The organism is Streptomyces sp. NPDC051133 (genome assembly GCF_040682635.1).
Taxonomy (GTDB): domain Bacteria; phylum Actinomycetota; class Actinomycetes; order Streptomycetales; family Streptomycetaceae; genus Streptomyces.
Genome location: NZ_JBFBBK010000061.1, coordinates 1 through 48,583, shown reverse-complemented (window position 1 = coordinate 48,583; position 48,583 = coordinate 1). Strand labels below are relative to the sequence as shown.

Annotated in this window: 46 protein-coding genes and 8 pseudogenes; 25 read left to right on the top strand and 29 right to left on the bottom strand. The window is 69.7% G+C overall.

Translation table 11 applies throughout. The annotated features are described in order from the left end of the window. From AB0N17_RS38945 to AB0N17_RS38935, 3 genes and pseudogenes are all read left to right on the top strand, one after another. Positions 1-102 (top strand): annotated as a pseudogene (locus AB0N17_RS38945) (lytic transglycosylase); the annotation flags it as partial. 175 nt (positions 103-277) lie between these two features. Next, positions 278-1,129: a 4-hydroxybenzoate octaprenyltransferase gene (locus AB0N17_RS38940; RefSeq protein ID WP_366016401.1), complete on the top strand. Its 852-nt coding sequence runs from the start codon at positions 278-280 to the stop codon at positions 1,127-1,129. Positions 1,130-1,153: 24 nt separating this feature from the next. Continuing rightward, positions 1,154-2,059, top strand: a complete 906-nt coding sequence (locus tag AB0N17_RS38935; protein ID WP_366016400.1) for an oxygenase MpaB family protein — start codon at positions 1,154-1,156, stop codon at positions 2,057-2,059. Positions 2,060-2,119: 60 nt separating this feature from the next. On the opposite strand, the gene AB0N17_RS38930 is transcribed toward AB0N17_RS38935, so the two are convergent. From AB0N17_RS38930 to AB0N17_RS38915, 4 genes and pseudogenes are all read right to left on the bottom strand, one after another. Then, positions 2,120-2,596 (bottom strand): hypothetical protein, encoded by a 477-nt coding sequence (locus AB0N17_RS38930; RefSeq protein ID WP_366016399.1) that lies wholly within the window; start codon positions 2,594-2,596, stop codon positions 2,120-2,122. Between the two features lie 869 nt (positions 2,597-3,465). Beyond that, positions 3,466-3,738 carry a DUF4190 domain-containing protein gene (locus tag AB0N17_RS38925; protein WP_366016405.1) on the bottom strand — a complete coding sequence of 91 codons (273 nt, stop codon included), beginning with the start codon at positions 3,736-3,738 and terminating at the stop codon, positions 3,466-3,468. Positions 3,739-4,387: 649 nt separating this feature from the next. Continuing rightward, positions 4,388-4,569, bottom strand: a pseudogene (locus AB0N17_RS38920) (SAM-dependent methyltransferase); the annotation flags it as partial. An 89-nt stretch (positions 4,570-4,658) separates the two neighbouring features. After that, on the bottom strand, positions 4,659-5,834 hold the full coding sequence (locus tag AB0N17_RS38915; RefSeq protein ID WP_366016404.1) for an MFS transporter: 1,176 nt from the start codon (positions 5,832-5,834) through the stop codon (positions 4,659-4,661). A gap of 115 nt (positions 5,835-5,949) precedes the next feature. On the opposite strand from AB0N17_RS38915, the gene AB0N17_RS38910 reads away from it, so the two are divergent. Beyond that, positions 5,950-6,711: a DeoR/GlpR family DNA-binding transcription regulator gene (locus AB0N17_RS38910; protein WP_366016398.1), complete on the top strand. Its 762-nt coding sequence runs from the start codon at positions 5,950-5,952 to the stop codon at positions 6,709-6,711. 420 nt (positions 6,712-7,131) lie between these two features. Next, a complete protein-coding gene (locus tag AB0N17_RS38905; protein ID WP_366016397.1) occupies positions 7,132-7,626 on the top strand; it encodes a GNAT family protein in 495 nt (164 codons plus the stop codon). 264 nt (positions 7,627-7,890) lie between these two features. Here the strand turns inward: AB0N17_RS38905 and AB0N17_RS38900 are convergent, their stop codons facing one another. Together AB0N17_RS38900 and AB0N17_RS38895 are read right to left on the bottom strand one after the other, a co-directional pair. Beyond that, on the bottom strand, positions 7,891-8,082 hold the full coding sequence (locus tag AB0N17_RS38900) for a hypothetical protein (protein WP_366016396.1): 192 nt from the start codon (positions 8,080-8,082) through the stop codon (positions 7,891-7,893). Between the two features lie 486 nt (positions 8,083-8,568). After that, positions 8,569-9,009 carry a DUF6086 family protein gene (locus tag AB0N17_RS38895; RefSeq protein ID WP_366016403.1) on the bottom strand — a complete coding sequence of 147 codons (441 nt, stop codon included), beginning with the start codon at positions 9,007-9,009 and terminating at the stop codon, positions 8,569-8,571. Between the two features lie 271 nt (positions 9,010-9,280). Here AB0N17_RS38895 and AB0N17_RS38890 point away from each other — a divergent pair, with 271 nt between their 5' ends. Together AB0N17_RS38890 and AB0N17_RS38885 are read left to right on the top strand one after the other, a co-directional pair. Then, the gene (locus AB0N17_RS38890) at positions 9,281-9,691 is read left to right on the top strand and encodes a VOC family protein (protein WP_366016395.1); all 411 of its coding nucleotides are present in this window, start codon (positions 9,281-9,283) and stop codon (positions 9,689-9,691) included. A 49-nt stretch (positions 9,692-9,740) separates the two neighbouring features. After that, positions 9,741-9,983: pseudogene (locus AB0N17_RS38885) on the top strand (transposase); the annotation flags it as partial. A gap of 59 nt (positions 9,984-10,042) precedes the next feature. Here the strand turns inward: AB0N17_RS38885 and AB0N17_RS38880 are convergent. Continuing rightward, entirely contained in the window at positions 10,043-10,903 is an 861-nt protein-coding gene (locus AB0N17_RS38880; RefSeq protein WP_366016402.1) for an oxygenase MpaB family protein, read from the bottom strand. Positions 10,904-11,303: 400 nt separating this feature from the next. Here AB0N17_RS38880 and AB0N17_RS38875 point away from each other — a divergent pair, with 400 nt between their 5' ends. From AB0N17_RS38875 to AB0N17_RS38855, 5 genes are all read left to right on the top strand, one after another. Beyond that, positions 11,304-12,554 (top strand): NAD(P)/FAD-dependent oxidoreductase, encoded by a 1,251-nt coding sequence (locus AB0N17_RS38875; protein WP_366016394.1) that lies wholly within the window; start codon positions 11,304-11,306, stop codon positions 12,552-12,554. 104 nt (positions 12,555-12,658) lie between these two features. After that, entirely contained in the window at positions 12,659-13,369 is a 711-nt protein-coding gene (locus AB0N17_RS38870) for an SDR family oxidoreductase (RefSeq protein WP_366016393.1), read from the top strand. Beyond that, entirely contained in the window at positions 13,366-14,589 is a 1,224-nt protein-coding gene (locus AB0N17_RS38865; protein WP_366016392.1) for a lycopene cyclase family protein, read from the top strand. The genes AB0N17_RS38870 and AB0N17_RS38865 overlap by 4 nt, the downstream gene beginning before the upstream one ends. Next, positions 14,586-15,335 carry a class I SAM-dependent methyltransferase gene (locus AB0N17_RS38860; RefSeq protein WP_366016391.1) on the top strand — a complete coding sequence of 250 codons (750 nt, stop codon included), beginning with the start codon at positions 14,586-14,588 and terminating at the stop codon, positions 15,333-15,335. The genes AB0N17_RS38865 and AB0N17_RS38860 overlap by 4 nt, the downstream gene beginning before the upstream one ends. After that, entirely contained in the window at positions 15,332-16,885 is a 1,554-nt protein-coding gene (locus tag AB0N17_RS38855; protein WP_366016390.1) for an FAD-dependent oxidoreductase, read from the top strand. The genes AB0N17_RS38860 and AB0N17_RS38855 overlap by 4 nt, the downstream gene beginning before the upstream one ends. Positions 16,886-17,082: 197 nt before the next feature. On the opposite strand, the gene AB0N17_RS38850 is transcribed toward AB0N17_RS38855, so the two are convergent. The 5 genes from AB0N17_RS38850 to AB0N17_RS38830 form a co-directional block, all read right to left on the bottom strand. Then, positions 17,083-18,090: a DUF5914 domain-containing protein gene (locus AB0N17_RS38850; protein ID WP_366016389.1), complete on the bottom strand. Its 1,008-nt coding sequence runs from the start codon at positions 18,088-18,090 to the stop codon at positions 17,083-17,085. Further along, positions 18,087-19,082: a phytoene/squalene synthase family protein gene (locus AB0N17_RS38845; RefSeq protein ID WP_366016388.1), complete on the bottom strand. Its 996-nt coding sequence runs from the start codon at positions 19,080-19,082 to the stop codon at positions 18,087-18,089. Before AB0N17_RS38845 ends, AB0N17_RS38850 begins: the two co-directional genes overlap by 4 nt. After that, positions 19,069-20,640, bottom strand: a complete 1,572-nt coding sequence (crtI, locus tag AB0N17_RS38840) for a phytoene desaturase family protein (protein WP_366016387.1) — start codon at positions 20,638-20,640, stop codon at positions 19,069-19,071. Before crtI ends, AB0N17_RS38845 begins: the two co-directional genes overlap by 14 nt. Further along, entirely contained in the window at positions 20,637-21,779 is a 1,143-nt protein-coding gene (locus AB0N17_RS38835; protein ID WP_366016386.1) for a polyprenyl synthetase family protein, read from the bottom strand. The genes crtI and AB0N17_RS38835 overlap by 4 nt, the downstream gene beginning before the upstream one ends. Before the next feature lie 430 nt (positions 21,780-22,209). Then, on the bottom strand, positions 22,210-23,277 hold the full coding sequence (locus tag AB0N17_RS38830; RefSeq protein WP_366016385.1) for a site-specific integrase: 1,068 nt from the start codon (positions 23,275-23,277) through the stop codon (positions 22,210-22,212). Positions 23,278-23,604: 327 nt separating this feature from the next. On the opposite strand from AB0N17_RS38830, the gene AB0N17_RS38825 reads away from it, so the two are divergent. The 4 genes from AB0N17_RS38825 (at position 23,605) to AB0N17_RS38810 (ending at position 25,663) form a co-directional block, all read left to right on the top strand. Next, positions 23,605-24,111: a DUF6232 family protein gene (locus tag AB0N17_RS38825; RefSeq protein ID WP_366016384.1), complete on the top strand. Its 507-nt coding sequence runs from the start codon at positions 23,605-23,607 to the stop codon at positions 24,109-24,111. Between the two features lies 1 nt (position 24,112). Then, positions 24,113-24,439, top strand: coding sequence for a hypothetical protein (locus AB0N17_RS38820; protein WP_366016383.1), 327 nt, complete (start codon positions 24,113-24,115; stop codon positions 24,437-24,439). 136 nt (positions 24,440-24,575) lie between these two features. Further along, on the top strand, positions 24,576-25,301 hold the full coding sequence (locus AB0N17_RS38815; protein ID WP_366016382.1) for a TetR/AcrR family transcriptional regulator: 726 nt from the start codon (positions 24,576-24,578) through the stop codon (positions 25,299-25,301). Positions 25,302-25,390: 89 nt separating this feature from the next. Then, positions 25,391-25,663, top strand: coding sequence for a hypothetical protein (locus AB0N17_RS38810; RefSeq protein WP_366016381.1), 273 nt, complete (start codon positions 25,391-25,393; stop codon positions 25,661-25,663). A 60-nt stretch (positions 25,664-25,723) separates the two neighbouring features. On the opposite strand, the gene AB0N17_RS38805 is transcribed toward AB0N17_RS38810, so the two are convergent. The 4 genes from AB0N17_RS38805 to AB0N17_RS38790 all read right to left on the bottom strand — a co-directional run bounded on the left by AB0N17_RS38805 (position 25,724) and on the right by AB0N17_RS38790 (position 31,444). After that, positions 25,724-27,163, bottom strand: a complete 1,440-nt coding sequence (locus tag AB0N17_RS38805; RefSeq protein WP_366016380.1) for a hypothetical protein — start codon at positions 27,161-27,163, stop codon at positions 25,724-25,726. 863 nt (positions 27,164-28,026) lie between these two features. Then, the gene (locus AB0N17_RS38800) at positions 28,027-28,962 is read right to left on the bottom strand and encodes a hypothetical protein (RefSeq protein WP_366016379.1); all 936 of its coding nucleotides are present in this window, start codon (positions 28,960-28,962) and stop codon (positions 28,027-28,029) included. Positions 28,963-28,973: 11 nt separating this feature from the next. Continuing rightward, positions 28,974-30,095: a Ca2+-dependent phosphoinositide-specific phospholipase C gene (locus AB0N17_RS38795; protein WP_366016378.1), complete on the bottom strand. Its 1,122-nt coding sequence runs from the start codon at positions 30,093-30,095 to the stop codon at positions 28,974-28,976. 83 nt (positions 30,096-30,178) lie between these two features. After that, complete coding sequence (locus AB0N17_RS38790; RefSeq protein ID WP_366016377.1) at positions 30,179-31,444, bottom strand: alkyl sulfatase dimerization domain-containing protein; 1,266 nt, start codon at positions 31,442-31,444, stop codon at positions 30,179-30,181. Between the two features lie 66 nt (positions 31,445-31,510). Here AB0N17_RS38790 and AB0N17_RS38785 point away from each other — a divergent pair, with 66 nt between their 5' ends. After that, positions 31,511-32,671, top strand: a complete 1,161-nt coding sequence (locus AB0N17_RS38785; protein ID WP_366016376.1) for a helix-turn-helix domain-containing protein — start codon at positions 31,511-31,513, stop codon at positions 32,669-32,671. Between the two features lie 215 nt (positions 32,672-32,886). Further along, complete coding sequence (locus tag AB0N17_RS38780; protein WP_366016375.1) at positions 32,887-33,402, top strand: GNAT family N-acetyltransferase; 516 nt, start codon at positions 32,887-32,889, stop codon at positions 33,400-33,402. A 211-nt stretch (positions 33,403-33,613) separates the two neighbouring features. Here the strand turns inward: AB0N17_RS38780 and AB0N17_RS38775 are convergent, their stop codons facing one another. From AB0N17_RS38775 to AB0N17_RS38760, 4 genes and pseudogenes are all read right to left on the bottom strand, one after another. Then, positions 33,614-34,801, bottom strand: a complete 1,188-nt coding sequence (locus tag AB0N17_RS38775) for a sulfotransferase (protein WP_366016374.1) — start codon at positions 34,799-34,801, stop codon at positions 33,614-33,616. Between the two features lie 134 nt (positions 34,802-34,935). Continuing rightward, positions 34,936-35,076, bottom strand: a pseudogene (locus AB0N17_RS38770) (nucleoside deaminase); the annotation flags it as partial. A gap of 186 nt (positions 35,077-35,262) precedes the next feature. Then, positions 35,263-35,733, bottom strand: coding sequence for a cyanase (cynS, locus tag AB0N17_RS38765; RefSeq protein ID WP_366016373.1), 471 nt, complete (start codon positions 35,731-35,733; stop codon positions 35,263-35,265). Between the two features lie 165 nt (positions 35,734-35,898). Then, positions 35,899-36,486, bottom strand: coding sequence for a carbonic anhydrase (locus tag AB0N17_RS38760; RefSeq protein WP_366016372.1), 588 nt, complete (start codon positions 36,484-36,486; stop codon positions 35,899-35,901). Positions 36,487-36,611: 125 nt separating this feature from the next. Between AB0N17_RS38760 and cynR the strand changes: the two are divergent. The 3 genes and pseudogenes from cynR to AB0N17_RS38745 all read left to right on the top strand — a co-directional run bounded on the left by cynR (position 36,612) and on the right by AB0N17_RS38745 (position 38,826). Beyond that, a pseudogene (gene cynR, locus AB0N17_RS38755) lies at positions 36,612-37,560 on the top strand (transcriptional regulator CynR). Between the two features lie 302 nt (positions 37,561-37,862). Continuing rightward, positions 37,863-37,997: a hypothetical protein gene (locus tag AB0N17_RS38750; RefSeq protein WP_366016371.1), complete on the top strand. Its 135-nt coding sequence runs from the start codon at positions 37,863-37,865 to the stop codon at positions 37,995-37,997. A gap of 160 nt (positions 37,998-38,157) precedes the next feature. After that, on the top strand, positions 38,158-38,826 hold the full coding sequence (locus AB0N17_RS38745) for a hypothetical protein (RefSeq protein WP_366016370.1): 669 nt from the start codon (positions 38,158-38,160) through the stop codon (positions 38,824-38,826). Between the two features lie 58 nt (positions 38,827-38,884). On the opposite strand, the pseudogene AB0N17_RS38740 reads toward AB0N17_RS38745, so the two are convergent. The 3 genes and pseudogenes from AB0N17_RS38740 to AB0N17_RS38730 all read right to left on the bottom strand — a co-directional run. Further along, positions 38,885-39,043 (bottom strand): annotated as a pseudogene (locus AB0N17_RS38740) (IS5/IS1182 family transposase); the annotation flags it as partial. A gap of 84 nt (positions 39,044-39,127) precedes the next feature. Beyond that, positions 39,128-39,324 (bottom strand): annotated as a pseudogene (locus AB0N17_RS38735) (IS982 family transposase); the annotation flags it as partial. Positions 39,325-39,502: 178 nt separating this feature from the next. Then, the gene (locus AB0N17_RS38730; RefSeq protein ID WP_366016369.1) at positions 39,503-40,234 is read right to left on the bottom strand and encodes an SDR family NAD(P)-dependent oxidoreductase; all 732 of its coding nucleotides are present in this window, start codon (positions 40,232-40,234) and stop codon (positions 39,503-39,505) included. 95 nt (positions 40,235-40,329) lie between these two features. On the opposite strand from AB0N17_RS38730, the gene AB0N17_RS38725 reads away from it, so the two are divergent. After that, positions 40,330-41,181: a LysR family transcriptional regulator gene (locus AB0N17_RS38725; RefSeq protein WP_366016368.1), complete on the top strand. Its 852-nt coding sequence runs from the start codon at positions 40,330-40,332 to the stop codon at positions 41,179-41,181. Positions 41,182-41,356: 175 nt separating this feature from the next. Here AB0N17_RS38725 and AB0N17_RS38720 read toward each other — a convergent pair whose 3' ends face one another. Both AB0N17_RS38720 and AB0N17_RS38715 read right to left on the bottom strand, forming a co-directional pair. Then, positions 41,357-41,914, bottom strand: a complete 558-nt coding sequence (locus tag AB0N17_RS38720; protein ID WP_366016367.1) for a GNAT family N-acetyltransferase — start codon at positions 41,912-41,914, stop codon at positions 41,357-41,359. A 132-nt stretch (positions 41,915-42,046) separates the two neighbouring features. Beyond that, positions 42,047-42,898, bottom strand: coding sequence for an oxidoreductase (locus AB0N17_RS38715; protein WP_366016366.1), 852 nt, complete (start codon positions 42,896-42,898; stop codon positions 42,047-42,049). A 223-nt stretch (positions 42,899-43,121) separates the two neighbouring features. Here AB0N17_RS38715 and AB0N17_RS38710 point away from each other — a divergent pair, with 223 nt between their 5' ends. Beyond that, positions 43,122-43,994, top strand: a complete 873-nt coding sequence (locus AB0N17_RS38710) for a helix-turn-helix transcriptional regulator (protein ID WP_366016365.1) — start codon at positions 43,122-43,124, stop codon at positions 43,992-43,994. A 64-nt stretch (positions 43,995-44,058) separates the two neighbouring features. On the opposite strand, the gene AB0N17_RS38705 is transcribed toward AB0N17_RS38710, so the two are convergent. Beyond that, complete coding sequence (locus tag AB0N17_RS38705; RefSeq protein WP_366016364.1) at positions 44,059-45,012, bottom strand: LysR family transcriptional regulator; 954 nt, start codon at positions 45,010-45,012, stop codon at positions 44,059-44,061. A gap of 71 nt (positions 45,013-45,083) precedes the next feature. On the opposite strand from AB0N17_RS38705, the gene AB0N17_RS38700 reads away from it, so the two are divergent. Continuing rightward, a complete protein-coding gene (locus AB0N17_RS38700) occupies positions 45,084-46,010 on the top strand; it encodes a dihydrodipicolinate synthase family protein (protein WP_366016363.1) in 927 nt (308 codons plus the stop codon). A 76-nt stretch (positions 46,011-46,086) separates the two neighbouring features. Here AB0N17_RS38700 and AB0N17_RS38695 read toward each other — a convergent pair whose 3' ends face one another. After that, positions 46,087-46,734: a dihydrofolate reductase family protein gene (locus tag AB0N17_RS38695; RefSeq protein ID WP_366016362.1), complete on the bottom strand. Its 648-nt coding sequence runs from the start codon at positions 46,732-46,734 to the stop codon at positions 46,087-46,089. Positions 46,735-46,919: 185 nt separating this feature from the next. Further along, positions 46,920-47,846 (bottom strand): class I SAM-dependent methyltransferase, encoded by a 927-nt coding sequence (locus tag AB0N17_RS38690; RefSeq protein WP_366016361.1) that lies wholly within the window; start codon positions 47,844-47,846, stop codon positions 46,920-46,922. Between the two features lie 85 nt (positions 47,847-47,931). Here AB0N17_RS38690 and AB0N17_RS38685 point away from each other — a divergent pair, with 85 nt between their 5' ends. Then, on the top strand, positions 47,932-48,252 hold the full coding sequence (locus AB0N17_RS38685) for a hypothetical protein (RefSeq protein WP_366016360.1): 321 nt from the start codon (positions 47,932-47,934) through the stop codon (positions 48,250-48,252). A 160-nt stretch (positions 48,253-48,412) separates the two neighbouring features. Here AB0N17_RS38685 and AB0N17_RS38680 read toward each other — a convergent pair. Then, positions 48,413-48,583: pseudogene (locus AB0N17_RS38680) on the bottom strand (DNA-directed RNA polymerase subunit alpha); the annotation flags it as partial.

The window sequence follows — 48,583 nt, the reverse complement described above, 5'->3', positions numbered from 1 at the left end:
ACCTCAACCGACATCTACGACCCCGTCGCCAACATCACCGCAGCCTGCAACTACGCCTACCACCGCTACGGCTCCATCGACAACGTCAACGGACCCTACTGACCCGGCACATCGAAACGCACGGGACGCCCCCCTCCGCGACAAATGGGGAGGCTGAAGGCCATGTGGGAAGGGACATGAATCGGTATGCTTGTCGCCTTACAAGCCCCGGCCGAAGGCTCGACTCAAGTCCCGGCTCAAGGCCATGCCGCCGCGTTGGTGGCGCAGGCCCCCCGGGGTGCGGCCGTCTCTGAGGCTGCTGCGGCTGGACCGGCCGGTGGGGGCCTGGCTGCTGGTGGTGCCCGGATGGATCGCCCTGGGAGCGATCGCCGGGCCCCGGGCCGGGTCTCTGCTTGGGCTGCTGCTCCTGGTGTACGGGGTGCTGTCGAGAGGGGCGGCCTGCGGGCTCAACGACGCACTGGACGCGCGACTCGACGCGCAGGTGCCACGTACGGCGGGGCGGCCCGTCGCCTCCGGGCGGCTGCCGACCAGGCGGGCACTGGCGCTGAGTGTCGTGGTGGGAGCCGTCGCTCCGCTGGTGATGGGGTTCTGGAGTGTGGAGGCCGTGGTGTGGGCGGCGGCCGGGGCGCCCCTCGCGGCGGTGTATCCCTACATGAAACGGGTCACCCATTGGCCACATGGATGGCTGGGCATCACCATCAACTGGACGTTTCCGCTGGTGTACGTCCTGCTCACCGGAGGTCTCGGGCTCGGGGGCAGCGTGCTGTACGGGGCGTCGATCTGCTGGGCCGTGGGGACGGACGTGATCTACGCCTGCCAGGACCGGGAGGCCGATGTGCGGGCCGGGGTGCGGTCGGCCGCCGTGCTGCTGGGGCGCCGTAGCCGGGTGCTGGTGGGCAGTGTGTACGCGGGGTGTGTGGTGCTGCTCGCCAGCTTCGGGGTCATCGCCGGGTTCGGCCCGCTCCACTGGCCCGGACTGTGCGTCGTCGCAGGGCAGTTGGGGTGGCAGGTATGGCGGGCCGACCTCGCGGATGTCGCTGCCTGCGGGCGAGCGTTCGGCTCCAACCCCTTGTGCGGCCTACTCATCCTCGTGGCCGTGCTCGCCGGGCGGGTCGGTACCCTCGGCTGAGGAAGACGGACCCAGGGGGTGCTGGTGGGGCTGCGGGAACGGATCGCGGCGGAACTCACGGCGACCATGCACGGCGGGGATCTCAAGCTGGATCGGTACGCGGGGCCGCCCGGTGATCCCGGGCTGTTCGGGATCGCGCCGGGGGATCCGGTGTGGCGCGTGCACGGGCACCCCACCGGGATGCTCACCGGCGGCTTCGCCGCGCTCATGCTCCAGTCCTTGCATCCGCTGGCCATGGCGGGGGTCGACCAGCACTCCGACTTCCGCGCCGACCCGGTGGGGCGGCTGAACGGAACCGTACGGTTCATCACGACGACCACCTTCGGCTCCTCGGCCGCCGCCCGAGAGGTGATCGACCTCGTCCGGCGGATCCACACGCGGGTGCACGGCACGGCCCCCGACGGCCGGCCGTACCGCGCGGACGACCCCGACCTGCTCACCTGGGTGCACACCGCCGAGGTACGCAGCTTTCTCGCCGGCTACCAGACGTACGCACCCCGGCCGTTCCGACTGACCCCCGCTGAGTGCGACGTCTACTACCGCCAAGTCGCTCCCATGGCCGAGGCGTTGGGCGCGCGGAACGTACCGCGCACAGCCCTTGAAGCAGAGCGCTATCTGACCCGCCTCCGCCCTCAACTCCACGCCACTCCAGCCGCGTTGGACTCAGTGCTGTTCCTCCGCCACTTCGGGCGCACACGACGGGAGCGGCTGGTCGTAGGCCTGCTCATGAACGCCTCGATCGGGCTCCTCCCCGACTGGGCCCGCACCGAACTGGGCATCCGCCGCCCGGCCCTCGTCCGCGCCGGCTGGGACCGGCCCCTGGCGACGGCCGTCGGGCGCACCCTTCAGTGGGGGCTCGGACCCTCCCGGATCCAGGCCGCCGCACGGGGGCGACTGGCAGGGGCGTGGCGGGAAGGACAGAGCGGCTGAGCATCATGCTCCGCGACGGAACCTTCTACTCATGTCAGTGGTCGGGCTCAGCCGTCTGACTTACGGCTCCCTGAGGAGGACCACTCGATCAGTCTCGACATCGAAGCCGAGGATCGGATGGCCATCGGCACCCTCCGCATCCATCAGCACCGGTTTACCCAACCGCCGCCCTATCTCCCGGAGGAAGCCGCAGAGCACATCGAGTCGTTCCTGCCCCTGCAACTCCCGTAGGTCGACGTCGAAGTCGACGACCTCGTCATCAAGGAAACGAAAGATCGCCCGCACACCGGCACTGGGCCAGACCCGCAAGCTCGGACACTCGGCACCCGCCGGACGGGACAGCACGATCTCCGCCCGGGGCACCGCAAGTACCATCGCTCCCTCCGAGTACTGGCATTTCCAGCCCTTCTCCGCCACAAGATCGAGGACCATCTGCCAGTCCCCCACCGAGGCATTCGGGACGCGCACGTCCGGCAGCGACCCCATCGAGTCCGGGTCGAAGAAACACTTCACGGCATCCCACAGCAGGTCGGTCACCCCGTCAATGCTGCCCGGCGCGCCGACCCGACGCATCCCGATTCCCTTTGGCCAAGGGCGGAGGGCGACGCGCAGCTCTGACGCCCCAACCGCCGCTCTGCGGACCAATGACCAGCAGATACCGGGCTACGGCATCGCCGCATCCGGCATTAGGGACAACCGCCCCACGACCGCCCTCCGGGCAGGGCGGCCCCGAGGCTCTGACGCCGACTCAAATGCCTGTCTCGGGTGAGTCGGCCGGCCTCGGGGCACAGGGCGCGGTCTAACTCAGATGAGGCCAACCAGTCGACGTGGCCGACCTCTGGTTGGGGATCCGGCGAACCCTCACCGGCGCCTGGACCTCCGAACGAACTGGCGGTACCTCACCTGGCGGCCGGCGGCGGCGCGCACCACCATGTTCGCCCCAGTACAGAACGCCACCGACGGCCGTGGCAAGGCCGATTCCCGCTCCCACCAGAGCACCGAAGACACCTCCCGAGGCGAAGCCGAACATAACTCCGGTCAGCAACCCCGCCAGCGAGAAACGGATGAAATACCGGCGAATCCTCTCGTCCACAACATCACCGCCTTTCACAGGGCTTTCTGCCCCGCCCTCGGAAAACTAACCGACGATTCGTCACACCAGGTGAACAATCGGCACTACCGGCGACGACTGGAAAGCCGTTAGGTGGCGACGCTTGCAGGTCGCCCCTCCAAAGGGCAGGCTCGTGGAGCTGGCCCGGGAGGAGTGGGGATCAGCATGGCGGAATGGGCGGAGATCCGCCGTCTCGCTCCGTTGCGGTCGACCCACTCCCCCGCTCGCGTTCGGTTCGGAGCTCGGCAAGCTGACTGACGCCGAACGGGCAGCACACGACCAGGACGCGACCGCCTCAGCCGATGTGCCAGGAGAAACTGCCGCCGTTTTTCGCGGCGACGACGAACATCACAATCATGAGAACGATGTCGACCACTCCGAGACCGATGTCCCACTTCGCCATGACGGAGCCTGTCTGACGCAGCGCTACGGCGCCGAAGATGACTGCCAGCGGCCCCAGGATGATCGGCAGGAACAGCAGGCCGACAATGCCGCAGACCAGCCCTGCGATCGCCAGTCCGCTGGCCCGGCTCGTCTTGTGCGCGTCGCTTCTACTTGAGGACGACATCGGTATCTCCCAAACAGTCGCAGTCGACGTCTCTTCACTTTCGGTTCCCTTCTGGTTGCCCGTCACGGCCGGGCCATGCCCATGGGATGAGCCAGCAAGTCCTCACGTACGGCCAGCAGTTGACTCGAACCTTGACAGCCCGGCCCTCCGTGCCGGCTGAGGAAGGGCGACGCTCATCCATGCCAGGGCAGTTCGTGATGGTGGCTCTGCACGGTGGATTTGGGTCGGTTCGCGCGGCAAACGGACCCCCGCGCCCTGGGCGCCCGCCACCTCACCGAGCAGGCCTTCGACGTCCTGCGCCGCTACTCCCCGGAGAAGACCATCAAGCTCCGCGACGTCGCACGCCGCATCTGCGGTCAAGGCACCCTGCCCATCGCTGCGGGGGGGGCAGGTTGCGCGGGTCGAGCGGAACGTTCGCTACTGGGTGTTGACGATGTCAACACCGACGGTGACAGGTGCGGCGCGAGCCACCCGCGGGTGCATCCGCCAACCCGGGCATCAGCGAATGTCAGGTACGGGTTCGGGACGAAGTGCCCGTTCGAGCACCCACCGCATGAGGGATACGGGAGGTGGCGCGCTCCCGGGCCCCGCGCGGCGGCGTCGGGGCCCGGTCCGATCCCACCCGACCCGCTGCCTCGTCCTCTCTTCGACGCACTGCCGCCGACGGAGGGGCTGAGCCGCAGCCGGCGTCCAGGATCCGGTGGCCGGCCACGTGTCCGGCGAGGGTCGGGCCGGTATCGCGGGCCGCGCGTAGTTCGCGTTCACGAAGCCCTTCTCTGTTTCCGCCGAATACGCCTCGGCGAAGCTGTGGTGGTCATTCGCCTGGACGGGACCTCAACGGCAACGCTGATCCTGCGGCGCGGTCGACGGCCCCATCATCATCGGCACCCCTGACCACGGCCCACACCCGAGGGTCGTGGTCAGGAGTGACTTGCTGCCATGTCGCGCGACAGATCGGATCCCGTGCGCAGAGCCCCGGCGGCCACTGCGGTGATCGCACACAGCAGGGTCAGCAGTACGAAGGCATGGTTCAGAGCGACGAGGTGGGTCAGCCAGCCGATGACGGCGGGACCGGCGAGCATGCCGACGTATCCGAGCCCGGCGACGCGGGAGACGTTGGCCCCGGCAGCCGAGGGATCGGCCTGCCCGGCTGCGCTGAACAACTGCGGGACACAGCCGGACAGCCCGAGACCGAACAGAGCCCACCCGGCGAACGCGGACCACATCCACGGGGACAGGGCCACGATCGTGATTCCCACGGACCCCGCGGCCGCGCCGTAGCGGAGGACTGCCAGGGGCCCGAAGCGGGCGACGAAGCGGTCGGCGAGCAGTCGGCCGATCGTCATCGTCGCCGCGAAGGTGCCGTACGCAAAGGCGGCAGTGCTCGCGGGTGCACCGAGGATGTCCTTCAGATGCAGCGCGCTCCAGTCGCTGGCGGCCCCTTCACACAGCATGACCATCAGGGCCAGGGCGGCGAGGAACCAGATGCGCGCGCTGGTTTTGCGGGGCGCGGCGGCCGGCGCCCGCTCGGCCTCCTCCACCGGCTCCGTGTCGGCAGCGGTGGGTGCGGCCGGCAGCAGGGCGCCCGCCGAGACCAGGGCGATCACGATGCCCAGGGCTACCACGGCGGCCATGCCTGCGGCCGGGGTCAGGCCGGCGCCGGCCGTGGCCGCTGCGGCGAGCGAGGCGAGGACACCGCCGACCGAGAACGTGGCGTGGAAGGCTGACATCACGGGACGGCCGTACGCCTTCTCCACATGTACGGCGTGGGCGTTCATGCTCACGTCCAGACAGCCGTTGCAGAACCCGAAGGCCAGCAGGGCACCGGCCAGCGTCCACGGGCCACGGGCAAGACCGGGAAGCGCCAGGGCCGCGCCGCACAGCACGCCGGTCGTGGGGACGATGACGCGCGCTCCGAGCCGGTCGGTCAGAGGACCGGCCGCCTGCATGCCGATGAACGCCCCCACGCCCAGCATCACCAGGAGCCCCCCGAGCGTCGCGTGGCTGATGCCGACACGCTGCTCGACAGCGGGGATGTGCACCACCCAGGTGCCCATGGTGGTGCCGCAGAGGATGAAGTAGGCAAAGGTCGCCAGCCTGGCGGCTCGCAGCGAACGATTCACGATCACAACCGTAACGAACAACTCCCGTGGTTGAATACTGGCATTTCGCACACACTGAATGTTCGTTTCGGGAGGTGTTCAATCCGGCATGAGCAACGCAGACCGACACGGGATCATCGCGCAGGCCGTCAGAGAGTCGGGAAGGATCACGGTTCAGGAACTCGCCGCGCTGACCGGTGCCTCCGAGATGACCATCCGGCGCGACCTCGACGCGCTGGCCGCGCAAGGCGTCCTCGAGCGCGTCCGAGGCGGGGCGCGCACGCTCCTGCTCCGGGGCGAGGAGCCGCCCTTCGCGCTGCGTGCTCACGACGCCGTCGACGCCAAGCGCCGCATCGCGGCCGAGGTGGCCTCGCTCATCGCCGACGGCGAGACCGTCCTCCTCGACAGCGGCACCACCTGCCTGGCAATCGCCCACCTGCTGCGCCGACGGCCGGTCACTGTGATGCCCCTGTCGTTGCAGGCCATCCAGGTACTCGGCGAGGGGCCGTGCCCGGCCACGCTCATGGTGCCCGGCGGGCGGCCTCGGGCCGCCGAGGGATCCCTCACCGGGCCCCTCACCCTCGCATCCCTCGCCGCACTGCGCTTCGACACCGCCGTCATGGGCTGCTGCGGTCTGAGCGCAGCCGACGGCCTGACCGCCTACGACCTCGACGAGGCGGCCGCGAAGAAGGCCGGCATCGCCTCCGCGCGCCGCATCATCGTCGCCGCCGACGCCGGCAAGCTCGGCCACACCGCCTTCGCGCACGTCGGCCCCGCCACACTCCTGCACACCCTCGTCACCGACACCTCAGCACCCGCCGATGAGGTATCCGCACTCGAAGACACCGGCATCGTCGTCAAGACCGTCTGAGGCGGCCCTTACGCCGTCTCGGGCCCGTGGCGACGGATGGGCTCCCGGAGGGAAGTGGTGACTCTCAAAGCGAACACCGTGCTGATCGCCGGGCACCCGATGCGATCGTTGGCATGCCGGCCCTGGTGCTGTGGTTCTTGTTGTCGGCTTGTGGGGCCGTGCTGGCGGGACCGGCGGGACCGGGAGTTATCCGCGGCGGCTGTGACACCGGCCCAGCGGGTCTGGCGCATGAGGCCCTTGGCAAGGTTGCACACCATGAGGCCCCTCGCGAGGTTGCGCACGTGGCCAGGGCACGGGGGCGGTGCCTGTGCCGGTGCCGTTGATCGACTCGTTGGGCTGCGGTAGTAGTACCGGGTGATACGTGGCAAGAAGATCGGGCTGCGCGCCCGGCACGAGGCGGATGTTCCGGTACTCCATACGGTGCTCTACAACGACGTGGCGACCCGGTCGCGCCAGGATCCTCGGCCCTGGCAGCCTCTGCCACCAGGATCGGCCCACTCTCCCTACGCCGTGGCCGAGCCTTCGGACACAGGGGCTCACTTCTCGGTGGTGGAACTCGAATCGCAGGAGCTGGCCGGCGCCGCCGGACTGTGGGGCATCGACACGCACAACCGGTCGGCGCACCTGGGGCTCGCCCTGCTCCCTGACTTCCGCGGGCGTGGATTCAGCTCGGACATCGTCCGGGCGCTGTGCGAATACGGCTTCGCCCAACGTGGACTGCAGCGGCTGCAGGTGGAGACCCTTGCCGACAACACTGCGATGATCTCGGCGGCGAAGAAAGCGGGGTTCACGGTCGAGGGCACCCTGCGGTGCGCGGTCTGGGCATATGGAGCCTTGTCGACGAGGTCGTCCTGGGCCTCCTCGAACGTGAATGGGCCCGCTGACGAGACGACAGCGGTCTGCGGCCGGCGCTGACGTGTTCCAGGACCAGCGCAGGCCGGAGCTCACGCACACGCGCCACATGGCCGCCGCCTGCACGGGACGCCGGGATGCGTCGGGGAAGGCCGGGCCCTACAGCGGGTCGTGGAAGACGGCGGTGCTCATCGTGGAGACGATGGCGTCAGTGTCCGCGATGGTGGCGACCCGGGCCGCGGCAGGGCCGTAGGTGGTGGTCAACGCCGTCCGGTAGCCGCGCGCGGCCGCGTGCGCCCGACACAGTCCGCTGACCTCAGGGGCCTGCTACTTCAGCTCGATCTCGACGAAGGCCAGCGGGGCGGTGCCGGTGTTGACGACTTCGTGCTCGCCGCCGGCCGAGCGGGCGTAGGACTGGCCTGCCCTCAGTTGCGAGGAGCTGACGGTGCCGTCGGGGGTGATCACGTCGGTGCGCCCGTCCGTGACGGGTACGACGCCCAGCTCGAGGAACGCGGGCACCGGACACTGCGGCGACGCGGCACCGACGACCCGACGATCGCCGACCTGCGACGGCCCGGCACAAGTGGCGGCTCCCTCTTCCCGGGAGACCGGTGGGGCGGGCACCGGTGCCCGCGGACCTCCGCCACCGGCGACACCGGGCCCAGCCGCGAGGGCATGGTCGATCCCGAGGCGCGCCTTTCGCGCCCGACCTGCTTTCTTCGCCGGTCAGTAAGGGTGCGGTCTGATTGGTCGTCAGTGACGATCTGGGGTACGGCTGACGGGCATAGGGATCGCTGTCGGGTACGTGTTCGCCTGGCTGGTCCGCAAAGCGAAGCGGCACTAACGCCCACTGGGCGCCCCGCAGCCACGCGCCGCGGGGCGCTCCCGCGCGAGCATGCTGCAACATCACGTTTACACCGAGATAAGTACGCCACTAAGACATCGTTTCTTTCGGTGGACTGCATCGGCGGGACGTAACCGGTTTGTTGTACCGGGCTGCTCTGGTCAGCGAGGCATACGCTGCCCGAGCTGCCGTGCCTTCTCTCGCAGTCCTGCGGCCCAAGCTCGCCCTTCGGCCGGAGCAGACGTCCCTCTGACTGTGGAAATCTGCACATCTTCACGTACGCCATCGGGCGCGGATCCGAGCTGCGCCCAGTCCACCCGGATCCCGGCGCGCTCTGCGAGCACCAGAACGGTGGCGGTGAACCCTTCGGAGAGCGCTAGCACTATTGCATGCGTCGTTCTTCGGTGCTGCGCCAGTAGGGCAATGACGAAGAGCTCAAAGGCGGCCGGGTCGATCTGGCACTCGTCGTTCTCCATGGGCCCGATGCCCGATGAGAGCCCAAGCTCCGCCTCAAACACCGCCACTTGGCGTCGGAACAGACGGGAAGCTCCGTTGGAGGGGTTCCACAAGGTCTCGTCGTCTATGTCGAAGTATTGACTCATCGCGGTACCTTTCGGCTGATCACGGCAGGTCAGCGTATCCGGCAGGATCATCGCTGTCGCCGCTATTACGTCCTGGCCGGACGCCGGTGACGACGGTGAAGCCGGCGGCAGCCCGGTCAGTGGCCCCCACCTTTTTGGCCGCCCGGATGCCGACGCAATCGATCGCGCATCGCGACCAGTTCAGTTGGCGTCGGGAGTCCGGCGTGCGCCCCCGCCGTCGCCTGGGGCGACGTACACGGTGCTGCATCAAGCCCGGTGCCAGGCTTTGGCGTTGGCACTCGTAGACTGCGCGGTCATGACACAACGATGGCCCTTCATCCACCACGTCACCTTCATCGCCTCGGACCTCGAGGCGAGCACCCGGTTCTACACTGCGGCGCTCAAGCCTCTCGGTGTCGTCGGGGAAGCGGCTGACGGCGGAGCGGAGTTCTGGGAAGAGGAGCTGGATACCCCTTCCTTCGGTCTGTACCCCGCGGGCGACGCCACGGTGACCCGGGGCGCACACATCGCGTTCACCGCACGCGACCGAGCCTCGGTTGACGCCTTCTACGAGGCCGCCCTGAGCGCTGGTGGCACGTCCCGGTACGAACCCCGGCTCTGGCCTGAGTACCGCGCCTATTGCGCGTTCGTGGACGACCCGGACGGCAACAACATCGAAGCCGTTTACAAGGAGCAGGCGTAGGCCAGTTGGGCGTGACCTCACTGAAAGGGAGCCGCACGCAGCTCAATGTCGCCACGGTGACCGTGAGGTGCCGGCCGCGATCGTGTTCGTGGCGACGTCAGGCTGAACGTGGCAGCGGCTGCCTGCTGCGTCGTTCGGGCCGTCCGGCGCCACGACCCATCGCGGGTTCACCGAGTGGACGAAGGCCAGGGTGTGGGCCGAGCTCCACCGTCTGCTCCTCGACGAACTCGGCTCCCGAGGCGCCCTGGACTGGTCGAGGTGTGCGATCGACTCGGTGAACATGCGGGCCCTGAACTGCGGCCGCTGCCAGGCGGGATCCGCGCTGCTCTGGCCGGGCCGCGGGAGCGAGGGTCAAGCGGTGCGGTGTGTCGGTGGTGGGGACATGGCCCAGCGGATGGTCCGTGTCAGTACCCGGCCGGCGGGACGTACGGCCATGTCCTCAAGGATCGGAATCGAGGGCAGCCTCAGCGTGCTGCGGGCCCAGGGCGGCAGTAGTGCGACAGCGTTAGCCGCCAACCCGGCGTAGAACGGCCGCGCGGCGAGGGGCAGCGGTGGTCGGAAGAGGAGGAAGCGGGCGGCGGCGCGCGCTTCGGGGGTGGCGCGCAGCTCGGGACGGTAGCCGGTGAGACGGTCGGCCAGGGTCCGGAGGTCGTGGGGAGGGTCGGTCACTCCCAGCGCTCGGGCGACCCGTGCGCTGTCGGCGACGTAGGCGTCGCAGCCCGCGGTGTCGAGCGGCTGGGCCCCGTAGTGCTGATGGGCGCGCAGGAAGCTGTCCGTCTGGGCGGCGTGGACCCAGCCGAGCAGGTGGGGGTCGGCCGCGTGGTAGGCCGCTCCATCGGCTGTCTCCCCGCGAACCTCCTGGTGAATGGCGCGGACGTGGTTGACGGCCTGCTGGGCGTCGTCCGCCGTGCCGTAGGTCGTCACGGCCAGGAAGGTGCTGGTGCGTTGGAGTCGGCCCCATGGGTCGCCTCGGTAGCCGGAGTGGGCGGCGACGGCTGCCATGGCGAGCGGGTGCAGGGACTGCAGCAGCAGGGCGCTGATCCCGCCGATGAACATCGAGGCGTCGCCGTGGACTGTGCGGATGGGACGACCGGTAGCGAACCATCGGGGGCCGGGCGTGGCATGGATGCGAACCCGGTTGGTCGGCCCTTCAGGACCTGCCACCCGACCGAACAAGGCCTTGCCCAGCTGTTCCCGTACGTCTGTCAGCATCATGGCCTCCCGTCCTGCCACCCAGTGTCCCGCACGAGGGGCGCGGTGCGGATCGGCATCGCGCCGAAAGCCGGCCGTCGGCGGGGAGGTGCGGACAGGGCCACGCTCCTCCCTCTCCCCCACCGTCGAAAGGCAACCGTATGAGTCGCCGGTGCAGTACGGCGGGTGAGCGAGCGGGGGGGCACGCCTGGGCGGCACGCCGACAGGATGGTGCATACGATCACCGCTCCGCTCGGTCTGTTCGCTCCTTGGGGTACCGCCCTTCATCCGTTCGTGGACAGCCGCTCGCGTCACCGCGTGGTGCGGCGGAACGGGTGTGACTTGCCCGCAGTGGCGGGCGTGCCGGGGGCATGCTCACCGGGTCGCGAGGTAGGGGTGGTCGCAGCGAAGGAAGAGGAACATGACCACTGAGCACGGCGGGCATCCGGAGATCATCGTCGTCGGCGCGGGTCTCGCCGGCCTGGCCTGCGCCTTGGATCTGTGCGAGGCGGGGCGGCGTGTCGCGCTGCTCGAGGCATCCGACGGCGTGGGTGGCCGCATGCGCACGGATCGGCAAGGCGGCTTCCTTCTGGATCGCGGCTTTCAGGTGTTCAACACGTCCTATCCGCAGGTGAAGCGACGCCTCGATCTGCGCGCACTGCGGCTGAGGCCCCTCACCCCGGGCGTCATCGCGCACACCTCGACGGGGCCGGTCCGGCTGGCCGACCCGACCCGGCAGCCCGCGTCGGCGGGGGCACTGCTGCACGGCCGAGTCCTGCCGGCCCGTGACCTGATCGCGATGGCGGCGCTCACCTTACGGGACGGTCTGCTGCCGGCACGTCTACTCACACGCCGACCCGACCGCTGCTCCACGATGGCGGCCCTGTCCCAGGCCGGGGTGTCGGCGCGGACGGTCAGCGAGATTCTGCGGCCCTTCCTGTCCGGCGTGTTCCTGGAAGACCGGTTGGAGACCTCCGGACGCTTCTTTCACCTGGTGTGGCGCACCATGGTCAGGGGCACGCTGTGTCTGCCCGCCGACGGCATCGGCGCCGTGCCCACTCAGCTGGCCGCCGGCCTGCCCGAGGACGTTCTGCGGCTTCAGACGCCCGTCGCTGCGGTCACTGCCTCGGGTGTGCTCCTGACGGACGGCCGCGAGCTGCGGGCCCCATCAGTCGTGGTGGCCACGGACGCCGCCTGTGCGGCCCGCCTGCTGCCGGGCCTGGACGTGCCGGACGGCCGGACCGTCACCACCTACTACCACGCCACGGCGCGCACCCCCCTGGCCGAGCCGACCTTGATGGTGGACAGCACGGGAACGTTGCTGAACACCTGTGTGCTCACCGAAGTGGCGCCCACCTACGCGCCGCCCGGCACGGCACTGGTTTCGACGTCCGTGCTGGGGCCGGACCGGCCGGCGCAGCGCGCGGCGCTGCTGGATCGTCTGGCCGAGCTGTACGGAACGGATACCGGTGGCTGGCGGCAGGTCGCCGTGTACACCGTCGAGCGAGCCCTGCCCGTGATGCGGCCGCCGTGGCCGCTGAGCCGCACCACACGGTTCACGCCCGGCCGGTACGTCTGCGGAGACCACCGGGCGACCGGCTCGGTACAGGGTGCTCTGGCGTCCGGCACGCGTGCCGCGCGGGAGGTGCTGGGCGACCTGACACGTACCTGATTCAGGGACAGCCGTAGCGGCCGCATCCGCAAGCCCTCGATGCAAGGAAGCAGACAGTGCGGCAAACGCCTGCGCCCTCTTCCGCCTGCGTTCAGGAGTGAGACGTGAATCTTGACGGCGCGCGTGTCTTGGTGGCCGGTGCCACCGGCGTCCTGGGTGGCGCACTCACGGCTGAACTGGCAGGTCGGGGGGCGCGTCCCGTGCTGGCCGGACGTGACGCGGCCCGACTCGTCCGGGCTGCCCGAGCGCATGCGGGCGCCCCGACCGTGGTGTTCGACGCCTACGACCCCGCTTCCTGCGCCGGCGCCGTGCACGGCGCGGCCTTGGCCCTGGGTGGCCTCGACGCCGTCGTGACGGCCTTCGGGTCGGTCGCCTTCGGCCAGGCGGCCAAGACCGGTGACGAGGTCGCGGAGCACCTGATGGCGGTCAACGCTCTGGCACCCGCTGCCTTCTTCCGCGCCGCGCTCACCTGCATGGAACCCGGTTCGCTGATCGCCGCCGTCACCGGCGTGGTCGCGTACGTCCCGCAAGCGGGCATGGCCGACTACAGCGCCTCCAAGGCCGCGCTGAGCGCCTGGCTGCACGCCACGCGACGCGAGGCGCGAGCCGCCGGCATCCGTGTCCTCGACGTGCAACCGGGACACGTGGAGACCGGTTTCGCCGAACGGTGCGTGGCGGGCACGGCCCCGCCGATGCCTCCGGGTGACGACCCGCGCAGGGTCGTAGCGGCCATGGCCGACGCCATGGCTTCGGACGCCGAGTCGCTGCGCACCGCCCCGGACGGAACGCTCGTCTCCGAACGGCGCGCCAGGTGACCCGCGAACGCGGCCGTGCGGAGGGCACGCCGGACGTGGTCATCATCGGGGGCGGCGCGTCCGGGCTCAGTCTCGCCCACCACCTGTTGGCGACCGGCTCCACCGCGGTGACCCTGGTGGAAGCTCCGGACGGTCCACGGCGACCGCCCGAGCGGACCTGGTGCTACTGGGATCGCGGCCCCGGCGACTTCGAGGAGGTGGTCAGTGCCTCCTGGTCACGGCTGCGGGTCCACGCGACCGACGGCGGTTCGGTCACCGTCAGTCCGTCTCCGCTGCGCTACCACATGCTCCGCTCCTCCGCCTTCGAGCAGCTGGTGCACTCCCGGCTGCACCGTTCCCCGCACGGGCGCCTCCTGCGCGCCACGGCCGACACCGTGCGCGCCACGGCAGACGGGGCGGATGTCGACTGCACGGCACCCGACGGCCGGACGCTGACGCTGCGCGCCCGCCACGTCTTCGACTCGCGCCCGCTGCGCGTCCTGCCACCGGCCCGGACGCAGCTGCTGCAGCACTTCCGCGGCTGGTTCCTGCGCACGGACGCCGACAGGTTCGATCCGTCGGTCGCCGATCTGATGGACTTCCGGGTGCCCCAGCCGCGCCACGGGCTCGCCTTCGGCTACGTCCTGCCGCTCGCGCCCGACCGCGCGCTCGTCGAGTACACCGAGTTCTCCCGCGCGGCGCTGACCACCACGGCCTACGAGGCGGCACTTGCCCACTACAGCCGCGACATCCTGCGCCTGGGCGCGTTCACGGTGGAGTCGGCGGAGCAGGGCGTCATCCCCATGACGGACGCGGCCTTTCCGCGCCGGGTCGGGCCCGCGGTCTTCCGTATCGGGACGTCGGGCGGCGCCACCCGCCCGGCGACCGGCTACACCTTCTCCGCCGTGCAGCGGCAGAGCCGGGCCATCGCCGCCGCCCTGCGCAACGGCCAGGCGTGCGCGCCCCCACCGCACGGACGGCGGGCACGGGCCATGGACGCGGTGCTGCTGCGGGCCCTGGACACCGGACGGATCGACGGACCCGACTTCTTCACCCGCTTGTTCCGGCACATCCCGCCCGAGCGCCTGCTGCGTTTCCTCGACGGCGCCACGTCGCCCTGGGAGGAGTGGGGCATCGGCCTGCGCACCCCTGTCGGACCCATGCTCCGCACCGCCGTCGAACTCCCCTTCCTTCCCCGCCGTCACCACCCCGTTCCTCATTCCGGAGAGAGCCACCGATGACCCTGCTGCGCGACCACGAACTGGCACGCGCCTTCGACCACGCGTCGCACACCTACGACCGCCTCACCGGCCTCAACCCCGGCTATCGCAGCGGCCTCACCCGCTCGGCGCGACGGCTGCGACTGCCGCAGGCCGGGGCCGGGGAAGGGGCCGGGGCCGGACAGCACATCCTGGATCTCGGCTGCGGCACCGGCGCCTCCACCCGAGCCCTGCTACGAGCCGCGCCACACGCGCGGATCACCGCCGTAGACGCCTCGGAGGGGATGCTGCGGCGCGCACTCGCGAAGCCATGGCCGGCCTGCGTCCGCTTCCTCCACCTGAACGCGGAAGACCTGGCCACGGCCGGTCACGGGCCGTTCGACGCGGTGTTCGCCGCCTACCTCTTCCGCAACGTCACCGACCCCGACAGGGTGCTGCGCATCGTCCGCACCCTGCTGCGACCGGGTGGCCGGCTCGCCGTCCACGAGTACAGCCTCAGCGGCTCGGCCACCCACCGTGCCCTGTGGACAGCCGTCTGCCGGGGCATCATCCTCCCCGCGGGCACGCTGAGCGGCGACCGCACCCTCTACCGGCACCTCTACCGAAGCGTCCTCGAGTTCGACACCGCCCCCGCCTTCGCCGGCCGCCTGGCCGAGGCCGGATTCGCCGACGTGCGCACAGCCCCCGCCGCCGGATGGCAGACCGGGATCGTGCACACCTTCCTCGCCCGCAACGCCTGCGCCACAACCGCGGAGGCTGCCCGGTGAGTGCCCCGCAGCGCGCGGCCCGCCGCGGCCGCGACCGCAAGGCCGAACGGGTGGCACCCGCACCGGGCCGGAGCCGGTTCTCGCCTGCGGACGCCCCGAGCGTCGCCGTGATCGGCGCGGGCATCGCCGGCCTCGCCGCTGCCACCCTGCTGGCCGAACGAGGCGCCCGTGTGACCCTCTACGAGCGCGAGGAAGCGCTCGGCGGCCGTGTCGCGGGCTGGCGTACCCGCCTGGCCGACGGTTCCCCGGCGACCATGAGCCGGGGTTTCCACGCCTTCTTCCGTCAGTACTACAACCTGCGCGGTCTGCTGCGGCGCACCGATCCCGGGCTCGAGCGTCTGCGGCCGCTGCCCGACTACCCGCTACGGCACAGCGGCGGAATGACCGACAGCTTCGCCCGGGTGCCCCGCACACCGCCGTTCAGCGCGCTCGGGTTCGTGGCCCTGAGCCCCAGCTTCGGCTGGCGCGACCTGGCCGCCATGGACGCCCGGGCCGCGCTGCCCCTCCTCGACGTCCGCGTGCCCGAGGTCTACGAACGATTCGACTCGGTCAGTGCGACAAGTTTCCTCGAGGGCGTCCGCTTCCCCGAGGCCGCGCACCATCTGGCGTTCGAGGTCTTCTCGCGCAGCTTCTTCGCCGACCCACGCGAACTGTCCGCCGCGGAGCTGCTGCTCATGTTCCACATCTACTTCCTCGGCTCGGCCGAAGGCCTGCTCTTCGACGTGCCCACGGAGCCCTTCTCCCAGGCTCTGTGGGATCCGCTCGGCGACTATCTCCGGCGCCTGAACGCCACAGTGCGCACCGGGACCTGCGTGCGCCGCATGGACGTGGACCACGGCGGGCACGTGGTGGTGCACACCGACCGCGCAGCCCACCGCCATCACGCGGCGGTGCTCGCCCTGGATCCCGGCGCACTGCGCGAACTCGTCGCGGCGTCACCCGGTCTGGGCACCCTGGCCTGGCGCGACGACATCGCCGCGCTGCGTACCGCCCCGCCCTTCCTCGTCTCCCGGCTCTGGCTCGACCGGCCCGTCCGCGCGGACCGGCCGGGTTTTCTCGGCACCAGCGGATACGACGGACTGGACAACATCAGCGTGCTGGACCGCTACGAAGGCGAGGCCGCACACTGGGCCGCACGCAACGGCGGCTCGGTGGTGGAACTGCACGCCTACGCCGTCGCCGCGGACGCGCGACCGCGCACCGTGCAGGACCGCCTCGTCGAGAGCCTGCACCGCGTCTACCCGGAGACCCGGCAGGCACGGATCGTGGATGCCCGGCACGAATGGCGTGCCGACTGTCCGCTCTTCCTGGCCGGCTCTCACCACCGGCGGCCCACCGTGGCGACCCCGCACGCCACGCTGACGCTCGCCGGCGACGCGATCCGCTGTGATCTGCCCGTCGCCCTCATGGAACGCGCCGCCACGACCGGTTTCCTGGCCGCAGGCGCCCTCCTCGCCCGCTGGGGCATCACGGGTCAGATGCTGTGGACGGTGCCACGGGCGGGCCGGTCGCCCATGCTGCGGGCACTCGGCGCGGTCGCGGCACGGTGAGTGCGGCGGCCGGACACGTCCGGTCCAGCCGACCGCCGGGCTCATCAGGGCGGGTGCCCGGCCGGCTCAACCCGGCAGGTGCCCGGCCGTGCCCATCCAGGCAGGTGCCCGGCCGCGCTCAACCAGGCACGGGTCCAGCCGTACTCATCCAGGCAGGTGCCCGGCCGCGCTCAACCAGACCTAGGTTCCGGCCGTGCTCAACCAGGCAGGCGTCCGGCGCTGCGCAGCGCCCAACGCCGCTCCGCGTACGCCAGGTCGTCGCGCCACAGTCGGCTCGCGGTCCGGCGCATCACCGGGCGCAGCGCGGGCGCGAGGGTACGGGCCAGTGCGAATCCCCGCCGGTCCGAGGCGGCGACGATCGCCTCGGTCACCGCGGTGAGCGGCCGCTCGTCCGCCGCGCCGGTCAGCGGCGTGGCGTGGGTCTCGACCACGGACGTCGCTCCCTCCCCCTCGGTGATGCGCATGACGACGGTACGCGGGCCGGGAGCGGTGAACTCGGCTTTGACCGGCACCACCAGACGGCTCGTCACCCGGAAGGAGACGTCGACGACGAAGGCGTCGTCCTCGTCGCCGTCCGGCGGCCGGACCACCGTCAGGTCCGCGAACGAGTACGGGTGGAACCAGGCCCCGTGCCAGGGGTCGAGCCGGTTGGCCACCACGTCTTGCGGCTCGCACCGGCCGACCGCGGTGACGACGGCGGCCACGCCCTTGTCCGCCGCAGGCCGGAGAGGTACCACGGGGCGCTGTGACGGCTGCTCGCCGCCCAGCGCATCCAGCCGGACCCACACCAGCACCCCGTCGTCGTGGACGGGATACGGCTCCCATCCGGCGAACGGCGCTCCGTCCAGTACGAGTCCGTGCCAGTGGCAGACCAGGGTGCCGCACACCACCCGGCTGTCACGCAAAGGCGCGCCCAGGTGCGGGCAGGCGCCCGGCCCCGCGTGCAGCCGGCCGGTGTCCGACCGCCACAGCACCACCTCCGTGCCGCCCACGGTCCTGCCGCAGGGGCGGCCACCGGCGCGGACGTCACGGGAGGCGGCGACGACGAACCAGTTGCCGGACGGGCGGGCGCAGGCCCGCTTGAGCGAGTCGGCGATCAACGCCGGTCGTGCCTCTCGCCACGTCGGCTTCTGCGTGGCCCAGTGGGAGCGTCCGCGCCCGCGCAACGGCGATGTCCAGCCGGGGCGGCCCTTCCGGTTCTTCACAGCCTCGGTCCTTTCCCCTGCGGCGCCACGACGCTCGCGGAGGGCGTCGGTCGATCGGCGCGGGTGTGCCACCTGGCCCTCGCGATCTGTACGACCGCGGCGGCGGCCGTGGCCGCACGGCGCCGGCGGGAGACGGCTGCGCGGCGGTGCAGCACCGTGTAGTTCCGCTCCGCGATCGCGTCGAGGATGCCGCCGTACAGGGTGAACGCGGTGCGGATACAGGGGCGCACGCGCGGGTCGAGCATGGCGAGGCCCGGTTCCGCCTCCCGGTACACCTGCCTGGTCAGGGCCTCAGCGGCGACGAGCGCGGCGCGGACGCGGCTGTCTTGCCGTCCTGTGCGCCGGCTCCACTGCAGCAGCGGGCGGTCCACTCCGTGGGCGGCGAGCAGGTCCGCCGGCAGGTAGACCCGGCCGCGGTCCAGGTCCTCGCCCACGTCCCGCAGGAAGTTCGTGAGCTGGAACGCCACTCCCAGGGCGGCCGCGTGCGGCGCGGCCTCCTCACGGGGCACGACGGTGCCCAGGACCGGCAGCATCTGCAGGCCGATCACCGCGGCCGAGCCGTGCATGTAGGCCCGCAGGTCGGCGTACGTCGCGTAGCGGGTGACGCTCAGGTCGGCGCGCATCGAGGCCATGAAGTCGGCGAACAGAGTGTGCTCGATGTCGTACCGGTCGGCGGTGTCGGCCACGGCTTGGACGACGGGTTCGTCCCCGCCACGGGTGCGCAGCCCGACCGCGAGGTCGCTCTCCAGACGCTTGAGCAGCCGGTCGCGCTCGTCCGGTGTCCGGCTCCGGTCGAGGTCGTCCACGATGTCGTCCGCCCAGCGGGCGAAGCCGTACAGCGCGTGCACGGCCGGGCGGCGCTCCACGGGGAGCAGCCGAGTGGCCAGGAAGTACGTCCTGCCGTGGAGTGCGTTCAGACGCCTGCAGAGTGTGTAGGCGCTGCGCAGCGCGGGGTCGGTGATGCCGGCGGCGTCCAGTTCACGACGGGTCATGGGCACGCTCCTCGGCCGGGGTCGCGAGGCCACGCCTCCTGTGCGGTGCCGGGCGGCTGCCGGCGGGGCGGCGGTGCATGCCGCCCGTGACGCGTGCGGCGGCGAGCTTGCCGCTGATCAGTACCGTCGGCACCCCCACACCGGGGGTGGTGCCGCAGCCGGCCAGTACGACGTTCTCCAGGCCCCGCACGAGGTTGCGCGGGCGGAACGGTCCGGTCTGGGCGAAGGTATGGGCGACGGAGAAGGGACTGCCCGCCGCGTGCCCCTGTGCCGTCCAGTCCAGCGGCGTGACCAGCAGTTCCTCACGGATGCTGTCGGCGAACCCGGCCAGCCCCCGGCGCTCCAGCTCTGCGGCCAGCCGGTCGCGGTAGCGGGGGCCGAGATCACGCCAGGCGGCAGCGGAGGGGCCGACGGACGTGTTCGGGCACGGGGCCAGCACGTAGTGCAGGTGGCGCCCCGGCGGGGCCAGTGCGGGATCGTGCGCCGTCGGCCGGGTGATCAGCAGGGAGGGGTCGCTCATCAGCCGCCCCGAGCGGGTGAGTTCGTCGAACGTGCGCTCCCAGGCCGTACCGAAGGAGAGGGTGTGGTGGGCGAGGCCGGGCCATGTGCGGTCGCAGCCGGCGTGCAGGACGACGGCGGACGGTGCGTGACGCAGCCGTACCGGACGCCGGGGTGTCCGTCCCAGCAGACGATGGGCGACGGGCAGTTCACAGGTCAGCACCACCGCGTCGCAGGGGATGCGTTCGCCGTCGGCCAGGCGTACGGCACGTACTCGGCCGGCGGACTGCTCCAGGCCGGTGACTTCGGCCGACCAGCGGAAGTCTGCACCTGCGGCGGTCGCCGCGTCGGCCATGCCGCGGGGCAGTGCGTGCATGCCGCCTTTGGGGAACCAGACTCCGGCCACGGTGTCCATGTAGGCGATCACGGCGTACGCGGCGAGGGCGCGGGCGGGGGCGACTCCGGCGTACAGCGCCTGAAAGGAGAACACCCGGCGAAGCCGCGGGTCCGACAGGAAGCATCCGATACGCCTGTCCCATCGATCGAAGCCGCCCAGCACCGCCAGCCGGGCCAGGTCCGGGTGCAGCAACTGGAAGGGGGAGTCGAAGTTCGCGTCGATGAAGCGCCGCATCTGCGCCTGGTAGAGCCGCTTCAGCCAGTTTCTCAGTTCGCGATAGCCGGCCGCTTCGGCAGGACCGGCGAAGCGCCGCACCTCCGCCTCCATCGCCTCGCCGTCGGTGTGCACCTCGAGTGAGCTGCTGTCAGCGAAACACGCCCGGTAGGCGGGGTGCAGGGGCATCAGTTCGACGTGGCGGTCGAGGCGGTCACCGACTGCGGCGAAGGCCTCGTCGGCCAGATGGGGCATGGTCAGCACCGTGGGACCGGTGTCCACCTCGAAGCCGCCCAGGCGCACCCGGCCGGCCCGGCCACCCGGGTGGGCATCCTGCTCCAGGACCGTCACCTTGCGGCCGGCGCCCAGCAGATGCAGGGCACAGGCGAGGCCGGAGAGGCCGGCACCCACCACGACGACGTGATCCGTCGGCCCGTGTACCGTCTTCACGCGGCCTCCCCGGTGTGGCCGGGCACGACGCCCGCGGCCCGTTGGACCAGCGCGGTGAACTCTTCTCGGACCGCGAGGCCGGCACCGGTCTCGGCGAAGTGCCGCAGGCTGGACGCCGCAAGCTGCTTGATCTTGGACTCGACGGCGGTTCGGGCTCCGACCCGCTCCAGTGCCGCCCGCATGTCCTCCACGGTGGCACCGGGCCGGTCCGCTGCTCGCGGAGCGAGCACGGCGGTGGCCTCCTCGTCGCCACGGTCGCCGGCAAGCCGGACGCCTACGGCGAGCAGATAGGTGAGCTTGCGCGTACGCAGATCGTCAGCGGCCGGTTTGCCCGTCATCGCAGGGTCACCGAAGGCGCCGAGAAGATCGTCGCGAAGCTGGAAGGCCAGTCCCGCACACCGCCCGGCGCAGCGCAGCGCCTGTACGACGGATGCGCCGGCGTCGGCCAGCGACGCGCCGAGCGCCAGCGGCCGCTCAGCGGTGTACAGGGCGCTCTTGAGCGTGGCGATGGCCAATGCCTCTTCGACGCCGGAGGCCCCGGTCGCCTGCGCGCGAAGGTCACGGTACTGCCCTGCGACCATCTCAGCGCGCATCGCCTGCCACTCGCGGTGCAGTTGCCGGCCGTGGGGCGAGCCGAGTGCCATCTCGGTCATCAGATCGTCCGCCCAGGTCAGTGCCAGGTCGCCGGCGAGCACCGCGGCACCGTTGGCGAAGGCCTCGGCAGGGCCGCTCATCCGCCCGGTCCGGTGCATGCGGGCCAGATCCACGTGTATCGCCGGCGCGCCCCGCCGCAACGGGGAGCCGTCCATCAGGTCGTCATGGATGAGCGCGCACGCCTGCACCAGTTCAAGGGCGCAACCGGCGCGCACCACCGCGGCGGCGTCTCCCGAGCCGCCCGCGGCCCGCCACCCGCACCACGCGAACGCCGTACGCAGCCGTTTGCCGCCGCGCCCGACGAGCGCGGCGACCCGGTCGGCCACATCGCGGGCGAAGAGGGCATCCACGTCGCGGGTCCGACGCGTCACTTCGTCGAGGACATCTCTCAACTCCGTCTCGACCGCCTGAACGGCGTCACGGGCTGTGAGCAGGCCATCGACGGGGCTGCTCCTTTCGGCAACGGTGGGCCGTGCTCCCGGCATGCCCTACCTCTTCTCACTGTCGGTCGTATGCACACCAGGGCTTCTGTGAAGTGCCCTCGTCCGGATGCGCTGATGTCTGCCCGGTGCGCCGCCTGTTCCGCGAGGAACTCACTGCGATAGCCCAACAGGACGGAGGTCGTGGCAGTGTGCGTCGTCCCGGTCGCCGGTCTGCCGGTGAGCCTGTGCCACGTCGGTGAGTCCCCGTCTGCCCGACCGCGAGCTGGAGCCCGTCGCCGCGCCACCCCTGGCTGAGCCGAGCGGAACAACCGCCTCAGCTCGGACAGGTATCCGATTGGACGATCACTCGGTCGGACCAGGCCCCCGCGAGGTCGAGCGGGATGCCGGGCTCCCGGGTTTCAGCAGCCTGGCGCGCCATGCCCTCGGCGTCGGGGCGAACAGCTGATCTTGGAGCCTGCCCTGAGTGCCGGGTTCACCTACTGCGGCGGCCGGCCGGGTCATGCTCGGCGACGTGCTGGGCGACCGCGTCGGCACCGGGCCGTGCGTACCGTTCCAGGGACCGCGTGGAGGCGTGCCGTGAGCGGGCCAGGAGCATGGGTGTGGACGTACCGTCCTCCGCCTCGTGGGTCAGCGCGCTGTGGCGGAGCCGGTGGAGCGTCCAGCCCTCCAGATCGTCGAAGTCGCCGGGGGCGGCGAGGGGGTTGGCCAGCAGTCGGGTGCTCTCCTCGAAGATTTCCTCGGCGCGGCGGTAGGACAGTCTCGCGCGGCCGGTGGCCGGGCAGATGTCCATGCCAGGGGTGCGGGCAGGGGCTCTGCGGTCGGTGAGGAAGAGCGGGCCGTGCGTGCGGCCGGCGATGAGCCGGGGCAGGAGTTGGGCCGTGCCGGACTGCCAGTGAATCCACTCGGTGGCGCCGCCCTTGGAGACGATCCGGCCGCGCCTGTCGGCGGGTAACAGCACCTCGATGTTCAGGGACAGGATCTCCTCCGCCCGTGCCGCACTCTCATAGAGGAGCTTCCAGAACGTCTTCTCCCGTACCGACGCCTCCAACGCCCACAGGGCGGCGATCTGGGGCTTGGACAGCGCCTTCGTGCGGTCCGGCGGTACCGGGCGGCGCTCGATCCCGGTCGTGGGGTCGGCCTCGATCCACCCCTGGGCCCGCCACCAGCCGATCGCCTTGCGAACGATGGACAGTTCGCGGTTGACGGTGTCTGCGTCCATCTCGTCCGCCCGCGCGGCGGCGAGTTCGGCGAGCACCGGAGGCAGACCCGGGTCGTCGATGGCCACCAGGTCGAAAGTTGCAGGTTTCGCGCCGCGGCGGGCCGGTCCGGTGGGGGCCGGCTCGCAGCGCAGCATCCACCCCCAGGTGGTGAGCGAGATCCGGTAGATCCGTGTGGAGGACTGTGCGATGCCGGCGCCGGTGAGGTACCGCTCGACCGCGGCTTCGTACGACGGGGGCGGGGCGGACGGCGGCACGATGCGGGCGCGCGGCAGCCGTAACGCACCCCCGGCTTCCGACGTGGCCGCCCGTTCGATTCCCACCGGTCTGCCCCCTCGGCCTGCCCCACTGCATGCGTACACCTCGCCCCGCACCACGATCCTGGCGTGTGAGGGAACCGTCGAGGTCGACGGCTGGGTGCGGAGGGGAGGATAGCGACCCTGTCGCAGTAAATCCGCCATTTACCGCGGAGGACACGGAACGCTCACATCGAAGCACCCTTCTTGCTGCACGTGGACTGGAGCGCACCCTTAAAGATGCGCTACTTTCTAAATAGCCTTTAACTCAGGTTGGTTCGCTTGCGTATCAGCGCATGAGTGGGCAGAACTTGGAATCCTGGCGGGCAGTCAGGTCGCAGAGGGGTGTCGGTGGTGACGCACAGAACCGATCTTGTCGAGGTAAAGATCAAACAGCAGGTTCTCTGGGTTGGCCCTGACGCCTATCCGCTGCGAGGCGTAACGGCGACGCGGCGAGCGGTCATCCTTCCGGACCGCTGGAACGCCGTGAAAAGCTTCCTGAAGTCACTGTTAGTACTATTCGTTCTCCTGATCATCGCCGTGACGGTCGGGGAGTCCGTCAGTGACACCGTCAAGGAACTGGCGATGTCCCTAGGGATGATCCTGTGCGTCGTCTTGATCGTCGTGCTGGTGAAAAGGCTTCGTACACCAGAGATCTACGAGTTGATCATTGAGACGGCGAGCTCTGCCCAGACCGTCGTGGCGAGTCCGAATTTCATGAGGGTCGGCGCGCTCGACAACCAGATCATGGAAGCGATCAACAATCCTCAGGCCGAGTTCCAGCTGCAGATCGAGAATGCCCATATCGGTGACAGGATCACACAACACGGCAACCACACCATCGGAAAGAAGGTCGGGTGACGTGAGTGGCAGCTTCCATATCGGTGACGCGGTCACCCAGTACGGCGATCACAACACCGGCATCGTCAAGAACCAGGCCCCTACCGACCCGGCCTCGGCGCTTCAGGCACTGGTCGCCGCGGCCCGGCTCTTGCATGACGAGGTCCCTGCCGAGGACCAGCAGGCCATCGACGACGCACTCCAGACGCTGGAGGCCGGCCCGGACGCGCCTCCCGGCACCCTGCGCCGTGCGCTCTCGAACATCGCTGGGATCGCCACCATGGTCGGCAGGGTGGGAGTCCCCGTCATCGAGGCGGTGAAGGGCGTGAGAGCCGCCCTCGGCATCTGAGCGGTGGCGGTCCACGAAGGCGCATCCCGCACGGCAGGGGCCGGCGGCCGTAAGGGCGCCTGTGCGGTGCAGTTGTCGCAGCTAGGCTCTGTGCGTGGCCGGAGCCATGCACACGATGACTAGGAGAGGCAGGCGGATGGCAGCGTTGGGGCGTCGTGAACGGCTACGGGCTCAGATGTCTGCAGAGATTCGGTCCGCCGCCCGCCACATCATCACGAACCAGGGCGTCGAGGCCCTCACCTTGGCCGAGATCGCCCGGCGCGTCCAAGTCACTCCCGCCGCCCTCTATCACCACTTCCAGGGCGGACTCCCGGAAATCGTGTACCGGGCCGCCGAAGACATCGTCGACGACCTGGTGCGAGAGCTTCAGTCCGCCGCCGACTCCCATCCTGCGGACAACTTCGCCATGCGAATGATCGAACCGGTGCGAGCGCTACGAAGCTGGGCAATCACACATCAGCCCGAATTCAACCTGCTGTTCGGCACGCCCACCACGGCTGCCGGTGATGCCCACACCGAGCTGACCAGCGCCTGGGTACGGCGGCTCGCCGGCGTCTGGGGTCCGACATTCGTGCAGCTGTGGAGGGAGCGCGGTTTCCCGGTTCTCGCCGATGACGAGATGGATCCGCGACTACGACAGCAGATGCTGGACTACGGTGCAGACACCGGTGTGGACCTTCCTCCCGGCGCGATGGTGGTGATGCTGAGCTGCTGGCGGTCGCTCTACGGGCAGATCTCGCTGGAGGTCTTCGGGCACTTCGCCCCTCTCTTCTCCGACCAGGAGCCCATGTTCGAGCTGCTGATGCAGGAACTGGTACGTGGCACGGGCCTCGGAGACCAGTACCAGCCGCCGCCTCGATAAGTCGGCGGCCTGGAATTGCCACCCACACTCGGAGCGCCGCAGAAACGGCAACCCGGACCGAAATCCCACAGTCACGAGGAGGCTGCTCGATGTCCGCATGGTTGATCATCGAAGAGGAGACGGTCACAGCCGATGGGCCGGCCTCGCATCGACAGGTCAAGGCCCGGACGGCGAACGGGAAGACGCGGGAGGAGGCACTCGTCGAGCTGTACAGGGCGGCCAGGAACTACAACTCCGACTCGCTCAAGCGCGGAACGACGGTGGTGGGACGAGACAGTGACGGCTCCTTCTGGGTGCTTCCCAAGAACGGCAAGAGCCACGCCTCCTGCAACCTCCGTCTCATCGAGCAGATACGTACCTGAGCCTTGCTGCCCCTCTCGCTCTGCAGGCAGGGTGAAGTCGACGCCAGGTACGGTCATCCGTTACTGCCTGACGGTGAAGTACTCCCATGCTCCCCATGTGTTGAGGTTGCCGGCGTCCTTGTCGCTGTGGACGTACTCGGCGCGCATTCGCAACTTGTTGTTGACCGCCTTGTCCAGCCCCAAAGTCGCGGAGCCGGTACTGCCCGTGCTGAGCGTGTGGCATGCCGAAGTGCTCTGAGTGTGCCAGGTGCCGCCGTAATAGCGCTGGGTCTGGAATCGCACGCATTGGCCGGCCTTGGTGGGCGTGACCGTGGCCTTCAGCTGTGCCTTGGCGGTGTGGTGATAGACCCGGTAGATGACGCTGCCGTAGTGAGTGCTTGTGTAGTAGCCGCTCAGTGACTCGGATACCCGGGCGTAAGCCGACACGGTCCGGACTGCGGTGGCTGCGGCGTAGCGGTAGTCGCCGGCGAAAGTTGCGGTGAAGGTCGTTTTGCCTGTGATCTTGTAGCTTGTCGTCAGGTTGCCGTGGCTGTCGACTGTGCCGGTCCTGACCAGCGTCTTCTTACCGTGGTATGGCTCGGCGTAGATGGAGAGCGTGCGCCCGTTGTACGTCTTGCCGAGGTGGGCCGTCACCTTCGCGGTCGCACCGTAGGCGTATGAGGACGTGTTGGTGTTGACGGTCAGGGTGGTCGTGTTGCGGGAGACCTGGACGGTCGTGGAGGCGTTGGCGGGCTGGTGGGTGGAGTCACCCGGGTAGGTCGCGGTGTAGGTGTTGGCTCCCCCGACCTGCGGGACGTCGGCGATGTGGAAGGTGCCGTCAGCGGACAGTGGCGCATCGGACAGCGTGACGCCGGCGGGATGGGCAAGATCGGTCTTCACCACCTTCACCACCTCACCCGATGGGTACGGTGCCGCCGATATCCGGCCGGACACGGTCAGTTGGGAGGCGCGGCCGCCTTTCGCAGGGGCGGTGAGGTCAATGCTGGTCGGGGCCGGCGCCGGAAGCTGCCACGGCACGGTGAACGTGTAGGCAGTTGGCTGCTGCGTGCGGTTCCCCGCCGCGTCGACCGCGGCAACGTAGAGGGTGTGGTTTCCCCAGGGCAGCGAGGTCGTGAGGGTTCCCTTGCCCTCGGCGTCGGTGGGGACCTGCGCGGCCCCGATGCCGGGCTGTTGGTCAAGGGCGTACACGAAGTGATCCAAACCGCTGGCCCAGCAGTCCGGAGCCCCCACCTGGACGCATCCGTTCGGCAGGGAATCACCGGCGGAGCTGAAGCTGAAGGTGGTGGGCTGCCCGGCGGCCTTCGTGGGCGCTCCCGAGGTTCCTGCCGGGGGGAAGTCCGGGTTCGTGATGACCGGGGCGATGGGGGCGCCCCCGTCGACCCGGAAGTAGCAGGACGCGGTCGGGTTCGAGTACGCCGTCCCGTCGTACGTCGACGCGTGCCATCCATAGGCGTGCCCGTCTGCCAGGGGCAGCGGGACATACACGGACTGGTAGAGCACCGGCGTCCCGGAGACGGACCCGTCGGCCGCCTGCGAACCGTTCACGTCCCACGCGTGGACGACTCCTTGATAGGTCACCCCGTTCACCGTGGGCCGCGGTACACCGATGGAGACGGTCATTCCTGCGGGAGGTGGACTGGACACCGCCCACCAGGTCGGGCTGCTGTCGCTCCCGCAGGCCGCGTCGGCCGGCAACGCAGGCGTCGGCAGTGCTGGGTTGACGGGGGTTTCGTCGGCGGCCGCTGTCGCAGGAAGCGCTGCCATGATCGCGCCGGCCAGCAGAAGGGCAAGCCGGCCGCGCTGACGCCCGGTTCGATTCACAGGTGTCCTCCTCCCGGGCCGTGCCCGTACCTCGATGTGTCATCCCCTGCGTCGCCCAGAGGGCAGCACCCGGGTGCGTGGTTGCGCGCAGCAATGGCCAGGACGGCATGCGTCTCCCCACGCATGTGGCCGTCTACTCCCCCTCGCTGCGGTGCCGGACCGCAGAGCACTGGACACTAACATCAACTCTGCGCATCGCAGCGGCCCTTGAGGGCTCACAATAGGGCCTCTCCTACGCCGCCCGCCTGATCGAAGGGACCGGCCAGGACCGTCACCTGCTCCTCGACGGTCCGTATGGGAGTGACGCCGGCTTGCGGAACAGCGGCGCACGGTAGGTGGCGGTGAGCCTTGTGACGCCGAACGCCTGGCGAGCGAAGAGGCAGGCTACGCTGCCTCGTTCCTCCCCGGGGAGGGGCCTCGCGAAGGTGACTCCGCACTGATCGTCGCCATGGGTGGGTGCCGCCAGGCCGCTCCCCGTCTTCATCGCCATGAGCGAAAGCTGTGCGTCGCCAGTCGGGCCACCGGCCTCCCCGCGCGGAAAGTCAGCTGCCGGCGCTCTCCTCAGGGTCGCGGTAGCGCTCTCGTACTCGCGAAGCAGGCTGGTATTTCGGCCCCGCGGTCTCGTCCACGCGTGCGAGCAGTAGTTCACACGGGGGTTCGAGGCGCTCCGCGAACCTCGTGGAGAAATCCCGGCCGAGCAACTGCCACGGCAGGGCTGTCAGCTCGTCCGTCAGATCCTCCAGCTTCTGACGCAGTCGCAGAGCCGCAGGAAGGAGTCTGCGCTCCGCTGCGAATCCCTTCCGTGACAGCATGTTCCAGCCTTCGGCGATCTCCTGCTCGGACTGACCCCGGGATTTGCTCAGCCAGTCGTCCTCATATCCCAGCCACTCGTTGTGAACGATCGACGCTTCCGCGGAGGTCAGCCCGGCCGCGGCCACGAACGCCCAATGCGTATCGCCCCGCCATTCCCGGATCGCGTTCACGGCGTGCCAGCCTGACAGCAGAGGGTTCCGTGGACGAGGCATGGACAGAGTCGCACCGAACAGCACCCGGCCGAGCCTCGGGAGGCGGTCGACGGCGGACCACAGGGCCGGCCCCATCTCGACCAGCGGGTCCACGATGCCGGGCGCATACCGACGCAGCCCCTCGTCGACGGCCTCGTCCCGCGCCTTCCACAATTCACGGAAAGCCACCGCGTTCCCTTTCAAGAGATCAAAGGTGAGGGCGATGCCTGCGGAGCTGATGGAGCCGAACGCGGCCGTCAGTGCTTCCGGCCCGGCAGGCGCGAGGGGCGCGCCTCGGGAAGCGATGTATCCGAGCGGGCCCGGGAGGCCGCGCGCCTCGTACCGCGCCACTGCTCCGGGATCCCAGAAGATCCATCCGACGGTGGTCTGTACGGAGCGCGCGTTGCGGCGGCTTGTTTCATGCCGATCGCCGTCCGTCGTCCGACCCTGCCATTGATCGGAGATCATCGTCATGTCCTGACCTGTCAGCAGTTCCGGGGCCAGAGGGTGTATGCGCCAGGTGTGTTCATCCAGTCGAAGGTGGTAGCGCTGGAGTGGCCCTGCTCGGCCAGGTACTGGACGCGTTGGACTGCGGCGGTGGGGTCGGGGTTGGTTTCGTCGAGTGCGGGGGCGACACTTTCCGCCGAGCTTTCGACAGTGAGGTAGTGGTTGCGGCAATACCACGACATGGCGTATCCATCGTTGAGCCAGTGGGTGGCCTGGGTGTCGAAGATGACGAACCAGGGACGCAGGGCGGCCGCATAAGCGAGGCGGGGGTCGCCGTTCGGACTCGGTTTGGTCATGGCGGGCCACATCGAGGCCTCTTCGAGCCGACCGGCTGCCGAAAGGTCGGCCAGATGCTGGGCGTATTCCTGTTCGGTGGAGAGGTTGTCCAACTTGTAGCCTGCGAGCTTGTTCTCTATGGTGCCGGTGATCGGGAAGACGATGAACTTACCTCGGAGCCCGTTCCAGGTGGGCCAAGCTCCGCCCTTCGCCGCGGCGTCGAGAGTCGGGTAGGTGGATCCGAGCATGTCTGCGGGTGTGAAGAGGTTTTCGGAACCGAGGTGTTTGGCCACCAGCTGATCCAACTGCGTCGGCCCCATGTCCGCGTTGGAGCGAAAGCCCCATTTGAGTTCGAGTTTGATGTAGACGGGGTCGTGACCGGGATGTGCGTCGCTCCAGGCCCTGAGGTCGTCGAGGCAGGTTCTGAGGCTGCCGTTCTGCCACGTGGTCTTGAATACGCCTGATCCGGTGGTGTAGGTGCAGTTGTTTTCGTTGATCAGGGGATCGGAATGGCTGACGACCCATCCTCCGGAAGTGCCGAAGGTGCTGTATGCGTCGATCTCCAGGAGGTGTGCTCCGAGGTCGAGTCCCCTGGTGATCGACTTGGACTTGCTCTTGTCGTAGGCGTTGTGCAGTCCGGAAACGGAGATCTGGTCCAAGGGGACGCTGCCGGGGATCGATGCGTCTCCGGTGGGTTCGGCGATCGTGGCGGTGTGGCCGGGCGTGGCGGAGAGCCAGGGCGAGGCCAGGCCGATCAGTACGGTGGTGGCGAGGGCGCAGGCCCTGGGGCGCCATGGACGGGCCTTTGCTCGGTCGAAGGGCATCGGGGCTCCTTGCGTTTGAGAGAGTCGTCGCCGGTGTGACCCGGCGACGAGGCGGAATCACCCTGCGGTCGGCCGTGCACGGGTCAGGTCGTGTCGGCGCACCGTTCTCGTGACTCCGTGGCGGCCCAGGTGAAGATGGACCGGGCCATCAGGGAGGACTCGGACTCGGCACGTGCCTGGTTGATGTCCGCGCGGACGTCGTGCAGCGTGGCGTCGTCGGGGTCGGCCTGTACGGCGAACTCCGCGAGGTGCCCGGCGATCCGCAGCTCGCCCGCGTCGGCGTAGCGCCGAGCTGCATCCGACAGCGCGACGGCACCGCCCGCGAGGTCCGCCAGCGCGGCCGCGAGTCTGCCCTCGGGGGCCGGTTTGAGGTGCGCGGGGTTGCCGTCGTACCACCCGGCATAGCGCCGCCACAGGTTGGCCACGATGAACTCGGGTTCGTCGTACTTGGCTTGCAGGTAGACGCGGTCGGCCAGATGGGCGGGCGGACGCACCGAGTGGATCAGATCGTCGAGCCGGGCACCGGAGTTGAGTCCGTCCAGCGTCTGCTGGACCAGACTCTCCAGCCACTCCGCGGTCTCGGTGAGTGCCTGGCGGATCCGGTCGGCCCCGAAGACCGGTGCTCCGTGCGAGGGCAGCATGATCTGCGCACCCAGGGCAGCCATGCGACGCAGTGCGAGCGCCCACTCGCGTGGGTAGCGCTGCACCTTCTGCGGGTTGCCGCAGTTGGGGCTCAACCAGATGAACATGTCTCCGGGGCACAGGATGCGGTGTTCGGGGATCCAGGCGACGGTCGCGTCGTCGGTCTCACCCTCCACGTGGAACAGCTCGAAAGTCAGCTCGCCGCGCGTCAGGGTGAGCGCCTCGCGATACGTCAGGTCGGGCCTGCGGTACCGGGTCGGCCAGGTCAGGTCCGGTGCCTGGAACTGCCGTTGATTGATGACCGTGTTGTAGCCGCTTGTCAGCAGGTAGCGGTCGAACCTTTCCCCGATCCGTTCGTGGGCGAGCACAGTCGGGCGTGGAGCGTCCTCCGCGTCGAAGGGACCCATCCCGAAGACATGGTCGATGTGACCGTGGGAGAAGACGGCGGTGGTCACCGGTAGCGTGCTCCACGCACGAACGGCCTGGTGGAGGCTGCCGGCGGCCAGCGGGTTGCCGGTGTCGAACAGGATGATCTCGTCGCCCGTACGGAAGGTGATGACGTTGCCGAAGCCGGGGTACCACCCCACGCCGTCGACCACCTCGATGACGCCTGAGCCCGCTCGCCCGGCATGGACGATGCTGTCGTCGACGGCGCCGTGCCAGACCTGGTCCGCGTAGTCGGTGAGGGAGAAGCGCATGACGCTCATGCCACCGTGAACCCGAGCACGCGGCAATCGGCCGCGAGACCACCGGCGACTGCCTAGTGTTGTGACATGTCACAACCAGACGCCGGGCGGGACGGTGCCATGCGGCTGGCCGCACGCCTCGCACCGCGGGTCAACCACCTGGCCAGGGCCATCGTGGAACGCCAGCGCGCCGAGGTGCCCGGCTTCGATCTCCTGCCTGAGGAGATGCGGGACGTGGAGATCGCGGCAACGGCCCGCCACGCGATACGAGGGTTCCTCCACCATGTGCAAGGCCTGCCGGACATCGACATCGGGTTGTTCCGGGAACGCGCCGCCGAGCGCGCGGAGGAAGGCCTGCCCCTGGTGCAGTTGCTCAGGGGATACCACGTCGGCGCCGAGGTACTGCTGGACGCGGTGAGCGAGTTGGCCCGTCCAGGCGAGGAAGCGGCACTGCAGTCCTTGACCCGGATGCAGCTCAAAGCACTCCAGGCCGTCGTCGAGAACGTCACCGAGGCCTACCTCACGGGACTGGCCGACCAGCAGGGGTCGGCACGGGAGCTGGCCCGTGCGCTGATACACGGTGACGGGCCCGCCGAGGTCGCCGCCCGCTGCGGGCTGTCCATGGAATCCGGCTACCTGGTGCTCAGCGTGCGGGCCCCCGAGCCATCGACCCCGGTGGCGGCACGCAGGTTACTGCGTTGGGCGCTCGCCCGGCTCGTGCCACTGGCCGAGGGCCACGTTCTCGGCTTGCCGGAGGAATGCGGTGGCTGGATCCTGTTGCCCCCCCGGACCCCACTCGACGCCGTGGCCGACCGACTCTCCTCCCGTCCCCCGACACCGCCGGTCGTGGGCGCCGCCACCGCGGACTCGGTGGACGGGGTTCCGGCAGCAGCGGAACGAGCACGCCGCATCGCAGCCGTCGCAGACACACCGGGGCTGCACCGATTGCAGGACGTGCTGCTCGAATACCATGTGGCGGCAGCCGCGGACAGCGCACCCGAACTGGGCGCCCTGCTGGAACCGTTGGCCCGCCAACCCTGCCTGGCCGCGACCGTGGCGGCCTTCCTCGACTGCGACTTCGACCGGCGCCGTACGGCCCAAGCACTTGACGTGCACCCCAATACGGTCGACAACCGTTTGGTTCGCGTGGCGAAGTTGACCGGCGTCGACCCGCGCACCGCCCGCGGCGTGCAACTCCTGGGCGCTGCGTTGACCTTGCACCGGATGGCCGACCGGGATCACCGTTGACCTCCCCCCCCCCGGATCTCCGTCGGCTACGACCAAATCCCTTTCAGATCTCCACTCCGCTCCGTAGTTGAACGGATGCGCAACGCGACTTGGATGGCGCGAAGTGCTCTTGAGCCGGCCCGAAGCCATCAGAAGACTGCTGCGGTGGCAAGGCCGCGCTTGCGGCCCGGAACCCGCGGCACAGCAGTCAAGATCGCCATGTGAGGAGAACGTCGATGCCCGACGCCGGCCGTCGAGACGACGCGCACTCGATCACGCTGAACGATGGAACCGCCACCCGGACCAGGGAGGCAGCCCTCGTCGACCTGGTTCCGGTCCAGGAACTGCACCGCCGTTGCTCGCAGGGCAGCCGATCACTGCGATATCACGCGGGCAAGTCCGGGCTCTCACCCGCCGAATGGCGCCAGTTGTCCAGCCCGGAGCGCGGCACCACGCTGGTGACCGCCCCAGCCGGGCGCACGGACCACATCATCGCCATGACGAACGTCATGCGCACCGATCAACAAGGGGTGGGGGAACTCGCGATCCTGGTCGACGACGCATGGCAGGCCAGGGGGCTCGGCGCCGCGCTGGCCGAACATGCGGCGGCCGTCGCCCGCCGCGAGGGACACCACGCGCTGGCCGCCGCGGTGGCGGCGACCAACAAGCCGATGCTGCACGTCCTGGAGAAACTGGACGCGAGGCCCGTCGGAGCCAACGGGTCCGTGCTCGACCTCCGCATCCCTCTCTAGGACGTCGGCAGTCGCCTTCGCTCTTCTCCGAGGCGGCTCCCTACGCCTCGGACGCGCCCTGGCCTGCGCCGGACTCGACCTTCTTCCCCTATGCGGCCGGACGTCGGCGACGCTGGTGAAGACGCGTGGCCCACCGTGGAGTCGTCGGCCTCAGGGCACGCCCGGTCCTCCGGAAACGTTCGCCGGCGGCTTGGCTGAACGGGCGCTACCGTCAGGACCTGTCGACCTCCGCGCGCAAGGCGTTGTAGTCCGCGAACGCCGACTCCACGTCGTCGTGGGTGAGGCCGTAGCGGGCCAGGTCGTATCGGTGCGGGCGGCTGCCGTGGGGGCGGGCGGCGATGTCGGGGAGGCGGGCCGCGTCGGGTTCCGTCCAGTGGGCGCCGACAGCCGCGTAGAGCTTCGGCGCGCCCGCGGCCGGATCGTCGCCGAGCCAGGAGTAGGGGACGTCGACCAGCGACTCCGGGGGGACCGCCGGACGGGCGGCGAGTCCGCGGGACACGGAGCGGCTCAGCAGTTCCAGCCAGGTCGCGCCGATGCCGCGCAGGTCCACGGGACGGGTGCTCACCCCCATACCGTGCTCGACAAGGCTGCAGAACGACGCGGTCGCTACGGCCGGGTCGCGGTGCGTCCACACGATCGTGGCGTCCGGGAAGACCACCCGCAGCGCGTCCAGGTTCTCCAGGTGCAGGGGGGACTTCAGCACCCAGCGGCGGCGGGGGCGACCGTACTGAAGCACTTGGTACACCTGCTTGAGATGGCCGTAGTCGGGCACGAAGTCCCGACCGTCGTGCCATGCCAGGTACTGCGGGATGCGTGCCTGCGACAGGGGCATCACGGTGTGCGGCAGCGCGAACGTACACTCCTCCGGGCCTTCCGGCCGCAGCGGGTGGATGTCTCGGAAGCGCGGCGAGAAACGGCTGATCGAGCCGGTCAGCGTCCGGGCCGTCCTCATCGCCTTCGCCCGCCCGTCCGGGCCTGTATCGAGATCGGGGGTGAGCAACTCCCAGAGCAGTGGACAGCGGTGCTCCACGGACAGCGACAGCACCCCGTGGGTGAGCGTGGTGGCGGTGCGCGGCAGACCCACGACGAACACCGGGCGCTCGACCGGTTCCGCCGCGATCTGCGGGTGCTCGGCCATCAGCCGCCGTATCCGGGCCCGGTTGGCCAGATGCCGCGCCACATGCCTGCGGGCGGACACCCAGCCCACTGGGGTGAGGCCCTCCGCGCCGGCCCACCAGCGCAGCACGGTACGGAAGTCGTCGGCGAATCGTTCATCGCCTTCGCCGTACCCGGCCTCGGCGAGCAGCCGGTCGAACGCCCGGTCCGGCGTACGGCGGGAACGGAAGTCCAGCCGGAGCAGCAGATCGGCCAGCGTGAGGGAAAGAGGGCCGGAGGACACGAGGGAGAGTCCCTTCTGCGGACGGCGGGGAGACGGAAACTACCTCGCGCTCCGCTCGGAAATGACCGTCGAAACAGGTCAGTTGAGCACAAGTAGTGGGGCACGGGTCCGGTCAGCGTGGCGGCCGGGTCGACCGTGTGGTCACTGGTCTGGGCGACCTTGTCGGGGCTGTCGGCGAGGATCTCGCCGTCCTTGACGATGACGGTCGCGAACGGGCGGCCGCCCTCGGCTACGTTCTGGCGGGCGATGTGGATGGTGCGCTGGACGAAGTCCATCAGCCATCAGAGAGCCTCCAAAGGCGGAACGGAGTGCGAGGCCGCCGGCGCGCGGCTTCACGGGTTCGGCAGGAGGTGGGGCGGGCCACGCGGTGTGCAGCAGCGTGCTCGACGTGGGCGCCGGAGGGCTGATCTTTCGGCCCGCCCCGTTGCCGTCTGCCCCTGGCGCGGTATTGGCGCCGGGGATCAGAAGGGCTTGGTCGGCAGGTACTTGCCATCCAGGGTGATGACGGCGCGCTCGCCGCCCTCGGGGTCCGCGACCTTCTTCACGTCGAGCTTGAAGTTGATCGCGGAGATGATGCCGTCGCCGAACTCCTCGTGGACCAGGGCCTTGAGGGTCGTACCGTAGACCTGCAGCATCTCGTAGAAGCGGTACATGGTCGGGTCGGTCGGGATCCGGTTCGGCATCGAACCGCGGACCGGGATGGTCTGCAGCAGCAGCGCCGCGTCGTCATCAAGACCGAGGAGGTCCGCCACGGCCTCGGCGGACTTCTCCGGCAGCGGATGCTGGCCGAGGACAGCAGCGGTGGTGAAGGCCACGGACAGGCCCGAGGCCTCCGCTATCTGCTTCCAGGACAGATTCTTGACGGTCTTGGCCTCGACAGCCTTGGCGGCCAGGGCCTCACGAGCCGTCGGCGCGAACTGTGCCTGCACCATGATCAATACGTCCTTTCGGGGGCCACTTCGCAGGGAAGGGCGGGTGGGGGTGGGGCGGGGTGAGGTGGGGGTGGAATGGCGGGCGGGTGGGATGGAACGGCGGGCGGGTGGGGGTAGGGAGGGCTCCCGGCCGGTTGACGCGGGCGGGGTCGCGGGCCTGGCTGGTCAGGCCGCGAGAGCGGGGCCGGTGGAGGTGAGGTCTTCGACGTGGCCGGTTGCGATGTCGAAGACCCAGCCGTGCAGGGCGACCCTCTCCTCCGCCAGAGCCTTGGCGACCGACGGGTGGGTGGCCAGGTTCGCCAGCTGGGCCAGCACGTTCTGCCGTACCAGGGCGGGAACGTCACCGCCGGCGGTGGTACGGGCCACCGAGGTGCCGGCGAGCCGCAGCCAGTCGGCGACCGCCGGGACAGAGCTGAGGTCGTGCTCCTCGACGAGGGCGGTCATCGCGCCGCACGCGGAGTGACCGCAGATGACGATGTCCCGCACACCCAGCGCGGCCACGGCGTACTCGATGCTCGCCGCGACCCCGTCGGCCCCTGGGATGTGGGCGGGCACCAGGTTGCCGGCGGTACGGATGACGAACAGTTCGCCCGGCTCGGTGCCGGTGAACAGCTCGGGGACGACGCGGGCGTCGGAGCAGCTGATGAACAGCGTGTGCGGCGCGTGCTGTGTGGCCAGATGGGCGAAGAGCTCCGCTTTGGCCGGGAAGACGTCCCGCTGAAAACGTGCGACGCCGAGGGTGAGGTCCGGCATGGTCACTCCCTCCAGGTGGTGATCGACCCTTGCGGGCTGACGAAATCCACCATGCATGACCTGGCCCTATAGTGTCCAAGAGCTGTTAGCCATAGAAGCTATTGCTCTCATCTATAGTTACTCTCATGGCCGTTCCCGAACTGCGCCACCTGCGCTATCTGCTCGCCTTGGCCGAACAGGGCAGCTTCACCCGCGCAGCCGAGGACCTGCACATCTCCCAGCCCACACTTTCCCAGCAGATCAAGCAGCTGGAACGGACCCTGGGCGTGCAACTGCTGGACCGTACCGGCCGCACGGTACGGCTCACCGACGTCGGTGCCGTCTACACCGAACACGCCCGGCGTGCACTGCGCGACCTGGCCGCCGCCGAACGCGCCGTCCACGACGTGCAGGACCTCTCCCGCGGGCACCTGCGCCTGGGTGTCACCCCGACCTTCACCGCCTACCTGATCGGCCCGCTCACAGCCGAGCTCCACGCCCGCCACCCCGGCGTCGACCTCACCCTGACGGAGACGACCCAGGACCGCATCGAGGCGGCCCTGATCGCCGACGACCTCGACCTCGGCATCGCCTTCGCCGGGCCCCGCCCTCCCGGCATCACCGCGACCGCCCTGTTCACCGAGACGCTCACCCTGGTCACCGGCACCCGTCAACCCGCCGCCGGCCCGGCCTCCCCGCTACCCGTGAGAGAGCTCGCTGGTCGGCGACTCGCCTTGCTGAGCGGCGACTTCGCCACCCGCGGTCACATCGACGCCTACTTCACCCACCACCGGACCGCCCCCCCGCATCACGGTCGAGGCCAACTCCATCCAGGCCCTCACCGAGATCGTGCAGCGCACCGGCCTGGCCACCGTCCTGCCCGACGCCATCACCCACGACCACCCCCGTCTCACCCCAGTCCCCCTCGACCCGCCCCTGCCGACCCGCACCGTCACCCTCCTGCGACGCACGGACGCCTACGAGAGCGCCGTCACCCGCGCCTTCACCGCCCTCACCCACGACCTCGTCCGCACCCGCGGGTACACACCCGGTCGCGCAGCACCTGCCCTTGACGCTGACGCTGACGCTTTGTGACGCTCCTGTCGTCGCACAGTGAGCAGGGGCATCGATTCCGGCGAGAAAATCGCGGCTCGCAAGCGCCATATCGGCTGCGACGTCCCCGGACTGGCGAGCTTGGGCCGGCGCACCTCGCCTTCACCGCACCGCGCAGGGACTTGCCGTCCACTGACATCAGCCAATGCGCGCGGCTCTTCCTCCGTCACCGCATGTTCACCTGAGATCCATCGAAAGTATGCCCATAAAGCACCCACGCAGCAGGAAAAGGTTGCATTGTCGGTTTTCGGAGATTCGTATCCGAGAAAAGAAAGTCAGCCGACATGGCCGAGATATTGGCAGCCGTGGCAACGAAGATCGTCGTTGCGCTCGTTGAGGCGCTCGTCCTGCGCCTCGTGTGGCAGATGTGGTCCGCTTACGCGATCTCGCTTCGCCGGGCCTTCGCACCGGCCCGGTGACACAGCAGTCTCCGGCACGGGCACGACCATCCCACGCGGCGGAAGTGAACGGGGCCCGGCACCTTCCGCGCGACGTTGAGGTTGACGGTGACGGTCGCGTTAACAGGGTGATTCGGCTGCTCGGCTGCCGTTAGGCTGCGCGCGGAGGTCGCCCGTGGGGATGTCGTTGCTGTACGAGGTCTTGGAACCGCTGCCGGACGCGGAGAGCGCTCTGCGCCGCGCACGGGAGCTTCTGAAAGAGCTCGCCGAATGGGTGGACGACCCGGACATCCCTTGGATCGGCCAGGTCGTCACAGCGGAGCAATACGTTCACGCGCTCACGTTCTTTCGCGAGGGCCGGTTCATGACACGGGCCGGTAGGCGCTTTCCGGAGACGGGCCTGGAGGACTTCTGGAAGCGACTGCACGCGCTGGGCGTGCCGCGTGGCGAGAGTCCCTACGAGGTGCCGGTCGAGCTGAAACCCGAGTTTGAGGGGCTTTGGCCGCTTCCCCCGGACATATGTCTGGAACCCTGGCGGGACACCTGGCCACCGCTCGTACTCTCCCGCTCGGAGGAGAACTGCAGGGAAGCCGACATCGACGCGCTGGTCGCGGACGTCGGCCCGCTGTCCTTCGACGTGGGCTGGCACGCCGCACTGCGCGGACTGCCCTCCAGCAAGCTGTGCGGCGTCCAGCTCTGCCTCAATAGCGTCTGGACCTCCCAGAGCGCCGAGCCGGCGCAGGGCACGCACGGTGTCTATCTCTCCGTCGGGACAAGGAACCGGGATGTGCAGGACGAGTGGCTCGCCGCCACTGGCCTGGCCCTCGGCGAGCCTCTGTTGGGCTGGTAGCTGTCCTGCATGGCCTTCACTTCATGCGGAGACGCTGGTGGCCCCATGGAGCAATCTGCCGTTTGAACTGGTGCAGACAGGCGAAGACGCGCTCGACCACCCAACGCACCTTGGCCGGTCCGGAGCCGTGGGCGACGCCGCGTCGGGCGATCAGTGACGTGATGCCGCGCTTCCGCAACAGGCGGCGGTACTTGTCGAAGTCGTAGCCTCGGCCGGCAGATGACAGCGGCGTCCTCCGTCGAAGCGGCACCCGGTCAAGGGCCTGACGGGCACATACCGACACCAGGGGCAGGCAAGCCTGGGCGTGGCGGATCCAGCGGCGTTCGGAGGTGGAGCCGAGCAGGGCCTGCATCACCGCGAGGGTGACCAGCTCGGCATCCGTGAGCCGGGGCGGGATCCCGACGACGGGCGCCACGGCGCCAGGTACGGCGATTCCTTCAGCAGGTCGTCGGTCTTCACCTGGAGCGCGGTCGCGAGGGAGTCCAGGTCTGGCGTCACAACCGACCTTTGGACTCCCTCACTTCATGTCATGCGCTCCAGCGAGCCCTTCTGTGACTGGCGCGGTGCGGGGCGTCGCCCCGGGTGCCGGAGCGTTGGCAGGGACGGCCACCACAGATCTGTTCGAGATGCGTGGGCGCAGCGGCATCAGCCTGGCGGGTGATGGCCGCCGTGCACATCACCAGGGCACCACGCCGGCGTCGTCGAAGAACTGTCCGGTGGGGCCGTCGTCGGGCAGGGTCGCGAGTGTGATGGCGATCGCCGCGCCCTGTTCGGGGGTGCGCACGCCGCGGAAGCCGTTGAGGTCGGTGGCGACGTAGCCGGGGCAGCCGGTGTTGATCAGGATGTTCGTCCCGCTCAGCTCCCGGGCGTACTGGAGGGTGACGGCGTTCAGGAACGTCTTCGACGGCGCGTACGCCGCGGACACCGGACCTGCCGTCTGCTCGGCGGCGGGTCCTGACTGCCGGGTGAGGGAGCCGACACTGCTGGACATGTTCACGATCCGTGGTGCGGCCGAGCGGCGCAGCAGCGGCAGCATCGCGTTGGTGACGCGGATGACGCCGATCACGTTGGTGTCCACGACCGTGTGGATGGTGGCGGGGTCGATCCGGGTGGGCTCCTGGGGCATGTCGCCTGCGATGGCGGCGTTGTTGACGAGCACGTCGAGGTGTCCGGCCTGTTCGTCGATCAGCCGTGCGGCGGCGGTCGCACTCGCGTCGTCGGTCACGTCCAGCGGTACGGCGAACGCGTCGATGCCGGCGGCGCGCAGTTTCTCCACCGCGGTGCTTCGGCGCCGGTCGTCGCGGGCGCCGACGCCGACGCTCCAGCCGAGGGCGCCCAGGCCTGCGGCGATCTCGTAGCCAATTCCCTTGTTCGCGCCGGTGACCAGCGCGATGGTCCGTTCAGTCATGGGGACGATGCTGCCTTCGGGCCTGGGCGGGGGTCCAAGACCGATCGAGTGCGCGACGATACCGTCAGGGTATTGATCCGGGATAGCGTGGCCGGATGGAGACCCGGGAACTGCGGTATTTCGTCGCTGTCGCTGAAGAGCTGCACTTCGGGCGTGCCGCGCAGCGGCTCGGGATCGCACAGCCACCGTTGTCACGGGCGATCCAGAGGCTCGAACGCCGGCTCGGGGCAGTGCTGTTGGATCGGACCAGTCGCACTGTCAGGCTGACCGAGGCCGGCTCCGTGCTGTTGGTCGAGGGCCGGGCGGCTCTCGACGCGGTCGAGGCCGCCGAGCGTCGGACCCGTCGCGCCGCCCTTTCCGTGACCGGCCGCCCCGGCCTGGTCCTGGTCACGAAGGCCAGCGCGTCCAGGGAACTGCTGGCGAGACTGCTCGCCGCCTACGCCGCCGAACCCGGCGCGGTCCCCGTCGACGTCATCCTGTGCGGTCCGGCCGAGCAGGAAGGACTCCTGCGCGAGGGCCGGGCCGACGTGGCGCTGCTGCACCGGCCGTTCGACTCGACGGCCGGATTCCACACCGAAGAGCTCAGCACGGAGAGTCAGGTTGTGGTCCTGCCGGCCGGGCATCCGCTCACCGCCCGGGCCCATGTGCACATGGCCGACATCACCGAGCTACCGGGTCTGCCCCTCCCCCGCTGGCCCGGCCCCGACGGCACCTACCCGCCCGGCCCCGGCCCGCAGGTCCGCGACCATGCGCAGTTGTTGCAGCTCGTCGCGCTCGGCCGTGCCTGTGCGGTCTCACCGGAGTCGTGCCGAGCCCAACTGCACGATGACCTCGCCGCCGTGCCCGTGCTGGACGCGCCGACAGTCACCACCGTGATCGCCTGGCCACCGCACAGCCGGTCCAGAGCCGTCGCCGACCTCATCCGGACGGCGACACGTCTCCAGTAGCTCCCACCCGCCCGGCCTGGCTCCACCAGGTGGCATCTGTCTCGACCACGCACACCTTCGCATCATTCATCCAGTGGTCCGCCTCTGCAGCTTCGGCCTGGACCTCGTGAGGCGAATAGGAGTCGCCCGGATCGAACACGCCTCAAGAGAGACCGAGCCGGGGCCAGCAGGTACGTCAGAGTCGCGGTCCGCTACGAGCGGTTGGGACGAAATGGTCCGACGACAACTCGAATACCCGTACGCGCCTGCCGCCGGTGGGATTGACGGTCTCACGGACCGGATGCATCCCCAGTTTGGTCGTGATCCGTTCGCCGGCGTCGTTGCCCACTTGCGTGATGCTGACGATCCGGGCAAGCCCTCGCTCTTCGAAGCCGAACCGTACAGCGGCCGCAGCGGCCTCGGTGGCCAAGCCCTGCCCCCAGTGGGAACGTCCCAGCCGCCAGCCGACCTCAACCGCCGGCAGTACCTCCGGCAAGAAGTGGGGCACCGAAAGGCCGGTGAACCCGGCCAGCTCGCCGCTGGACCGGACCTCCATGGCGAAGAGGCCGAAGCCCTGTGACTCCCACTCGCTCTCCCATGCCTGGATCCGGCCGCGTGTCTGCTGTTCGTCAAGGACGCTGCCGTCACGGATCCACCGCATGACCTCGGGGTCGGCATTGATGGCAGCCATGGGCCCGACGTCTTCCTCGCGCCAACGACGCAGGATCAAACGGGGAGTCTCAAGCGTGACCATCCCATCATTCTGGATCACGAAATGGCCTCGCCGCCATCCTCACCGGGCGCCTTCGATACACCCCCTAACCGGCCCAGCCTGGTGAGGACGGCCTCCGTCGAGGCCCCGCACAGGGCCCGACGGCGAGTGACGTCAGGCGGACCGGCTGACGTCGTCGAAGTCGGTGGAGGCCGACAGTTCGGCCCATGCCAGCATGTCGCGCTCGAAGGCGTCGCGTCCGGCCTGGACGAGCTGAAGCGCGTCGGTGCCGAGCAGCAGGCGGGTAGGCGGCTGGTCGGCCGCCACGACGCGCAGCACGGCGGCCGCGGCCTTGTCCGGGTCGCCCGGCTGGCGCCCGCTCCCCTGGATGCGGCGGGCGCGCAGCGGCTCGAACAGCTCGTCGTAGTCGGCGATCACACGGGGTGCGCGGATCATCGAGCGGCCGGCCCAGTCGGTCCGGAAACTGCCCGGCTCGACGGCGGTGACATGGATGCCGAAATCGGCGACCTCCTTGCCGAGCGTTTCGAGGATGCCCTCCACCGCGAACTTGCTGCCGTGGTAGAAGCTGAGGCCCGGCATGGTGATCAGCCCGCCCATCGAGGTGACGGCGATGATGTGACCCGCGCGGCGCTTGCGCATGTGCGGCAGCACGGCCTTGATCACCGCCACGGTTCCGTAGACGTTCACCTCGAACTGGCGGCGGAGGTCGTCCATCGACGACTCCTCGAAGAGGCCGTCATGGCCGTACCCGGCGTTGGCGACGAGCACGTCGACCGGGCCCAGGTCGCGCTCGGTCTCGTGCACGACCGAGTCCACCGCGTCATGGTCGGTCACGTCCAGGAGGCGGGCGTGCGCGTCGCCGGCGAGCACCTCGAAGGCCCGTGCGTCGGCGGGCGTGCGCACCGTGCCCACCACCCGGTGGTCCGCGGCCAACGCCGCCCGCGCGAGTGCGCGGCCCAGGCCGGTGCTGACGCCGGTGATCAGGAATGTCTTGGTGTCCGACACAGGAGTTCCCTTCGTACGATGCGAACAGAGGCCGACCGGAGGCGGGTTGGGCCCCGGTCGGTCTCGACACGTCCCACTTCAGCACCGGAATGGGCTGCTGATCGGCCTCCGGGGGGTCCGCTTCGCCCCGGGGACAGCCGGACCGGGGGACAGCCGGACGGGGGGACTGCCAGTCCCCCTTTCGCGGGCCGTCGGGGCCATGTCGGGGCCTATCGTGAACGGCATGGACCGCAACACAGCTCTCGGTGAGTTCCTCCGCTCTCGGCGGGCACGGATCACCCCGCGCCAGGCGGGCCTGACCGACGACGGCGGTCATCGGCGAGTGCCAGGACTACGCCGCGAAGAAATCGCGCAACTGGCGGGCGTGAGCGTCGACTACTACGTACGCCTGGAACGCGGACGCCGGCTGAACGTCTCCGAGACCGTGCTGGACGCCGTCTCCCGCGCGCTGCGCCTCGACCCAGTCGAACGCACCCATCTGTTCCAGCTCGCGAAGCCCGCCGCAGGCAGGCCCCGCCGCACGGCGACGCGTCCGCAGCCGGTCCGCCCGGGGCTGCGCGACCTGCTCCGGGTCCTCGAGCACACCCCCGCCCTTGTGCTGGGGCGGCGACTGGACGTACTGGCGTCCAACCAGATGGCACGTGCGCTGCTCACCGACTTCGACGCGCTGCCGCACCGTGAGCGGAACCTGGTGCGGTTCATGTTCTGCGACGAGACCGCCCGCTCGCTGTATGCCCACTGGGAGACCCACGCCCGCGACATCGTCGCTTCGCTCCGGCGAGACGCCGGACGCCATCCCCACGATCCGCTGCTGGCCGAACTCGTCGGCGAACTCTCGGTCACGGATGAGGACTTCCGCGGCTGGTGGGCCGACCAGAACGTGTATCGGCACACGCATGGCAGCAAACACTTCCACCACCCGATCGTCGGCCCGCTCACCCTCAATTACGAGTCCCTCACCCTGCCCGCCGATCCGGACCAGCGGCTGAGTGTCTACACCGCCGAGGCAGGCTCCGGCTCCGAAGAGGCGCTTCGGCTACTGGCCGCGTGGATACGGCAGCCCGAGACCTCGCACGGGCAGCACGCAGATCATTAGACGCCCGCCGGTCCACGAGGAGCGGTCGACCACAGCGCCTGCGTCCCGTGAGCCGGGACGGTCGTCATGGAACAGCGGCAGACTTGCACCCCACGGAGGACAGACCGGCTGCGGCGGTTCGCGCCGCCGACACGAATGCCGCGATCGCCGGGTGGGTCCCGCCGCCCGCGCGGCAGGCGACCTTCGAGCGGCGGAACAGGGGCAGCCGGGTCAGGACCACGCCGTCGGGGGCGTGTGCGGTGGCCATTTCCGGCACGAATCCGGCACCTTGTCCGACGGCGGCCAGCGCCAGGACCGTGCGGAAGTCATTGACCTGGTGGCGGATGCGCGGCTGGAAACCGGCCGCCTGACAGGCACGTACGGCCATCGCGTGACCGGTCGTACCGTCCCGGGCCGTGATCCACGGGGATGCGGCCCACGGTCCCAGCAGCTCCGCCAGCGCGTCGTCGCGAGCGGCAGGACCGGTGGCGGGAGCGCTGCCGGTGGGGCCGCCCGTGGCCAGGTACATCGGCTCCTCCAACAGGGGCACCTGGTCGACCGTGGTGTCCGGTGACGCGGGTACGAAGTCGTAGTCGTGGACGAGAGCCACGTCGAGTTCGCCGGCGCGCAGGCCGTCAGAGACCCGGGCCGAGTCGATCTCCTGCACCATCGGTTCCAGCGCGGGGTGCAGCCGGGCCAGTTCGGCCAGCGTGGCGGGCACGATCGCGGGGCCGCCAGAGGGAAACGTCCCGATCCGCAGCGGCCCGCCGATGCCCTCGCGCGCCCCGGCCAGCTCGGAGACCGCCAGTTCGAGACGTTCGAGAACCGCGTCGGCGTGGGTGACGAGGGTGCGGCCGGCGGGCGTGAGGACCACCCGTCTGCCACTCCGTTCCAGCAAGGGCACGCCCGCCTCGCGCTCAAGCACGCTCAGCTGCTGGGAGACGGCCGAGGCGGTGAAGGTCAGCGCCTCGGCCACGGCCGCGATGGTGCCGCGTCGGTCCAGTTCACGCAGCAGGTGGAGACGTCGGACATCAAGCATAAGATGAGCTTACGCATAGGCGAAGAAATGTGAACTGGATCTACTGGGTCCGCGTCGGTCAGGCTGGGCCTATGAATCCCGAAGCACCCCTCACCGGCCTGTTCGTCCCCTTGGTGACCCCGTTCACCGACGACCTGCGCCTCGCCCCTGACGCGCTCGCCAGGCTCGCCGATGAGGCGCTCTCAGTCGGCGGAGCCCGCGGACTCGTTGCCCTGGGCACCACCGCGGAGGCGGCCACCTTGACCACTGAGGAGAAGCAGGCCGTGGTCCGCATCTGCTCGGCCGCCTGCCAGGCACACGGAGCTCCGCTGATCGTCGGTGTGGGCACGAACGACACCGCCGCCGCCATCACGACGCTGCGAGAGCTCGCTCACAGCGGTGACGTCGCCGCGGCACTGGTTCCCGCGCCGCCCTACACCCGGCCCGGCGAGGCGGGCACGCTGGCACACTTCACGGCACTCGCCGAACACGGCGGTCTGCCGCTGGTCGTCTACGACATCCCGTACCGCACCGCGCAGCCCCTCGGCACGGGAACCCTGAACGCGCTCGGGCGCCTACCGGAGATCGTCGGCGTCAAGTACGCGACGGGCGCTGTCGACGCAGCCGCGATGGAACTGCTCGGCTCGCGGACACCGGGCTTCGCGGTGCTCGGCGGCGATGACGCCGTCATCTCGCCGCTGCTCGCGGCCGGCGCCCACGGCGGCATCCTGGCGTCGGCCAATGTCCGCACCGCCGACTACACCGAGCTGATCTCGCTGTGGCGGCGCGGCGCCGCCGAACCGGCCCGCAGACTGGGAGCCGAGCTGGCCCGGCTGTCCGCCGCGCTCTTCGCCGAGCCGAACCCGACCGTGATCAAGGGCGTGTTGCACGCCCAGGGCCGCATCCCCAGCCCGGCCGTACGACTGCCACTGCTGGCCGCCTCCGCGGATTCGGTCCGGCGAGCGGCGGGCCTGGCCACCGTCCGGACCCACCACGCCCACCAAGAAGCCGCGGCCTGACACGGGCACGCCTACCTGGCCGGTGCTGTGACTGTTCAGTTGGCGGCGGTCCCTCCGGCGCACAATCCTCTTCTTGTCATTTGCGCCAGAAAAGGTGGTGCTTCACGCCGCTCGGGCTGGGCACCACCTCCATCTGGAACCGGTCCAGCAGCTCTTCGGGCTGGTCCCAGAGGCGTAGCCCGGAGCCGAGCTTCACGGGTGTAACGACTACATGCATGGTGTCGACGAGGTCGGCGTCGAGGAACTCCCGGATGGTGGTCACGCCGCCGCCGAGCCGGACGTCCTTGTCCTCCGCGGCCTCCCGCGCCTGCGCGAGAACGGTGGCGGGGTCGCCGTCCACGAAATGGAACGTGGTGTCGGAGAGCGTGAACGACGGACGCTTGTGGTGGGTCAGGACGAACACCGGCGTGTGGAAGGGCGGCTCGTCACCCCACCAGCCGAGCCACTCGTGGTCGTGCCACGGGCCGCGCTGGGGACCGAACTTGTTGCGGCCCATGATCTCGGCGCCGATGTTGTGGCTGAAATCCCGGGCGAAGTAGTCGTCGAGTCCCCGGCTTCCCCCGGGCTCGGTGCGGTTGGGCCAGCTCGCCGTGGCGCCGGCCCAGGCGAAGAGCCGCCCCGGATCGATGCTGTGGCCGAAGGGCCGCTCCAGGCTCTGGTCCTCGCCGGCGGCCACGCCGTCACTCGAGATGGTGAAGTTCTGTACGCGCAGCAGCTGATCCATGTGTTCCCTCATCAGGTCCTGTCGCCTCCTCGCATGGCGATGCGTCCTACATCAGGATGTCGAACGGGACGCGGCTGGATCGACAGCGGCGCCAAAGTTCTTCTGAAGGGGTCTGCGGGTCCTGCGCGACCATGGGGACGTGGCCGAGCCCGGCCCTCTTGGCCGGCGACCTCCGATTCACATCCTCACGTCAGTGGCTCGTGGCTCTCCGCTACGGCCACGCGGCCTGACTGCAGGGCGGTCCTCCCGCGTGCCGGGCTGCCGAGGGTGTGTGCGAGGGCGAGGAGGTTGTCGTCCGACACCACCCGCAGTCCGTGCTCCGCGAGCAGTGCAGCCATCTGCTGCGGCCTCCACAACGAGCGCCACGGCTCGCCCGATGTGACGGAACTGCCGAGCACACGTGTCAGCAGCCGCCCTGCGGCCGCCCTCGCCGACGGTGCCTGGTAGTTGAGGACGAGTGCACTGCCTGGGACCGTCCGGGCGGCGAGTGCGGCGACCGTGGCGCGCACCTCGTCTCGTGTGAGATACGGGACGACGCCCTCCCACAGCCATGTCGTCGGGGCGGATGGGTCGTGCCCGGCGGCATGCAACGCCGCACCGAGATCATCGACGGCGAAGTCGACCGGCGTGAACCGCACGGTACGGGCGACGGCCGGTAGCTCGGCGGCGAGGAGATCGCCCTCATCCGTTCCTCGGAGCATGGGCGCGGCCGCGGCGAGGCGGGCGCGCTTGTCTTGCTGGGAGGCCGGATGGTCGACCTCCCACACATCTGTCTGCGCGAGCTCGGGCAGACGCCATGCGCGCGTATCGAGGCCGGCGCCGAGGATCACGAGCTGCCCGGTCAGCCGGGCGCGCACCGCCTCATCAATCGCTACGGTCCGCGGCACAACCACCTCGGCGCACGCCCGCACGCTCTCGTACACCATGCGCTCCCGCCAGCCTGCAGGCGGAGTATTCGCGCGCACCGCGTCCACGGGCATACGTTCCGCGTCGCGCAGCAGCCCCACCGCCACCGGGTCCCCGAACTGGCCTGTAGCCCTCCCATGCGCAGCCGCCCGCCCCTGGCAGACCAGCACCGCCGTCCGGCTCGCCGCGCGCCCACTCTCGCTCATGAGGCCATATTCTGCGCTGCTACGTCCTGAGGACGCCTGTTACGGCACTGTGAGTCGGACCAATTCGAGCTGCAGTATGGTCCGGATGAGCAGAGCAGAGCAGTTGCAGAACGCGTCCAGACTCTGGGAGGAACACCTCCGTGCCGTGTTCCCGGCGGGTTTGCGCGGCGTAGAGCTGGCAGACGTCGACATGGTGCTGCTCGACGCGAGCGTGGCCGGCTGCGTCTCCACCTGGCTGAACAACGCCGGCACCCTCGACCCAGCGCGCAGCTGCATCCTGCAGGACAGCATCAAGGACCTGGATCGAGTCCTGCTGGAGATCACCGAAGCTCAAGAACTCGGATACTTCCAGCGCTTGCGCGAGCTGGCCATCCTCGTATCAGCGGCCTCCCGCGCCACCGAATGAGAGGGCTACTTCTGGCCGTCTCCGATCGATAGCTGCCGCCCGGCAAGGGTGCCGGGAGCCGGGCGGCCGCTAGCTGCACACAGGGGGTGGGGTCACCGATCGTCAGCAGTCGCTGAAGCCCTTGCCTTCCCGGCTCGCCCGCAACCCTCTGCAGCGTTCATCAGTACTGCTCGGTCTCCATGAAACCCGTACCGCCGTTGTCGTCGTCGGCGCCCAAGGCGTCGGCAGCGGCTGCGGGGTCGAATCCGGGCGGGCTGTCCTTCAGGGCCAGGCCCATGCCGGCCAGCTTCGCCTTGACCTCGTCGATGGACTTCGCACCGAAGTTGCGGAT

Bases quoted from the DNA above. Each gene is read 5' to 3' on its own strand.
- AB0N17_RS38750 (WP_366016371.1), top strand. From the start codon at position 37,863: ATGGCCGAGATATTGGCAGCCGTGGCAACGAAGATCGTCGTTGCGCTC.
- AB0N17_RS38910 (WP_366016398.1), top strand. From the start codon at position 5,950: ATGAGCAACGCAGACCGACACGGGATCATCGCGCAGGCCGTCAGAGAG.
- AB0N17_RS38760 (WP_366016372.1), bottom strand. From the start codon at position 36,486: ATGCCGGACCTCACCCTCGGCGTCGCACGTTTTCAGCGGGACGTCTTC.
- AB0N17_RS38835 (WP_366016386.1), bottom strand. From the start codon at position 21,779: ATGCCGGGAGCACGGCCCACCGTTGCCGAAAGGAGCAGCCCCGTCGAT.
- AB0N17_RS38875 (WP_366016394.1), top strand. From the start codon at position 11,304: ATGACCACTGAGCACGGCGGGCATCCGGAGATCATCGTCGTCGGCGCG.
- AB0N17_RS38785 (WP_366016376.1), top strand. From the start codon at position 31,511: ATGTCACAACCAGACGCCGGGCGGGACGGTGCCATGCGGCTGGCCGCA.
- cynS (WP_366016373.1), bottom strand. From the start codon at position 35,733: ATGGTGCAGGCACAGTTCGCGCCGACGGCTCGTGAGGCCCTGGCCGCC.
- AB0N17_RS38695 (WP_366016362.1), bottom strand. From the start codon at position 46,734: ATGGATCAGCTGCTGCGCGTACAGAACTTCACCATCTCGAGTGACGGC.
- AB0N17_RS38795 (WP_366016378.1), bottom strand. From the start codon at position 30,095: ATGCCCTTCGACCGAGCAAAGGCCCGTCCATGGCGCCCCAGGGCCTGC.
- AB0N17_RS38815 (WP_366016382.1), top strand. From the start codon at position 24,576: ATGGCAGCGTTGGGGCGTCGTGAACGGCTACGGGCTCAGATGTCTGCA.
- AB0N17_RS38810 (WP_366016381.1), top strand. From the start codon at position 25,391: ATGTCCGCATGGTTGATCATCGAAGAGGAGACGGTCACAGCCGATGGG.
- AB0N17_RS38745 (WP_366016370.1), top strand. From the start codon at position 38,158: ATGTCGTTGCTGTACGAGGTCTTGGAACCGCTGCCGGACGCGGAGAGC.
- AB0N17_RS38860 (WP_366016391.1), top strand. From the start codon at position 14,586: ATGACCCTGCTGCGCGACCACGAACTGGCACGCGCCTTCGACCACGCG.
- AB0N17_RS38730 (WP_366016369.1), bottom strand. From the start codon at position 40,234: ATGACTGAACGGACCATCGCGCTGGTCACCGGCGCGAACAAGGGAATT.
- AB0N17_RS38685 (WP_366016360.1), top strand. From the start codon at position 47,932: ATGAGCAGAGCAGAGCAGTTGCAGAACGCGTCCAGACTCTGGGAGGAA.
- AB0N17_RS38790 (WP_366016377.1), bottom strand. From the start codon at position 31,444: ATGAGCGTCATGCGCTTCTCCCTCACCGACTACGCGGACCAGGTCTGG.
- AB0N17_RS38800 (WP_366016379.1), bottom strand. From the start codon at position 28,962: ATGACGATGATCTCCGATCAATGGCAGGGTCGGACGACGGACGGCGAT.
- AB0N17_RS38780 (WP_366016375.1), top strand. From the start codon at position 32,887: ATGCCCGACGCCGGCCGTCGAGACGACGCGCACTCGATCACGCTGAAC.
- AB0N17_RS38705 (WP_366016364.1), bottom strand. From the start codon at position 45,012: ATGCTTGATGTCCGACGTCTCCACCTGCTGCGTGAACTGGACCGACGC.
- AB0N17_RS38725 (WP_366016368.1), top strand. From the start codon at position 40,330: ATGGAGACCCGGGAACTGCGGTATTTCGTCGCTGTCGCTGAAGAGCTG.
- AB0N17_RS38710 (WP_366016365.1), top strand. From the start codon at position 43,122: ATGGACCGCAACACAGCTCTCGGTGAGTTCCTCCGCTCTCGGCGGGCA.
- AB0N17_RS38690 (WP_366016361.1), bottom strand. From the start codon at position 47,846: ATGAGCGAGAGTGGGCGCGCGGCGAGCCGGACGGCGGTGCTGGTCTGC.
- AB0N17_RS38700 (WP_366016363.1), top strand. From the start codon at position 45,084: ATGAATCCCGAAGCACCCCTCACCGGCCTGTTCGTCCCCTTGGTGACC.
- AB0N17_RS38895 (WP_366016403.1), bottom strand. From the start codon at position 9,009: ATGAGTCAATACTTCGACATAGACGACGAGACCTTGTGGAACCCCTCC.
- AB0N17_RS38720 (WP_366016367.1), bottom strand. From the start codon at position 41,914: ATGGTCACGCTTGAGACTCCCCGTTTGATCCTGCGTCGTTGGCGCGAG.
- AB0N17_RS38925 (WP_366016405.1), bottom strand. From the start codon at position 3,738: ATGTCGTCCTCAAGTAGAAGCGACGCGCACAAGACGAGCCGGGCCAGC.
- AB0N17_RS38845 (WP_366016388.1), bottom strand. From the start codon at position 19,082: ATGACCCGTCGTGAACTGGACGCCGCCGGCATCACCGACCCCGCGCTG.
- AB0N17_RS38880 (WP_366016402.1), bottom strand. From the start codon at position 10,903: ATGCTGACAGACGTACGGGAACAGCTGGGCAAGGCCTTGTTCGGTCGG.